The organism is Tessaracoccus sp. ZS01, from assembly GCF_022342445.1.
GTDB lineage: Bacteria > Actinomycetota > Actinomycetes > Propionibacteriales > Propionibacteriaceae > Arachnia.
This window is the reverse complement of record NZ_PQFE01000007.1, coordinates 55,682-113,352: the sequence shown is the minus strand read 5'-3', so window position 1 is coordinate 113,352 and position 57,671 is coordinate 55,682. Positions and strand designations below refer to the sequence as shown.

47 protein-coding genes and 4 pseudogenes (2 of these 51 running past the window's edge) are annotated in these 57,671 nt (G+C 66.9%); 27 read left to right on the top strand and 24 right to left on the bottom strand.

Translation table 11 applies throughout. The features are described 5' to 3' along the window. The 3 genes from trpB to C3E87_RS08910 form a co-directional block, all read right to left on the bottom strand. Positions 1-1,145 carry the 5' portion of a tryptophan synthase subunit beta gene (trpB, locus tag C3E87_RS08920; protein WP_198928262.1) on the bottom strand. Its footprint begins 76 nt before the window's first position, so only the first 1,145 of its 1,221 coding nucleotides appear in the window; the start codon lies at positions 1,143-1,145; the stop codon falls past the left edge of the window. 71 nt (positions 1,146-1,216) lie between these two features. Beyond that, positions 1,217-1,618, bottom strand: a complete 402-nt coding sequence (locus tag C3E87_RS08915; protein ID WP_076061795.1) for a serine hydrolase — start codon at positions 1,616-1,618, stop codon at positions 1,217-1,219. A 225-nt stretch (positions 1,619-1,843) separates the two neighbouring features. Next, positions 1,844-2,776, bottom strand: coding sequence for an AEC family transporter (locus tag C3E87_RS08910; RefSeq protein WP_076061793.1), 933 nt, complete (start codon positions 2,774-2,776; stop codon positions 1,844-1,846). A 102-nt stretch (positions 2,777-2,878) separates the two neighbouring features. On the opposite strand from C3E87_RS08910, the gene C3E87_RS08905 reads away from it, so the two are divergent. Continuing rightward, positions 2,879-3,691, top strand: a complete 813-nt coding sequence (locus C3E87_RS08905) for a sugar phosphate nucleotidyltransferase (protein ID WP_076061791.1) — start codon at positions 2,879-2,881, stop codon at positions 3,689-3,691. Positions 3,692-3,754: 63 nt separating this feature from the next. Here C3E87_RS08905 and C3E87_RS08900 read toward each other — a convergent pair whose 3' ends face one another. Beyond that, complete coding sequence (locus C3E87_RS08900) at positions 3,755-4,432, bottom strand: hemolysin III family protein (RefSeq protein WP_076061789.1); 678 nt, start codon at positions 4,430-4,432, stop codon at positions 3,755-3,757. A gap of 276 nt (positions 4,433-4,708) precedes the next feature. Here C3E87_RS08900 and C3E87_RS08895 point away from each other — a divergent pair, with 276 nt between their 5' ends. From C3E87_RS08895 to C3E87_RS08850, 10 genes and pseudogenes are all read left to right on the top strand, one after another. Next, positions 4,709-5,638 (top strand): ATP-binding cassette domain-containing protein, encoded by a 930-nt coding sequence (locus C3E87_RS08895; RefSeq protein ID WP_076061829.1) that lies wholly within the window; start codon positions 4,709-4,711, stop codon positions 5,636-5,638. Further along, the gene (locus C3E87_RS08890) at positions 5,635-6,477 is read left to right on the top strand and encodes an ABC transporter permease (protein ID WP_083665509.1); all 843 of its coding nucleotides are present in this window, start codon (positions 5,635-5,637) and stop codon (positions 6,475-6,477) included. The genes C3E87_RS08895 and C3E87_RS08890 overlap by 4 nt, the downstream gene beginning before the upstream one ends. Further along, positions 6,474-7,685, top strand: a complete 1,212-nt coding sequence (locus tag C3E87_RS08885) for a sensor histidine kinase (protein ID WP_076061787.1) — start codon at positions 6,474-6,476, stop codon at positions 7,683-7,685. The genes C3E87_RS08890 and C3E87_RS08885 overlap by 4 nt, the downstream gene beginning before the upstream one ends. Then, positions 7,682-8,371 carry a response regulator transcription factor gene (locus tag C3E87_RS08880; protein WP_076061785.1) on the top strand — a complete coding sequence of 230 codons (690 nt, stop codon included), beginning with the start codon at positions 7,682-7,684 and terminating at the stop codon, positions 8,369-8,371. Before C3E87_RS08885 ends, C3E87_RS08880 begins: the two co-directional genes overlap by 4 nt. Positions 8,372-8,482: 111 nt before the next feature. Further along, positions 8,483-9,559 carry an NADH:flavin oxidoreductase gene (locus C3E87_RS08875; protein WP_076061783.1) on the top strand — a complete coding sequence of 359 codons (1,077 nt, stop codon included), beginning with the start codon at positions 8,483-8,485 and terminating at the stop codon, positions 9,557-9,559. Positions 9,560-9,674: 115 nt separating this feature from the next. Continuing rightward, positions 9,675-18,119, top strand: coding sequence for a GH36-type glycosyl hydrolase domain-containing protein (locus tag C3E87_RS14905; protein ID WP_143570961.1), 8,445 nt, complete (start codon positions 9,675-9,677; stop codon positions 18,117-18,119). 81 nt (positions 18,120-18,200) lie between these two features. Further along, on the top strand, positions 18,201-19,199 hold the full coding sequence (locus tag C3E87_RS08865) for a universal stress protein (RefSeq protein WP_158069064.1): 999 nt from the start codon (positions 18,201-18,203) through the stop codon (positions 19,197-19,199). Positions 19,200-19,389: 190 nt separating this feature from the next. Then, entirely contained in the window at positions 19,390-20,019 is a 630-nt protein-coding gene (locus tag C3E87_RS08860) for a hypothetical protein (protein WP_143570960.1), read from the top strand. Further along, positions 20,009-20,707, top strand: coding sequence for a hypothetical protein (locus C3E87_RS08855; protein ID WP_076061775.1), 699 nt, complete (start codon positions 20,009-20,011; stop codon positions 20,705-20,707). Before C3E87_RS08860 ends, C3E87_RS08855 begins: the two co-directional genes overlap by 11 nt. Positions 20,708-20,838: 131 nt before the next feature. Beyond that, positions 20,839-21,066: pseudogene (locus C3E87_RS08850) on the top strand (integrase core domain-containing protein); the annotation flags it as partial. Between the two features lie 414 nt (positions 21,067-21,480). On the opposite strand, the gene C3E87_RS08845 reads toward C3E87_RS08850, so the two are convergent. Further along, on the bottom strand, positions 21,481-21,885 hold the full coding sequence (locus C3E87_RS08845; RefSeq protein ID WP_233120767.1) for a PIN domain nuclease: 405 nt from the start codon (positions 21,883-21,885) through the stop codon (positions 21,481-21,483). After that, entirely contained in the window at positions 21,882-22,103 is a 222-nt protein-coding gene (locus C3E87_RS08840; RefSeq protein WP_076061771.1) for a ribbon-helix-helix protein, CopG family, read from the bottom strand. Before C3E87_RS08840 ends, C3E87_RS08845 begins: the two co-directional genes overlap by 4 nt. Before the next feature lie 173 nt (positions 22,104-22,276). Here C3E87_RS08840 and C3E87_RS14630 point away from each other — a divergent pair, with 173 nt between their 5' ends. Both C3E87_RS14630 and C3E87_RS14900 read left to right on the top strand, forming a co-directional pair. Further along, positions 22,277-22,639, top strand: coding sequence for a DUF1990 family protein (locus C3E87_RS14630; protein ID WP_076061769.1), 363 nt, complete (start codon positions 22,277-22,279; stop codon positions 22,637-22,639). Next, a complete protein-coding gene (locus tag C3E87_RS14900) occupies positions 22,611-23,030 on the top strand; it encodes a DUF1990 family protein (protein WP_076061767.1) in 420 nt (139 codons plus the stop codon). Before C3E87_RS14630 ends, C3E87_RS14900 begins: the two co-directional genes overlap by 29 nt. On the opposite strand, the gene C3E87_RS08830 is transcribed toward C3E87_RS14900, so the two are convergent. The 8 genes from C3E87_RS08830 to merA all read right to left on the bottom strand — a co-directional run bounded on the left by C3E87_RS08830 (position 22,921) and on the right by merA (position 30,075). Next, on the bottom strand, positions 22,921-23,637 hold the full coding sequence (locus C3E87_RS08830) for an AAA family ATPase (protein WP_076061764.1): 717 nt from the start codon (positions 23,635-23,637) through the stop codon (positions 22,921-22,923). The two genes, C3E87_RS14900 and C3E87_RS08830, sit on opposite strands and share 110 nt — an antisense overlap. Beyond that, positions 23,634-23,954, bottom strand: a complete 321-nt coding sequence (locus C3E87_RS08825) for a hypothetical protein (RefSeq protein WP_198928261.1) — start codon at positions 23,952-23,954, stop codon at positions 23,634-23,636. The genes C3E87_RS08830 and C3E87_RS08825 overlap by 4 nt, the downstream gene beginning before the upstream one ends. After that, a complete protein-coding gene (locus tag C3E87_RS08820; RefSeq protein ID WP_369819263.1) occupies positions 23,951-24,199 on the bottom strand; it encodes a ribbon-helix-helix domain-containing protein in 249 nt (82 codons plus the stop codon). The genes C3E87_RS08825 and C3E87_RS08820 overlap by 4 nt, the downstream gene beginning before the upstream one ends. Positions 24,200-24,842: 643 nt before the next feature. After that, positions 24,843-25,142 (bottom strand): HigA family addiction module antitoxin, encoded by a 300-nt coding sequence (locus C3E87_RS08815; protein WP_076061763.1) that lies wholly within the window; start codon positions 25,140-25,142, stop codon positions 24,843-24,845. Further along, positions 25,139-25,321, bottom strand: a complete 183-nt coding sequence (locus C3E87_RS14895) for a type II toxin-antitoxin system RelE/ParE family toxin (protein WP_369819265.1) — start codon at positions 25,319-25,321, stop codon at positions 25,139-25,141. The genes C3E87_RS08815 and C3E87_RS14895 overlap by 4 nt, the downstream gene beginning before the upstream one ends. A 1,201-nt stretch (positions 25,322-26,522) precedes the next feature. Next, complete coding sequence (locus tag C3E87_RS08805; RefSeq protein WP_143570959.1) at positions 26,523-27,704, bottom strand: hypothetical protein; 1,182 nt, start codon at positions 27,702-27,704, stop codon at positions 26,523-26,525. Beyond that, positions 27,701-28,555 (bottom strand): ATP-dependent RecD-like DNA helicase, encoded by an 855-nt coding sequence (locus C3E87_RS08800; RefSeq protein ID WP_076061757.1) that lies wholly within the window; start codon positions 28,553-28,555, stop codon positions 27,701-27,703. The genes C3E87_RS08805 and C3E87_RS08800 overlap by 4 nt, the downstream gene beginning before the upstream one ends. Positions 28,556-28,644: 89 nt before the next feature. Further along, positions 28,645-30,075, bottom strand: coding sequence for a mercury(II) reductase (gene merA / locus C3E87_RS08795; RefSeq protein ID WP_076061755.1), 1,431 nt, complete (start codon positions 30,073-30,075; stop codon positions 28,645-28,647). A gap of 110 nt (positions 30,076-30,185) precedes the next feature. On the opposite strand from merA, the gene C3E87_RS08790 reads away from it, so the two are divergent. Next, entirely contained in the window at positions 30,186-30,575 is a 390-nt protein-coding gene (locus C3E87_RS08790) for a heavy metal-responsive transcriptional regulator (protein WP_076061753.1), read from the top strand. 120 nt (positions 30,576-30,695) lie between these two features. Here C3E87_RS08790 and C3E87_RS08785 read toward each other — a convergent pair whose 3' ends face one another. Together C3E87_RS08785 and C3E87_RS08780 are read right to left on the bottom strand one after the other, a co-directional pair. Continuing rightward, positions 30,696-30,947: a hypothetical protein gene (locus C3E87_RS08785; protein WP_143570958.1), complete on the bottom strand. Its 252-nt coding sequence runs from the start codon at positions 30,945-30,947 to the stop codon at positions 30,696-30,698. A 23-nt stretch (positions 30,948-30,970) separates the two neighbouring features. Continuing rightward, positions 30,971-31,270 (bottom strand): hypothetical protein, encoded by a 300-nt coding sequence (locus C3E87_RS08780; RefSeq protein ID WP_076061751.1) that lies wholly within the window; start codon positions 31,268-31,270, stop codon positions 30,971-30,973. A 343-nt stretch (positions 31,271-31,613) separates the two neighbouring features. Here C3E87_RS08780 and C3E87_RS08775 point away from each other — a divergent pair, with 343 nt between their 5' ends. From C3E87_RS08775 to C3E87_RS14880, 4 genes and pseudogenes are all read left to right on the top strand, one after another. After that, a complete protein-coding gene (locus C3E87_RS08775) occupies positions 31,614-32,861 on the top strand; it encodes an IS256 family transposase (protein WP_076061749.1) in 1,248 nt (415 codons plus the stop codon). Between the two features lie 112 nt (positions 32,862-32,973). Next, complete coding sequence (locus tag C3E87_RS14890; protein WP_369819262.1) at positions 32,974-33,438, top strand: transposase; 465 nt, start codon at positions 32,974-32,976, stop codon at positions 33,436-33,438. A gap of 94 nt (positions 33,439-33,532) precedes the next feature. Further along, positions 33,533-33,913: pseudogene (locus C3E87_RS14885) on the top strand (transposase); the annotation flags it as partial. A 34-nt stretch (positions 33,914-33,947) separates the two neighbouring features. Continuing rightward, positions 33,948-34,175 (top strand): transposase, encoded by a 228-nt coding sequence (locus C3E87_RS14880; RefSeq protein WP_369819264.1) that lies wholly within the window; start codon positions 33,948-33,950, stop codon positions 34,173-34,175. A gap of 263 nt (positions 34,176-34,438) precedes the next feature. Here the strand turns inward: C3E87_RS14880 and C3E87_RS08765 are convergent, their stop codons facing one another. The 3 genes from C3E87_RS08765 to C3E87_RS08755 are packed head-to-tail and all read right to left on the bottom strand — an operon-like array spanning position 34,439 to position 35,656. Then, positions 34,439-34,930 carry a hypothetical protein gene (locus C3E87_RS08765; RefSeq protein ID WP_143570957.1) on the bottom strand — a complete coding sequence of 164 codons (492 nt, stop codon included), beginning with the start codon at positions 34,928-34,930 and terminating at the stop codon, positions 34,439-34,441. Beyond that, positions 34,914-35,504, bottom strand: a complete 591-nt coding sequence (locus C3E87_RS08760) for an ArdC family protein (RefSeq protein WP_076061747.1) — start codon at positions 35,502-35,504, stop codon at positions 34,914-34,916. Before C3E87_RS08760 ends, C3E87_RS08765 begins: the two co-directional genes overlap by 17 nt. After that, complete coding sequence (locus C3E87_RS08755) at positions 35,501-35,656, bottom strand: hypothetical protein (protein WP_158069062.1); 156 nt, start codon at positions 35,654-35,656, stop codon at positions 35,501-35,503. The genes C3E87_RS08760 and C3E87_RS08755 overlap by 4 nt, the downstream gene beginning before the upstream one ends. A gap of 174 nt (positions 35,657-35,830) precedes the next feature. Between C3E87_RS08755 and mobF the strand changes: the two genes are divergently transcribed. Beyond that, positions 35,831-41,158, top strand: coding sequence for a MobF family relaxase (mobF, locus tag C3E87_RS08750; protein ID WP_076061745.1), 5,328 nt, complete (start codon positions 35,831-35,833; stop codon positions 41,156-41,158). Positions 41,159-41,281: 123 nt separating this feature from the next. Here the strand turns inward: mobF and C3E87_RS08745 are convergent, their stop codons facing one another. Next, a complete protein-coding gene (locus C3E87_RS08745; protein ID WP_143570956.1) occupies positions 41,282-41,887 on the bottom strand; it encodes a hypothetical protein in 606 nt (201 codons plus the stop codon). Positions 41,888-42,160: 273 nt separating this feature from the next. On the opposite strand from C3E87_RS08745, the pseudogene C3E87_RS08740 reads away from it, so the two are divergent. The 3 genes and pseudogenes from C3E87_RS08740 to C3E87_RS08730 all read left to right on the top strand — a co-directional run bounded on the left by C3E87_RS08740 (position 42,161) and on the right by C3E87_RS08730 (position 46,371). Beyond that, positions 42,161-43,319, top strand: a pseudogene (locus C3E87_RS08740) (IS3 family transposase). A 678-nt stretch (positions 43,320-43,997) separates the two neighbouring features. Beyond that, a complete protein-coding gene (locus C3E87_RS08735; RefSeq protein ID WP_143570955.1) occupies positions 43,998-45,161 on the top strand; it encodes a hypothetical protein in 1,164 nt (387 codons plus the stop codon). Positions 45,162-45,639: 478 nt separating this feature from the next. Then, positions 45,640-46,371: a DUF3800 domain-containing protein gene (locus tag C3E87_RS08730; RefSeq protein WP_198928260.1), complete on the top strand. Its 732-nt coding sequence runs from the start codon at positions 45,640-45,642 to the stop codon at positions 46,369-46,371. Between the two features lie 972 nt (positions 46,372-47,343). Here C3E87_RS08730 and C3E87_RS08725 read toward each other — a convergent pair. Beyond that, a complete protein-coding gene (locus tag C3E87_RS08725) occupies positions 47,344-48,588 on the bottom strand; it encodes a hypothetical protein (RefSeq protein ID WP_143570954.1) in 1,245 nt (414 codons plus the stop codon). A 448-nt stretch (positions 48,589-49,036) separates the two neighbouring features. Here C3E87_RS08725 and C3E87_RS08720 point away from each other — a divergent pair, with 448 nt between their 5' ends. Next, a complete protein-coding gene (locus tag C3E87_RS08720; RefSeq protein WP_076061731.1) occupies positions 49,037-50,338 on the top strand; it encodes an ISL3 family transposase in 1,302 nt (433 codons plus the stop codon). Here C3E87_RS08720 and C3E87_RS08715 read toward each other — a convergent pair. Then, entirely contained in the window at positions 50,310-50,726 is a 417-nt protein-coding gene (locus tag C3E87_RS08715) for a hypothetical protein (protein WP_238974198.1), read from the bottom strand. The genes C3E87_RS08720 and C3E87_RS08715 overlap by 29 nt on opposite strands. Before the next feature lie 52 nt (positions 50,727-50,778). Next, complete coding sequence (locus C3E87_RS08710; RefSeq protein WP_076061729.1) at positions 50,779-51,621, bottom strand: hypothetical protein; 843 nt, start codon at positions 51,619-51,621, stop codon at positions 50,779-50,781. Between the two features lie 533 nt (positions 51,622-52,154). Between C3E87_RS08710 and C3E87_RS08705 the strand changes: the two are divergent. Then, positions 52,155-53,349: pseudogene (locus C3E87_RS08705) on the top strand (IS3 family transposase); the annotation flags it as partial. Between the two features lie 607 nt (positions 53,350-53,956). Continuing rightward, positions 53,957-55,099: a tyrosine-type recombinase/integrase gene (locus C3E87_RS08700; RefSeq protein ID WP_076061727.1), complete on the top strand. Its 1,143-nt coding sequence runs from the start codon at positions 53,957-53,959 to the stop codon at positions 55,097-55,099. A 52-nt stretch (positions 55,100-55,151) separates the two neighbouring features. Here the strand turns inward: C3E87_RS08700 and C3E87_RS08695 are convergent, their stop codons facing one another. Further along, complete coding sequence (locus C3E87_RS08695; protein WP_158069061.1) at positions 55,152-55,337, bottom strand: relaxase domain-containing protein; 186 nt, start codon at positions 55,335-55,337, stop codon at positions 55,152-55,154. A 660-nt stretch (positions 55,338-55,997) separates the two neighbouring features. Between C3E87_RS08695 and C3E87_RS08690 the strand changes: the two genes are divergently transcribed. Together C3E87_RS08690 and C3E87_RS08685 are read left to right on the top strand one after the other, a co-directional pair. Next, a complete protein-coding gene (locus C3E87_RS08690; protein WP_076061723.1) occupies positions 55,998-56,414 on the top strand; it encodes a helix-turn-helix transcriptional regulator in 417 nt (138 codons plus the stop codon). Then, on the top strand, positions 56,411-57,671 hold the 5' portion of the coding sequence (locus C3E87_RS08685; protein WP_076061721.1) for a cation-translocating P-type ATPase. It continues 722 nt past the right edge of the window; only the first 1,261 of its 1,983 coding nucleotides appear in the window; it begins with the start codon at positions 56,411-56,413; its stop codon lies off the right edge, out of view. Before C3E87_RS08690 ends, C3E87_RS08685 begins: the two co-directional genes overlap by 4 nt.

Genomic DNA, 57,671 nt, shown 5'->3' with positions numbered 1-57,671 from the left:
TTGTCGCCACGCCCGGACAGGTTCACCAGGATGATCTGGTCGGCACCCATCGACGGGGCGATGCGGATGGCGTGCGCGAGCGCGTGGCTCGACTCCAGCGCGGGGATGATGCCCTCCGTGCGGCACAGGAGCTTGAAGGCCTCCAACGTCTCGTCGTCGGAGGCATGCACGTAGTCGACCCGGCCGGTCTGCCGGAGGTGGGCGTGCTCCGGTCCGACGCCCGGGTAGTCGAGGCCGGAGGCGATCGAGTGCACCGCCGTCGGTTCGCCGGCCTCATCCTGCAGGATCACGGTCTTCATGCCGTGCAGCATGCCGTCTGACCCCAGGGTCATGGTGGCGGCGTGCTCTCCCACAGTACCCAGATCGCGGCCCGCGGGCTCGACGCCGTAGATGCGCACGTCCGTGTCGTCGAGGAAGCCGCTGAAGATCCCGATGGCATTGGACCCGCCGCCCACGCACGCGATCACGGCGTCGGGCAGGCGGCCCTCCTTCGCCAGGATCTGCTCCCGGGCCTCGCGCCCGACGATCGACTGGAAGTCGCGCACCATGGTCGGGTACGGGTGGGGGCCCACGACGGATCCGATGGCGAAGAAGGTGTCGTGGTAGTCCGCGGCGAAGACTCCGAAGGCCGAGTCGACGGCGTCCTTCAGGCACGCCCCGCCGCTGGTGACAGGAACCACCTTGGCGCCGAGCAGCTCCATCCGCACGACGTTGGGGTGCTGCTTGGCGATGTCGATGGACCCCATGTGGATCTCGCACTCAAGCCCGACCAGCGCCGCGGCGGTCGCCAGGGCAACCCCATGCTGGCCTGCGCCCGTTTCGGCGAGGAGCTTCTTCTTGCCCATCCGCTTGGCGAGGAGCGCCTCGCCGAGGCAATGGTTGATCTTGTGGGCGCCGGTGTGGTTGAGGTCCTCGCGCTTGAGGTAGATGGCGGCCCCACCCAGTTCCTCGCTGAGGCGCTGCGCCTTGAACAACGGGGACGGCCGGCCGACGTAGTCCGTCAATAGGGCCTCGTACTCGGCGAGGAAGGCCGGGTCCTTGATGGCCTCCTGGTACGCCTCGGCCACCTCGGCGAGGGGGGTTTCGAGCTGGGGTGGCACGAACCGTCCACCGTACTGACCAAAGAATCCATCTGAGCTACTCACACGGTCGACCTTAGTGCCGTGCTCCCAACGAGAACCGCCCGGCACGCCAGCGAAGGGGCGTGCCGGGCGGCTCACGAGGTCAGGCCTGCTGCTTCGCCTTCGCGTTTGCTTCCGTCTCGGCGATCTTGTTCAGGAGCTCGTCGGTGCGGGACTCCTCTTCCAGCTACTGGGTGAGCAGGTCCCAGCCACCGTTGAGCCCGAGAATCTTCGCGCGCGCCAGAACCGATGCAGGTCGTCTGCCCCAGCTGCACGGCGCCGTCCTCGACGAGCCGCATCACCGCCAGAGCAGTGAAGCTCTTGCTCCCGCTGGCGATGGCGATCCGCGCTCGGGGTGTCATCGGCACGTCGAGAGCCCGGTTGAGGAAACCCTCGCAGCGCTCGAAGACCCGTTGGTCGCCGACGTCGACCGTCACGACGCCGGTGAACGACTGGCGGGTGACGGCGGCGTCGAATGCGGTGGGATCAATCACCATGCTTGATCCTTTCAGAGTCGGACCCTCGGTGGAAACCCTCGGACCCGCCTGCCATGACCGGGTGCGTCGTTACGAATGCCACCTGCCACGAGGTGGTCAAGCCGATGCCGGACGCACGGATCTCGAGGTACCGCGACCTCGACGTGTCGGGCCACTGGCGGGCCCGGCCGGCCTTCGGCGACTGGGATTCTTACGGCGAGACACCGGAGCCGGGGGTCTCCGGCTCTACACCACCAGGACGCTGAAGGCCGAGACGGTCACGAGCGCCAAGAGCGTCGAGACCGCCACGACGGCGGCGACCAGGTGCCCGTCGCCGTCGAACTCCTGCGACAGGGTGAACGTGGTCGCGCCGGTGGGCATGGCGGCGAGCAGCACCAAGACCGCGGTGAGCAGGCCCGTGGGGTCTGGAACGAACAGCTTGGCCGCCGCCCACGTCAGGAGCGGCAGGACCAGGAGCTTCGCCATGGCAACCGACACGATCGCCACCAGGGACGAACCACGGGTCCACACCTGCTTGACGGCCGGGCCGAGCGACAGGCCGATGGCGAAGAGTGCGACCGGGATCACGGCCTGCGCCAGCAGCGTGACCGGGACGGCCACCATCTCGGGCAGTTCCAGCCCGAGGCCGCGCACGATGAGCGCGGCCACCACGGAGATGACCGCGGGGTTGAGCGGGCCCGCCTTCAGCAGCGCCCGCCGCAGCCGCCCCGGCTGGGGTTTCCCCGCCGTCGCCAACGCCGGGTAACCCACCATGAAGATCAGGTTGTGCACCATGGACGTCAACGCCATCGGCAGCGCGGCCCGCGGCCCGAGGACGCTCAGGATGAGTGGGAATGCGAAGTAGCCCACGTTGCCGTAGCCCGCCGCCAGCGACAGCCTGCCCGCGATCGGCCGGAGCCCGGCCAAACGCGAGGCGAGGTAGACCAGGGCCGAGAAGCCGAGGGTGACGACGAACGCCACCAGGAACAGGGAAACGGGAAGCCCGGCGCCCGACGGGGCCTTCACGATCGCGTCGAACAGGAACGCCGGCAGCGCGAACCAGTACACGAAGGAGTTCAGGCCGACGTCGGCCTTCCCGAACGCCTCGGCCCTGCTGGCCAGCAGCCCCAGCAGGATCAGCACGTACAGCGGCATGACAACCGCCAGCACCTCCGCCATGCTCCTCCCTTCGCCCCCCGCAAACCGCGACTGCCCGGCTCGTGTGGACCTTACCCTTCCCCATCCTGGCGGCTCGTCTCGGCGGCGGGCAGAATGGCCGGCGTGACGAAGCGTGAACTGCTGGGTGTGGTGCTGGCCGCCGGCGAGGGGCGCCGGCTCCGACCGCTCACCGACCTGCGGCCCAAGCCGCTGTGCCCGGTGGGGAACCGGCCCCTGCTCGACTGGGCGCTCGACCGGGTGCGCCCCCATGTCTCCCGGACGGCCGTCAACGCCTACCACCTCGCCGGCCAGATCGACTCCTACCTGCAAGGCACGGGGGTCACCGTGTCGCACGAGGCGGAGTTGCTCGGCAGCGCCGGCGCGCTGGGCCACCTTGCCGGCTGGATCGGGGACGCCGACGTGCTGCTGCACAACTCCGACAGCTGGCTGACCGACGACCTGTCCGAGCTCGTTGCCGGCTGGTCGGGCGAGTACCCGAGGCTCCTGGTGGCGGAAGCCGGCGACGGCCCGGCGGACTTCGGGCCGTGGCGCTTCGTCGGAGTCAGCCTGCTGCCCCACCGTTACGTGGCGGCCCTGCCGGATCGCTTCGCGGCCCTGTACCCGCTGGTGTGGGGGCCAGCGTTCGAGCGCGGCGAACTCGAGTTCGTGCGCGTGCGCGGCGACGTCGTCGACTGCGGCACGCCGGCCGACTACCTCCGGGCGAACCTGCTGGCCAACGGCGGCCGCAGCGTGGTGGGCGACGGGGCCGTCGTTGAGGGCACGCTGATCGACAGCGTCGTCTGGCCGGCTTGCACGGTGGGGGCCGACGAGGTGCTGCGGCAGGCCGTCCGCGCCGACGGTGGGCTCACGGTGGACTGCCGGCCGGGGAGCCCAGCCGCGCAACCGCCGCGCGAGAGCCGCGGGAGCATCGGCTAGGGCTGAGCGCTTCTGCGCCCTTGGTCCGAGTGCGTGGCCGCTCGACGCCGTCACTCCTTCGAATCAGGCAGGGAGGACGAAGACGTACATCAAGAGGAAATGCAGGAGCGCCGCTAAGCCTACGAGCACGTGCCAGATCTCATGGAAGCCGAACCGGCCGGGCCACGGGTTGGGCCGTTCGATCACGTAGATCACGAAGCCCGCGCTGTACACAAGCCCGCCCGCCGCTAGGAGGAAGAGTGCCAGCGGCGGGAGCGAGACGTCAGCTCCCAGCAGCGCGACGGTCATCCAGCCCAGCGTGATGTAGAGGGTGTTGGTGATGTACTTCGGAAGCCGGCGCCAGACGGAGCGAAGGACGACGCCCATGATCGCGACGCCCCACACCGCGCCGAACACGGCCCACCCGAACGCGTTGCGCGCGAGCACCAGCACCAAGGGGGTGACCGTGCCAGCGATGAGGACGAAGACGGATGCGTAGTCGAGCGTCCGCAACGCCTCATTCATCCGGGGCCCACGATCAATCCCGTGGTGGAGTGTGCTCGCCGCGAAAAGCGTCATGAGGGACAGGCCGTAGATGCTGAAACCGACGATCTTCCAAGGTTCGGCCTGAGCGACGGCCTGGGAGACGAGCAGCACCGTTCCCATCACTGAGAAGCAGAAGGCCACGAGGTGCGAGAGGGTGTTGAACCGCTCGTCCGTCACATGGACGCTGCCGTCCCGGCTTCTGCTGATGCTTTCCACAAGCCGCCTTCCGACGCGCGGCCATGCCTGCGGCAGGTCCGTCTCGGATGGGAGTTTACCTTCGACCGTTAGCCTGAGCCGGACATTGGCTCACGCCACAGCGACGTGACACAGGGCGGGGTCGGGGTGCTGCTGTCGCGGCGGCTCTTGGGCGAGCGCCTGAAACGGATCCATGATGTGGACCTGGGTACTGCCCCTCTCAGGATGAGGGGACTGCAGGACAACGAGCCCGTCGGGGGTCGTCACGTAGCGTCGGAAATGAACGAAAGGCGCTACATGATTGAAGTGCACAACCTGACCAAACGGTACGGCCAGAAGGTGGCGGTCGACCGGATCGACTTCACCGTCCGGCCGGGCCGGGTGACCGGCTTCCTGGGCCCCAACGGTGCAGGGAAGTCGACGACGATGAGGATGATCGTGGGGCTCGACCGACCGTCCGGGGGAACGGCCACGATCAACGAAACTGCCTACCGGAACCTGCAGTCACCGCTCCACGAGGTGGGCGCGCTCCTGGACGCCCGGGCGGCGCACCCCAGCCGCACCGCCTACAAGCACCTGCTCGGTCTCGCCGCCACCCACCGCATCGGGAAACACCGGGTCCGGGAGGTCATCGAACTCGCCGGTCTGGAATCGGTGGCTGACAAGCGCGTGGGGAGTTTCTCGCTGGGCATGGGCCAGCGTCTGGGTATCGCTGCGGCGCTGCTTGGCGACCCTGGGACCGTCATCCTTGACGAGCCTGTCAACGGCCTCGACCCTGAGGGAATCCTCTGGATCCGGGCGCTCCTGCGTCGTTTGGCAGCCGAGGGCCGAACGGTGCTGCTCTCCTCGCATCTGATGGGAGAGATGACGCAGACCGCCGATCACCTCATTGTGATCGGCCGCGGCAAGATCTTGGCCGACGCCCCGATACGCGAGGTCATCTCCGGTGCGACCCGCACAGTCGTCAGGGCCCGCACACGCGACGTAGAGCGGTTGAGTGCCGCCGTCGCGGCCCAGGCCGTGACCGTCACGCCCACCCCAGACGGTGCGGTCGAGATCTCAGGGCTGACCGCCGAAGAGGTGGCCGAGGCCGCCTCGGCCGCGGGGGTGGTCCTTCACGAACTCACCTCCACCGAAGGCTCCCTCGAGGACGCATACTTGACCCTCACGGCGGAGGCCGCCGAGTACCGTGCGGTCTCCACCGCAGGAGAAGGAGCCCGATCATGACCACCGCGCTTACGACGCGACGCGCCGATCCCGCTGTCCGCCGCCCGGCCTTCCGCGACGCCCTGCGCTCGGAGTGGATCAAGTTGCTGAGCCTGCCGTCGACGTTCCTCGCCCTCGGCGGCATCCTGGCCGTGGGGCTGGGAGGCAGCCTCTTCCTCGGCCTCACCCTCGAGTCTTCCGGGGTGCCGTCGGTCGCGTCGGTCGAACGCACCATCGGTGACGTCACCCTCCCGATGGTCATTCTCGGCCAGATCATCGCAGGCATCGCCGGGGTCTCGTCCGTGGGCGCCGAATATTCATCCGGGTCGATCCAGACCACGCTCATGGCCGTGCCCACGAGGGTGCGGGTGTTGTGGGCCAAGGCGATAGTCGCGTTCCTCGCGGTGACCGGAGTCGCCCTGACGACCGTCTTCGGGGCCTGGCTGGCGACCTACCCCCTGTATGCGGAGCACGGACTCCATGCCCCTCTGACCGCGCCCGGCGTCCTCCTCGCGCTGCTGGGCTCCGCGGTGTACCTCGGGCTCTGCGCGGTGTTCGGTGTGGGCATCGGAATGCTCGTGCGGTCCACGACGATCGGTGCCGTAGTCGTGTTCACGGCCACCCTTCTGGGGCCGATCCTGGCCTCGGCGCTGCCGTTCAACTTGTTTTCCCGTGTTGCACGCGTGGCACTGCTCGGCAATGCCGGCGACGCGATGGCGCGGGTCGGCACCCCGGGAGGCCCCTTCCTCGACGTCTGGGGTGGCCACATCAGTACTGCAGCCGGCTGGCTATTGGTGGCAGCCTGGGCGGCTCTGGCCCTGGCCGGGGGGGCGGTTGCCCTGCAGAGGCGCGACGCATGAATGACCGCGCCGAGCGCTACCGGCCTGACTGCAGCGATCTGGCCATACTGACCGGTTACGCCGTGCTCGCCCTCTTCCTCGCGTACCTGTCTCTCGAGTCGCCGTTGAGGACGCCGCTCGCGCCGATCCTGCTCCTCGGCGCGGGTGGCATCGCGACCGTCCTGACCCGGCGTCGCCGCCCTGCGGTCGCCTTCGCGGCGACGCTGGCCGCCCTGCCACTGACGGCGGGCTGGGGCAGTGGCGCAGAGGCCGTGCTGGTCCTGCCCGCCCTGTACGAGGTCGGCGCCACGCGGACCACTCGACGGGCGTGGGGAGCATTCGGCCTCGCGGCGACGGCCGGCGCGCTGGGCGCGCTCATCCTGTCGTTCCGGGTGCGGTTCGGCCCCCCTCTGCTGGGCCTGGCCCCACGCGTCGACCCGCAGGATTGGCCCACGGACTGGCTCAGCGCAACTACCGTCTTCGTCGCAGCCGCCCTGATCACCGTCCTCATCGGCATCAACGTCGGCCATCGACGTCGCCACATCGCTGCCCTTGTGGAGCAAGCGGAGCAGATGAGGCGGGAACGCGACCAGCAGGCCAGCATTGCGCGTGCTCAGGAGCGCGAGCGCATCGCGCGCGAGATGCACGACGTCATCGCCCACAGTCTGTCCGTGATGATCGCGCTGGCCGACGGCGCCCACGCCGCGGCCTCGTCGCGGCCGGAGGAGTCGCTCCGCGCGATCGGGCGGGTCGCCGAGACCGGACGGCGCACCCTCGGGGAGGTCCGCCGCCTGCTGGGGGCGGTGCGTGATGACGACGGCTCACCCCAGGCGACGCTGCCGTCTTCGCTGAGCGTTGAGCACCTGCCCGCCCTGGTGGACGAGTTCAGGGCCGCCGGCCTTCCGGTCCGCCTGGAACTTCAGGGAGACCCTGACGCTGGGGCCGTCGTCGGCCTCACCGTTTACCGGGTCGCGCAGGAGTCGCTCACCAACGTGCTCCGACATGCACGCGAGGTACGCGACGTACTGGTGCGGGTGGTGCACGACGATGACGCGGTGACGGTCCTCATCGAGGACACATCGGCCCCCGTCCAGGCAGACACGGAACCAGGGCGCGGGCTATTGGGTATTCGGGAGCGGGCGGCCTTCTACGATGGTCGCGTGAACGCGGGTCCCCGCGCCGGTGGGGGCTGGCGGGTGGATGTCCGACTGCCGATGGAGGAACGATGACCGAGGGCTCCGCCACAGCGGCGACCATCCGTGTTCTGCTGGTCGACGATCAGGAACTGGTCCGGTACGGACTGAGGCTCGTGCTCGAGGCGCAACCCGACATCGAGGTCGTCGGCGAAGCCTCCGATGGCGAGGAGGCCCTGCGCACGGCCCGGCGGCTCTCCCCCGACGTGGTACTCATGGACGTCCGCATGCCCGGCATGGGCGGCATCGAGGCCACCACCTACCTGACCGCGACACTGCCAAGCACCCGTGTGCTGGTGCTGACAACCTATGATCGCGACGACTTCGCCTTCGGCGCGCTGCAGGCCGGTGCCGCCGGGTTCCTGCTGAAAAACACCCGGCCGGCCGAACTCGTAGCGGCGGTGCGCACGGTTATGGCCGGCGACGCGGTGGTCTCTCCGCGGATCACCGCGAAGCTGATCGAGGTCGCGGTGCCGCACCTGTCCGGCGCTGACCGAAGCGAGGCCGAGCAGGAACTCGCTGTGCTGACCGACCGCGAGCGCGAAGTGTTCGTCCTTGTGGGGCAGGGCCTCACCAACGCGGACATCGCGCACAGCCTGTATCTCAGTGAGTCCACCGTCAAGGCGCACTTCGGTCGCATCCTTGCCAAGTTGGAGCTGGCCACCCGCGTCCAAGCCGTCATCCGCGCCTACGAGTTGGGCGTCGTCAACGTCGGGGGCTGAGGCCGCTGCCCGCATCGCCCGAGGGTCGTGGACGGCACCCCGCTTCAGCAGGTGTCTCTCGCGTTTGCCCCTAGGGGAAAGCGCCAGCCGAGACGAAGTAACCTCGTGTGAGTGACACAGCTCTCCGATCCCCTCGTCTTTCCACACGGGCCTGCTTGGCGCAACCGACTGGCGCTGGCCCCCTTGACGAACAAGCAGTCCCATCCCGACGGCACCCTCTCGGACGACGAGATCCGGTGGCTGCTCGCGCGCGGGAGGCACGGCTTCGGCATGACGATGACCGCCGCGGCCTACGTCGCGCTCGCCGGGAAGGCGTGGCAGGGGCAGTTGGGGATCAGCGACGACGCGCACCTCCCCGGCCTCACCCGGCTGGCTGATGGCCTCCGCGATACGGGGACCGCCGCGATTGTCCAGCTCCATCACGGCGGTACACAGGCCACCCCCTCAGCCTCCGGTGAGGAGCGCGTCGGACCCTACGCAGACGCCGACCACGGCGCGCGTGCACTGACCACCGACGAGGTGCGACGAGCCGTCGACGACTTCGCCGCCGCCGCCGTCCGCGCCGAACGCGCCGGCTTCCACGGGGTGCAACTCCACGGCGCCCATGGCTACCTGCTCTGCGAGTTCCTGAGTTCACGCAACGTCCGCGACGACGGTTATGGCGGTGACCTGGAGGGAAAGGCGCGCATCATCCGCGAGGCCATCGCGGCGATCCGGGCGGCCACGTCGTCTGACTTCCACCTGGGGCTGCGGATCTCCACCGAACGACTAGGTCTCGACACCGCCGAGATGGCGGAGCTCAGCACCCAACTCATGTCCGAGGGCAACCTCGACCACTTGGAACTGTCCCTGTGGGACGTCACGAAGCTCCCCGAGGATGCCGAGCCAGGGGCGGCGCCCTTGCTCAGCCACTTCATCGATCTCCCCCGCGGCTCCACCCGCCTGGGGGTCGCCGGCAAAGTGGGCAGCGGACCGGCCGCCGTGGCGGCGCTGGCCACGGGCGCCGATTTCGTCACCATCGGCCGGGCGGCTGTGGCCGACCAGCGGATCGCGGAGCGGATCCTGGCGGACCCCGACTACCCTGGGCCCGCCTTCCCGGTGACGAAGGACGTCCTGCGCGACAACTGCGTGGGCGAGGCGTTCGTCGACTACTTCTCGACCGGGTGGCCGCACCTGGTCGCGGGCTGAATCAGGGCATAGCGAGGCCACCCCGGCCGAGCTGAGGCGCTGAACCTCACCCCGTCACCCCGGCCGACACGCCGCACGGGTTACCATCGGTGGAAGGCCTCCGAAGGGGGACGCGGTGATAACTGAACATGGCAGTGCGACGGTGCTTGGCCGCGCCCACGCGGAGGTCCTGACCACCACGCGCAGGGGCAGTCCTGTCAACCTGCCGGCCCGTTTCCCCGAACTCCTTCGGACGCTACGCGCGGCCCGATCGGCGCTCTCCAGCGATGGGGCGAAGACGCCCTCGTCGGGGTCGGAGTGGTTCCTCGACAACTATTACCTGATCGAACAGGCCCTCGGCCAGGTGCGGCAGGACCTGCCTGCGGTGTACTACCGGGAGCTGCCATGGCTGGCCTGGGAGGGTGGCGCAACCTGCCCCCCGAGGACCCTCGCTCTGGCCGAGGCCGTCCTCGGCGCCGACGAGCTCCAGCTCGATCCGGAGCAGCTGTTCGGCTTCGTGGATCTCTATCAGCAGCACAGCGTCCTGACCCAGGGGGACGTGTGGGCGCTGCCCACCATGCTGCGGGTGGTGCTGCTGCAGGCGATCATCGGGGCCGCATCGCGACTCGCAGGGCTCCCCGCGGCGAGGAACGCGCCACCCGTCGCAGATCCGCCCGCAGGCGAGGACGACGACGACATCATGGCCACCGCGGTGGTCAGCATGCGCAAGCTCGACAGGTGGGACTGGAAACCCGCCGCCGAACGGCTGAGCGTCGTGCACCGGATGCTCGTCGACGGCGACCCCACCGGCCATTACCCCGCCATGGACTACGACAGCCGGAACCGCTACCGGACCGTGATCGAGAAGGCGGCACGCACGGCCGGCCGCTCCGAGGTCGAGGTGGCCCAGGCTGCCCTTGCCCTGGCCGCCGATTCCACCACCCCCCGCGAGCGCCACGTGGGCTACTTCCTCATCGACGCCGGCCGGCGGCGGCTGGAGACGTCCGTCGGCGGCCGGCCCAGGCTCGGTGAGCGGATCCGCCGGGCGCTCCTCGGCAGGCCCACCGCCACCTACCTCGTCCCGATCCTGGTGATCACCACCGCCCTCGTGCTGGCCGCCGCCTTCTACTCGGGCACCCGGGCCGCGTGGGCCGCGGTCCCCGCCGCGATCCTGTCGCTCGTGCCCGCCTTGACGGTCGCGGTCCACCTCGTCAACTGGGCGCTCGGGCGCACCCTGCGTCCGCGGGTGCTGCCGAAGCTCGACTTCCGCGACGGCATCCCGACGGAACACAAAACCCTGGTGGTGGTGCCCGGCCTCGTATCCCGCCCGGCGGACGTCGACTCCCTCCTGGCCAACATCCGCGCCCACTACCTACGCAACCCGGATCCGGGTCTCGCCTTCGCCGCGGTCACCGATTTCCCGGACGCCAAGGGCCCCACCGCTCCAGGCGACGACGAGGTCCTCGCGCACGCTCAGCGCGCGCTCGCCGAACTGAACGCCGCAACCGCCGGCGCCCCCTTCCTCATCCTCCATCGGCGCCGGATGTGGAACGAGACCCAGAGGTCCTGGATGGGATGGGAACGCAAGCGCGGGAAGCTGCAGGAGCTGGACAGGCTGCTGCGCGGCGCCACCGACACGTCGTTCGAGCTGGTGGCCGGAGACCGCACCCTGCTGGACGGTGTGCGCTACGTCATCACGCTCGACGCCGACACCGTGCTCCCCCCTGACGCCGCCGGGCGGCTCGCGGGCACGCTGGCACATCCGCTGAACCAGGCCGCGTTCGACGACCGGGGACGGGTGGTGGCCGGCTACACCGTCCTGCAGCCGCGCGCCGAAACCGATCCCGTGAGCGCCAGCCGCTCCGCCTTCACCCGGGCGCTTGCCGGGGACTCCACCGTCGACCTCTACAACATGGCCGTCTCCGACGTCTACCAGGACCTCTTCGGCGAGGGCAACTACATGGGCAAGGGAATCTACGACGTGGATTCCTTCGAACGCAGCCTCGAGGACCTCGTTCCCGAGAACGCCCTGCTCAGCCACGACCTGTTCGAGGGTGCGCAGGGGCGGGCGGGGCTGGTCAGCGACGTCACCGTCTACGAGGACTACCCCCCCAACTATCTGGTGGCCGCGTTGCGACTCAGCCGCTGGGTCCGGGGCGACTGGCAGCTGCTGCCCTGGCTGGGTTCGCGGGTGCCGACGGAGCAGGGTCACGCTCCCAACACCCTGCCGGTGGTCGCGCGCTGGAAGATGGCGGACAATCTGCGCCGCAGCCTCGTCCCGGCGTCCATCGTCGCGCTGCTGGCCTCCGGATGGCTGTGGCTGCCCGGGTCACCCTGGGCATGGACGCTCCTGGCACTGCTCGGCCCGGTCGTGGGCCTCGCGGCCGGCGTGGTGGGTGCACTGGCGACTGCCGCGTCCGCCCTGGTCCGTGGGGATCGGACGAGGCTGTGGAGGACGAGCGTTGCCCCACTGAGGCGGCAGTTCAGCAGGGCAGGGCTGCAGCTGGCGGGGCTGGCAGGCGACGCGGTCATCAGCCTCGAGGCGATCGTGCGCACCCTGTGGCGGATGAAGGTCTCGCGGCGCAACCTCCTCGAGTGGACGACGGCGGCCGGGGCCGTCGGCCTCGTGGGCAAGGACGTCCGGCTCACCACGGCGGTCCGCGCCGCTCTCCCCGCCACCCTGCTGACCCTCGCTCTCGGCGTCGCCGTCGTGCTCCTGCGCCCATCGGCGCTACCGGCAGCGGCTCCATTCCTCGTTGTCTGGCTCGCGGCCCCGTTCATCCACTTCCTGGTGGGCCGCCCGGACCGCTGGGTCAAGCCCAGCCTGACCGCCGCCGACGACCGGAAGCTACGCACCCTGACGCGCAGGACCTGGCTCTTCTACGAGCAGTTCGTGGGGCCTGAAGACAACTGGCTCCCGCCGGACAACTACCAGGAGGTGCCCCTCGGGATCGTCGCCCACCGCACCTCCCCCACCAACGTCGGCCTGTACTTCATCGCCGCGCTGGCCGCGCACGACCGCGGCTACCTCGGCACACAGAGTTTCGTGTCGGGCCTCCAATCGGGCTTCGACTCCCTGGACCGCATCGAGCACTATCGAGGTCATCCGGTGAACTGGGTGGACACCCGGAGCCTGGGCTCACTGCCCCCCAGCTACGTCTCGACGGTGGACAGCGGCAACCTCGCGGCCTGCCTCATCGTCGTGGCCCAGGGGTGCGACGAACTGCCCGACGGCCCCGTCTGGCCCATCGCGGCCTGGGAGGGTCTGCGCGATGCCATCGCGCTGGTGAGCGACGGTGCCGCGGCCCTGGGCTCCGGCCAGCCGGCCCTCGTCGAGTACCTCGCGGGCCTGGACCGGCGGGTGGCCACGGTGGAGGCCGACCTGACGAGCTGGCTCGACGCCCTCCCTGCCCTCCTGGCCGATGTGCGGGCCAACGTCTCGCTGCTCCTGGCGGACCTGGTGGAGCATGGGCGCGGGTTGGATCCCGGAGCCGTCGCGGCCCTCCGCCTCCACGCCGGTCTCCTCCAGCGTCACCTCGAAGCCCTCGAGCGGGAGGCCGGTCTGGCGCTTCCGTGGCTGTCGTCGCGACCGGATCCGGCCTGGGAGGACGCGCTCGGCCGCGGCCAGGCGGCCGTGGCCTGGCGCCGTGTCCGCGAGGCTCTGCCTCTCGAGCTGACCTGGGCCGACCTGCCTCGGGCGAGCCGCGAGGCCGCCGCCGGGGCCCGCGACCTCGTCGCGGCGCTCGCCGACGCGCCTCCCCCGGCACGCGAGTGGGCGCTGGCGCTGACGGTGTCGCTCGATGAGGCGGCAGAGGCCGCCGACCGGACCCTGGACTCGCTGCAGGCCCTCGCCACCCGCGCCCGGGCGATGGTGGCCGACATGGACTTCGGCTTCCTCTACGACCGGGGACGCGGGGTGTTCCACATCGGCTTCAACATCAATTCCGGCCTCCTCGACGACAGCTACTACGATCTGCTGGCCTCCGAGTCGCGGATCGCCAGCCTGATCGCCATCGCCAAGCGCGACGTCCCACAGGACCACTGGCTCCACCTGGGCCGCCCGATGACTCGGACGCTGGCGGGCGACTACTCGATCACGTCCTGGAGCGGGACGATGTTCGAGTACCTCATGCCCACCCTCCTGGTGCCCACGCCGCGCGCGAGCCTGCTGGGCCACAGCTGCGCCGCGATCGTGGCCCACCACATCGCCTACGGCCGGAGGCGCGGTGTCCCGTGGGGCATCTCAGAGTCCGGCTTCTACGCCTTCGACGCGGCCTCCGGCTATCAGTACCGGGCATTCGGGGTGCCGGGTGCGGGGCTCGCCCGCGGGCTCGCCGATGACCTGGTGGTGGCCCCCTACGCCAGCGTCCTGGGCCTGCCCTACGACCCGTCGGCCGTCGTGGAGAACCTTGACCGGTTGGAGGCACTGGGTGCCCTCGGTCGCTACGGGATGTACGAGGCGGTGGACTTCACCCCGTCCAGGGTGCCGCTGGGCCACGACTTCGGCATCGTCCGATCCCACATGGCTCATCACCAGGGCATGATCATGCTCGCCCTGGCCGCCCACCTCGACGGCCCGCGGATGGTGAGGCGGTTCGCGCGCGAGCCGTTCACTGCGGCCATCAGCCTGCTCCTGGCCGAGCAGGTGCCGGAGGGCGGCAGCATCCGACTGCCCACGCCGGAGCCCGCGGACGACGGAGGCTCCGACGGTGGTGCCGGGAACGACGCGGCGGGAGGCGTGCCCACCGCGCCGTGGACCGTCGGCCCGCCGCAGGGGCAGACGGTGGCCGTCCACTGCCTCTCCAACGGCCGCTACACGGTGCTGCTGACCGACAGCGGCGCCGGTCACAGCACCCACGAGGGTGTCGCGCTGACCCGCTGGCGCGCCGACGAGGCGCTGGACGACAGCGGATCCTGGCTCTATCTGCAGGACCTGACCAGCGGGACGCTGTGGTCCGCGGCGGCCCGCCCCTGCGGGCCCATTCCGGCGGAGACCGTCTTCAGCGCCTCACGGGCGGAGTACCGGCAGGGACACGCCGGCATCCACAGCCACCTCGACATCACGGTCGCCGCCCGCGACGACGTCGAGATCCGGATGCTCGACGTGCGCAACGAGTCCGCCGAGTCCCGCCGGCTCGGGCTGACCAGCTTCGCGGAGGTCGCGCTGGCCCCGGCGGGCGACGACCAGCGACATCCCGCATTCAGCCGGCTCTTCGTCGAGGCGGAGGACCTGCCCGACCTGCCCGGGCTGCTGCTGCGGCGCAGGCCGCGCTCGGCCGAGGAGACGGAGCGGTTCGTCGTCCACTTCCTGGTCCGCGGGCCCGAGCCTGAGGGCGCCGAGTGGGGCCGGGTGCGCTCCACCAGCGACCGGGCCAGGTTCCTCGGCCGGCACCGGACCGCCACACGCCCCCGGGCCCTCGACCACCGCACTGGGTGGTGGCGGAGCGTGGAGGAGTTCCCCGAGGCGCCCCTGGACCCCGCGCTGGCGCTGGGGCAGGAGGTCTTTCTGGAAGCCCACGGACGCGTCCGATTGGCCATGGTGACCGCCTTCGCGGCGAGTCGCGAGGAGGCCCTCCAGCTTGCCGACCGTTACCGGGTGTGGGCGCACCTCGAGCACGCCGCCGGCGTCGCGGCGGCCCACGCCCAGCGCGAGCTGCGCGAACTCGGCTTCGCCGGCGGTGATCTGGCGCACACCCAGCGGCTGCTGGGCCTGCTCCTCTTCCCACCGTCGGGCCTGAGGGTCGCCGCCCCCGAGGCGGCCGGACCTGGTGAGGCCCTGGGCGCGCTGTGGGGGTTGGGTATCTCCGGTGATCTGCCCATCGTCTACCTCGGCATCGCGGACGACGGCGACCTGGCCCTCCTGGAACAGCTGCTGCGCGCCCAGTCCTACTGGCGACGCCGCGGCATCGAGGTGGATCTCGCTGTCGTCGACGAGGAACCCACCGGTTATGCGGCCGACGTGCGCGACTCGGCGCTCGCTCTGGTCGGCCGGCTGGGCGCCGACCGCTGGCTGGGCCGTCGCGGCGGCGTGTTCATGCTCAACCGCGACCACGCCGGCGGCCACGCGCTCGGGTGGCTTCGCCATGCAGCACGTGTGGTGTTCGACGCGGGCCAAGGCGACCTTCCCGCCCGGCTTGGACGCCTGATAGGCCCCGCGCCCGCCGCACTGCCACCGTTCGATCCTCGACCCGGCGACCAGACGAGCAGCATGTTGTCCGCCGCCGCCGGCCCATCGGTGGTCCGCCCCACCGGGCTCTCGTTCGACAACGGTCTGGGCGGCTTCGACGTCGACGCGCGGGAGTACCAGATCTTCCTCCCGCCTGGCGTGACCACACCCGCGCCCTGGTCCAACGTGATCGCCACGCCCGACGTCGGATGCCTGGCCACAGAGGCGGGCCTGGGTGCCGCCTGGTCGGTCAACAGCGGTGAGAACCGGCTGGTCGCCTGGCGCAACGACCCGCTGGCTGACCAGGCGTCCCACGCGGTGTACGTGCGCGACGAGGAGACGGGGGCCTTCTGGTCGACGACCCCGCAACCAGCGGGCGGCGAGCGACCCACCCTGGTGCGCCACGGCCTCGGGTACACCGCTTACGAGTACTCCAGCCATGCGCTGCGGCTGACCACCACAGTCTTCGCCAGCCCGGATCCGGCGGCCGTGGTGGTGCGGGTGCACGTGGCCAACGTGGCGGATCGCCCCCGCCGCATCACGCTCACCTACTTCGCCGACCTGGTGCTGGGTGGCACCCACGAAACGACGCGGCATCACGTGACGGCCCGCTACGACGAGGCCACCGGCGCCATCACGGCCCGGAACCCGTTCCACACCGACCTGGCGGACCGGGTGGCGTGGGTGGCCACCACGCACCCGCTGCACGGGTGGACGGCCGATCGTAGGGGGTTCATCGGCCGCATGGGCAGCCTGGCGAGTCCGGCCGGTCTGTCCCTGATCGGGCTGTCGCGGCGCGACGGACCCGGGGTGGACCCGTGCGCGGTGCTGCAGGTGCACCTCAGCCTCGCGCCCGGCGGATCGGACGAGGTGGCGTTCCTGCTCGGGCAGGCCGACTCGTCGGAGGCTGCGGCCGAGGCCATCGCACGGCTACGCGAGCCAGGGGCGATCGACGCGACGCACGCCGAGGTCGACCGGCTGTGGGCCGGGGCGCTCGGTGGCGTGAGGGTCGAGACGCCGGACCCGGCCATGGATCTGCTCCTCAACACCTGGCTGCCCTACCAGAGCCTGTCCGCACGGCTCTGGGGGCGCACCGGGTTCTACCAGTCCAGCGGCGCCTACGGCTTCCGCGACCAGCTGCAGGACGTCATGGCGGTGCTGTGGTCCAGGCCGGATCTCGCCCGGGAGCACCTGCTGCGGGCCGCTGCCCATCAGTTCGAGGACGGCGACGTCCTGCACTGGTGGCACCCTCCCACCGGCCGCGGTGTCCGCACACGCATCTCGGACGACCTGCTGTGGCTGCCGTACGTGACCGCGAACTACGTCCGCGCCACGGGCGACGTCGACGTCCTCCGGGAGAGCGTGCCCTTCCTCCTGGGCGACCCCCTCGCCGCCCACGAAGCCGAGCGGTACGACTCGTTCCGGGCGTCCCACCTCGAGGGCGACCTGCTCGAGCACTGCCGCAGGGCGGTGCGGCGCGGGATCACCTCCGGCGCCCACGGCCTGCCCCTCATGGGCACCGGGGACTGGAACGACGGCATGAACCGGGTGGGAGCCGAGGGTCGCGGCGAGAGCGTCTGGTTGGGTTGGTTCGGCGGCGCGGCCAGCCGCGAGTTCGCGTATCTCTGCGAGCGCGCGGGGCACGCGGACGAGGCCACCGCCCACCGGGCCCGGGCGGACGAGCTGTTCGCCGCCGTCGAGGCCCACGGGTGGGACGGCCGGTGGTACCTGCGAGCGTTCTACGACGACGGGCACCCGCTCGGCTCGGCAGGCGAGGCAGAAGCGCGGATCGACTCGATCGCGCAGAGCTGGGCGCTGCTCTCGGGCGCGCCCAGAAGCGACCGGACGACGACGGCCCTGGCGTCCGCCGTCGAGAACCTGGTCCGGTGGGAGGACCGGTTGGCATTATTGCTGACCCCTCCGTTCGAGCACACCCCCGACGACCCCGGCTACATCAAGGGCTACCTGCCTGGAATCAGGGAGAACGGCGGCCAGTACACGCACGCGGCCGCCTGGCTGGCGTGGGCTGCAGCCGAGGCGGGCGACGGCGACGCCGCGCACCGGTTGTTCGACCTCATCAGCCCCGTCCGCCGCACGGCCGACGCCGACGGGGTGGCCAGATACCTGGCCGAGCCCTACGTGCTGGCCGCCGACGTGTACAGCCGTGAGCCGCACGTGGGCAGGGCCGGCTGGACCTGGTACACGGGATCCAGCTCCTGGCTCTACCGGGTGGGGGTGGAGGCCATCCTGGGCCTCTCCTGGGACGGCAACACGCTCCGCGTCGCCCCGCAGTTGCCGCGCGACTGGGACGGGTACCGCGCCACGGTGCGTCGCAGTGGGCGGCGCATCGACGTGACGGTCCGACGCGACGGCGACGGGTGGAAGGTGGAGCAGGATGAGCAGACCGATGACTAACAGGGAACGGCCCCGGACCGACGACGGCGCCAGGCGTACGATGGCAAACACTCCACGACAGGGGGCACTATGTTCGAGCGCGTGCTAGCTCCGCTGGACGGTTCCGCCCTGGCCGCCAGCGTCCTTCCGCATGTGGCCAGGATCGCTCCCGCCGGTTCGCAGACGCTGCTGCTTCGAGTTCTCGAACAGAACGTCGAGGCCACCCTGAACGATCCCCTCGAGTGGCGCATGCGCCGCGACGTCGCAGAGGTCTACCTCGACGACGTCGCGCGGCGGATCAGCCTGGACACCGAGCTGCACCCCGTCTCCCGCGTGGAGGAGGGCTGCGCGGCGGACCGCATCCTGGCGGTGGCGCGCGAGTGGGACGCCCAGTTGATCGCCCTGTGCAGCCACGGGGCGGGGGGGCTGAACGCCTGGAACCTCAACTCTGTGGCGTTCAAGGTGGCGCAGCGGACCGGCACTTCCCTGCTGCTCGTGCGCGGCTACCAGTTCAGCCCAGACTCACCGGATGAGACGCTGGCCTCCGAGTCGTACCGACGCATCCTGGTGCCCATGGACGGGTCTCTGCGGGCGGAGCACGTGCTGGGCGCGGCAGATGCCATCGCCACCAGGACAGGCGCGACCATCGTGCTGGCCCATGTGGTGCAGCCGCCCAGGTACATCCATCGACGCAGCGAGAGCGAGATCGAGTCGATCGTCGACGGGGCCATCAACCAGTTCGTCTCCGAAGCGCAGGCCTATCTGGATGAGGTGGCCTCAGGGCTGCAGTCGCCCACCGAGGTGCGGGTGCTCCAGGACCGTGACCCCGCGGCCGCACTGCACGCGTTGACCGCCGACGAGGGAGTGGACCTGGTTCTGGTCAGCGCGCACGGACAGTCCGGGCAGCGCTACTGGCCCCACGGGGGACTCGCCACCAGCTTCATCCTCCACGGCACGACCACCCTGCTGGTGTTGCAGGACGTGCCATGGGACGCCCTCCTGCCCAGCCAGGCGGAGATGTCCGCCAGTCGGCCCCCGGCCCCGGGCCAGCGCGCCACGGGAACCCTCCCCGGCCAGACCGGACCCGTCCCGGTCGCCTGACATCGGGGCGGGATCAAGGAACCGTTGCCCGCCATCACGGGCTTATGGCGTTCCACCGCCGCCGTGCTACGAACGTGCTACCAACGTCGTCCTGAATCGGCATGCCCAGCCACACCCCGCAGCTTCGCTGCTGGATTCCCCTCCACTGCGGCACGTTGACACATATCATCCAGAATGGGACGATATGTGCATGCGAGTGACGGTCTCAGATGCTGCCGACGAGGCGGGGGTGACCACCCATCAGGTCCGCGTCGCGCTGCGCGACGGCACGCTCCAGGCCCAGCACACCTTTGGCCGCGAACCGGTCCTCGACGACATCGCCGTCATCGCCTGGAAACGCTCACGCTCCCGGGGCCGGCGCTGGAGTCCTCGCGCCACTCAGGCAGCCCTCGACCTGCTCAGCACCGGCACCACCACCAAGTTCACAGGTTCAGAACTGAGCCGACTTCGGCGCGTCTTGCGCACCGCCACACCCAACCACCTCGCGTACCTCGCCGCCGGTCTGGGCGGCACTTGGGCCAGATACCGCGCCCTCGAGACAGTGAAGGGACTCGACCCGATCGGCCCATCAGCAGCCAGCGACATCATCCGGTTCGACATCGCCGGTCGTAGGAAGATGTCCTTCGCAGAGGTCGAGGACCTCAACGAGTTCGAAACCCGCACCCTCGTCGCCACCGATGGGGACGGAGACCTCGGCGTCGTCGAGCGGCGACCCGACCGGCGAATCGCCCGCGTCCTGCTCGACACCTACCTGCTCGGCGACAGCCGCGAATCGTCCGCTGCCGCACAAGCACTCATCGAGCGCGCACGTGACCTCTGACCCGTTCGACCTGCTCGACGAGGTCGCCAGCGTCCTGCCGCCAGCTCACTGGATGCTGGTCGGCGGGCTGATGGTCCACGCCCACGCCACCCTGGCCGGCGTTGAGAACAACCGCCCCACCATCGACGCCGACATCGTCGTGGAGGTCATGACCTCCGGCAGCTACCAGGCAGCGGCACGAGCCATCCAACAACTGGGGTTCGAACCGCACGACCCCGTCAATCCCGACGCCCCGAGCTACCGTTTCGACCGCGAAGCCGACCGGATCGACCTGATGATCCAGGACAGGAGAAGGGCCGTGCGGTTCCAGAGGAGAACCGTGCTGCAGGTGCCTGCCTCGGACTCGGCGTTGAAGAACACCAATATCTTCGTCCTGCCTTCCGGTTCAGCCATCCGCATCCCCACCCTGGCCGGTGCGCTGGCGCTCAAGGGGGCGGCCTGCGCCACCGCTTCGCCCAATCCGATCCGCCACGCACAAGACGGGATTGTCCTGCTCGCCTGCGCCGACGCCCTCGGGGTGCCCACCTTCTCCAAGTCGCAGACCAAACACGTCAACCGGCTGCTCCAGGATCTCAACAAGATTGAGGCATGGAGCCTCGCTGGACCGGTCGAGGTCCGTCGGGCGATGCGGGCGGTGAGAGTGATCAAGTCCGACTGGGAGACTCCCGCATTCCTGGCGTCCGGCTAGACGTCCTGATGCACCGCTTGGGCTCCGGGAGTCCGTCACGGGCGCGCAAAGTCTCATGTGACGTGTCCTCGCGCTCCGCGGACTCGAACCCGCGAGCGAAGGCCTCCAGCTCGCCTGGAGATCGCTCTCGGGGTTGTGCTGGATCGATGGGCCAGGTCGCCTCCTGCCGGAGACAACGCCGCCATGGAATCGTTCTTCGCCCTCCTACAGAAGAACGTCCTGGACCGGCGACGCTGGGCCACCCGACAAGACCTCCGGCTAGCGATCCTCTGCTGGATCGAACGCACCTACACCGCCGACGACGACAGGCCCGACTCGGCCGCTTGACCCCCATCGAATACGAGACCATCATGACCACACCGGCCCCTCCAGGCCGCCTAACCCAACCTGAGGCGTGCAACGAACGTGCAACGAGAAAGCTCTCTGGTGTCCCTCTGAGGGCACTTGGGTCCAAGGTCAAACAAGTAAACTCCCTAGTCAAAGGCGTTTGACTAGGGAGTTCTGCTGTGGAGCATAGGGGACTCGAACCCTTATCCAAATGGTGTCTGGCAAGGCGGTTCGCGGTCGTCCAAGTGGTGCGGGGCCAATCTGGGGCCAATCGTGATTCGACCTGGATGTTGAACGCCAACTAGATTCCCTGTGCGCTCACCGACGACTAGGGCTGGCGTCTGCCGGTACCCGGGTTTGAAGCCATCAGGGCGTCTTGCTGATGAAGGCACGGCGGATTGCTCCTGAGCCCCCAGGCGGCTTCGCGCTCATGCCGAAGCGGGAGATCAGGTCTCGATCCGCTGCAGGGGTTGTGCTGTCACTTCAGCTATGAGGTCGAAGTCTTTGTCGAGGTGAAGAACGGTTCGTCCCGTGAGTTCGGCAGTCGCGGCGATCAACAGGTCGGGGATGGATGGCGCCCTGTGCTGGCCGCGGGCGGCGAGGATCGCTTGGACCTCCACGGCACGGTCCTCGATGGCGGGTGTGAGGTATTCCACTGGCATCGCGGCGACCGGAGGCAGCCGAAGCGCTCGGGCGTGGTCTTCGGCCGAGCGCGCCGAGAAGCCCAGTTCGAGGCGGGTGAGGGTCGAGATGGCGACCAAGCCGCGTTCGATGCGGGTGGCCCATTCCGCGGCGTTGGGGCTATGTCCCAGCCTGACCAGTGCTGACTTGTCGACCAACCAAGCGGTCACGACCACGCCTGGTCCATGACCGTCGGGTCCTCAAGGTCGCTCAGCAGATCCGACATGGCGTTCAGGTCGGAGACCGTGACGCTGTCGGCTGAGCGATGGGCTTGCTGGTGCAGTTGCCGTCGAAGGAAGTCCGCGCGAGAGAGTCCATAGCGCCGCGCCTGCTCGTCCAGTCGTTCCAAGTCTTCGGCGGGGATGTTGCGGATCAGTACATCGGGCATGTCAGCACTCCTTCAGGTCGATATCTAATGATATCAAGTTCAGCAAGAAGCCTGCCCAACGAGCAAGCAGCCCAGTCTCTTCAAGGCCGTGCGGAGTGCAGAAGAGCTTCCGATACCGGTCATGCCGCAGAGTGTGTTGACGCCTCCGGACCGGTGCTCGAAGGTGTGGAAGGATGCAGCTCGTGGACCCCCAACTGTTGTCTCCCAAAGCGGTGGCGGCTCTGCGCGACGCAGCCTTCACGTACGGCAACGTTGGCGGCACAGGCACGTTCGACTCCGGGCCTCCGAGCGGTTACGCGCATCTCCTACGGCAGACCGAATTGGGGAGCGGGGCCTCGCGATTCGATGAGGTCGTCCAGACTCTGCTGGGTTGGGACATGCATCGGCGCGCGGGCCTCAACGTGCAGGCATCTGACCCGACGGTGGTCGATGGGGCGGTCGCGATTTTGCGGCTCGGGATCGGAAGGCTGAGCGTCCCAGCTCCTGTCCGGGTCGTGGACGTCGTCGATGAGCCGCTTCGGAAGGGATTCGCCTAGGGCACCCTTCCCGGGCACCCTGAGAGCCAGCGAGGAGTCGTTCGTCCTGGAGCTCCACGACGGGGGTGAAGTCACCTTCACCATCAGCGCGTTCTCCCGCCCGAACTCCCTCCTCGCCCGCATCGGAGGCCCCCCTAACCCGCGCCGTTCAGTCGTCAATCACGAGCCGCTACTTGCGCTCGGTCCGACGGAGAGACGCACTGCAGAAAACACGGACTCGCCATCTCGAACATCCTGTCATGCCGCGTCTGGAGCGGATGGCTGTCCGCGGTGGCGCGTGCTCATTCCAGACCGAAGTAGCCGGGGTCGGCGAGGAACCGCCGGTACAGCGCCACGGTCATCAGGTCCTTCCAGGCACGGGTGCGGAGTCCGTCGTCGTCCAGTTCGATGATTCGGGCGCCTGGGGTGGCGGTGAGGATCGGGGAGTGGGTGGCCATCAGCACCTGGATGCCGTCGTCGCGTAGGTCCGCCAGGAGGTTGGCCAGTTTGATCTGGGTGATGAACGAGAGCCCGGCCTCGGGTTCGTCGAGTACCAGGAACCCGCCTCCGCGGGACAGGTGTACCAGCTTGGTGTCGAGGAGCTCGGTGAAGGCCTGGCCGTGCGAGCGTTCGTGGTAGGGACCGTCGGCTCCCGGGTTCTGCTCGAGGAAAGTGAGCAGTCCGTGCATGGTCTCGGCGCGCAGGAAGTATCCCCAGCGGGAACGGGACAGGCCGCGCACCAGCCGGATCCGTTCGTGCAGCGGCGACTCGGTGGGGCGCTCCGAGGGCCTTAGGTGTGTGCTGCCGCCCTCGGGGCTCAGGCCGTATGCCATGGCGATTGCTTCGATGATGGTTGATTTCCCGACTCCGTTCTCTCCGACCAGGATCGTCAGTTCGGAGAGCTCCAGTCCGTCGCGCAGCAGTTGCCTGACTGCGCCCATGGTGAATGGCCAGCCGTGATCATCCTTGCTGGGGTCACCGACCACCTCGCGGACGGGCAACGAACTGAAAGCGGTCACAGGCTCAGGCTAGAGCGCGGCGGTGACACCTCTGCGAAGTGGTGATACCGAACGCGCGGATCTGCCGCGCTCGGGATCATTCGAGCAGCTGGGCGAAGTGCGACCGAGCTTTCATCGCGTGGATGACAAGACGGTTGCCCGGAGTCGAAGGTCAGGATGGCGAGTTCGAGGAGCCGGCCGTGGGTGTCGAAGCCGAGGGCGAACTGTTTTGCCGGCATGTCATCGTCCGGCTCGCTGAGGTAGGAGGGGTGCCGGGCGGCATGCATGATGTCCTCTTCGCTGATGCCGTGCCTGAGGGCCGAAGGGTTGACCTTCACGCGACGTAAGCCCGGATCGCGGCACGGATCACGTCAGAGCGGGAGGTGTGCTCGCGCTCGGCCTGCGCATCAAGGGCTTCGAGAAGGCTGTCGTCGAGCCGGACGGGCACGACTCGCGCGGGGCCGTCGCCCTTGGGCTTGCGGCCTTTCTTGCGCAGGGCGTCCACGTCGTAGCCGCGCTCGGCCTCGTCGGCCAGCGCTTGAATCATCTCGTCCGTGACAGGGACTCCACCGATCGTCTCCACAAATGAAGTGTAATACGAATCAGTGGGGTGGCCATGAGGTCTTATCGGCTTATGCCGCGATGATTAGGGTCCGGGTGACGGAGTCGGCATACGTCAGTCGGCGCCTTTCAGGGTCTCGCGAACTTGGGTGGACTCTCTCGTGCATGAGACGGCGTGGGAGCTCTTCTGGGATGATGTCCACGTGTGGGAGGCCATCGTTGCTGGGGGGATTGTGCTGGCGCTCGCCGCAGGCTGGGTTTGGATCCTCCTGCCAGGGGTGGCGCGCCGACTGCGGCGCGATCCACGGCCGGTGATGCCTCCGGTGCCGCTGCGTGCCGCGCTCGGATTCGACCGCGCGGCCAACGTCTCCGCAGTTCGAGAGGCGATGGAAGCGGTATGCGGGAGACCCACCGTCGTGTCCGATGCGAAGCCGTACGAAGTGCTACTGCGCAGTCGAGAAGCGTTCTGGATTGCGGTCGGTCTCCTTCGAGGGCGGAATATCCCGCGTGGGCCTCGAGCATGGGTGTACGTGCAGGAAGCCGGCAACTGGAGAGCATTCCGCGAAGGATCGACAGGCTGGCTGGAACCGGACTGGGTTACGGAAGTCCCTGAACACCGATGACAAGTCTGGCCCGGAACGCGCGGTCATGCCGCGCCGAGGACGCTAGACGGCTTGGAGCGGCTGGATCCGGTCGAGTGCGTTGCCGAGGTTGTCCTTCTCGACCTCAAGGTCGAAGCGGGTCTGGAGGTTGAGCCAGAACCTGTCGGTGGTGCCGAAGTAGCGAGCCAGCCGGAGCGCGGTGTCGGCAGTGATCCGACGTTTGCCGTGCACGATCTCGTTGATCCGACGTGGGGGGACGCTGATCGCGACGGCGAGCCGGTTCTGGCTGATCTGCAGCGGCTCCAGGAATTCCTCCATGAGGATCTCGCCCGGGTGGATCGGTGGGATCGTTGTTGTTGTCATGGCTGGTACCTCCTCAGTGGTAGTCGACGATCTCGACGTCGGTGGGTCCGCCATTGCTGGTTGATCCGGATGCTGTGCTGTCCGGCCCTGTCTCCGCGGAGTGCCTCGAGGCGGTTCCCGGGAGGCACCCGGAGGTCGTCCAGGATCTCGGCGGCATCCAGCATCACCAGCTTCCGCAGGGCGGCCCGTTCGATGCGTGGGTCGATGCTCTTGACTCGTTGTCGCGACCAGAGCCGTTTCGGTTGCCGGGTCCCTGAAGGATCCGATCACTCACCCACTATAACGCGTCACGTCATAGCCGCACGCGCCAGCGATGGGTTGCGACATGAACGACTAACGCCAGGGATTCGCCACCACGCCGCTTCGAGCAAACCCGTAGCGGGAAGTGGTTGTCCGTTGCCGCGGTGGCATCCCGTGGCCCTGCTGCTGTCGGTGTGTAGTGAAGGTGCAGTCAAGGCTTTGCGGCCCTATACCCGTCTGGTGTGGTGGCTCCGCAGTAGGGCGTCGATTTCGTTGAGGTCGACGACTACTCGGAAGCCGTTCTTGTAGCGGGTCAGCTTCCCCTCGGCGATACGTCGTTCGAGGGATCGTCTGGAGCTACGGCAGTACTCGGCTGCTTCGAGGAGGGTGGCGTAACGAGGGTGCGATGTGGCGGAAGCCTGCGTGCGGTTCATGGTGGATGGCTCCTCCCGGGCTTGGGTCGTTCTACGTCTCAGCGTGCTCTGCGGACATCCGCGAACTCGTACCCCCTCGTTGCTCCAGGGCTACGTACCCCCACCGCCTAATGCGATCTGACAAGCGCTTACAAACGTACCCCTGGCAATGCCGGAGCCGTCTTCCTAGGCCACGTGCATGCGTCTCCGCGGGCTCGCCACGCTTGGCTCATCGGTGCGCGAAGACTTGTTTGGAGCTGACTGGCACCTCGCGTGGGTAATGCGGAACCGGATAGCCCACGGCTACCTCTTGGTCGACATCGTTCGTCGGACCGTGGAGCGCGACGTTCCTCTTGTCGTCGCGCGTATCCAGAACCGGACAGCTTGAGCCTTCCTCTCGACGGTGGGATCGGTCCATGCACTCTCCCGCGCCGACGGCCTCGGAAACGTACCCCTGGTCAAAGAATCCACAGGGGAACCTTTGCTGCAACGTGCTCTGGTTAGGCCATTCGAAGGTACCGCCAAAGAGTTAGTGCGGGCTTCGTGCGTACGTCCCAAGGCATGCACAACGCCTACGTGACGGCTGGTCCTGGTATCGGTTCAGATGGAAGGCCCGAGTCGATGGTGGCTGGGGCCAGTCGTGTGACGAATGCGGCTGGCCGAGAGGCCACCGATGACCCTAGGCCGGTTCTTGGTGGCGGAGAGCCGCATCAGTGCGGCCCGGATGTCACCTACAGATCTGTCCTGCAGGTGGGGGATCAGGTTGCCTGTGTCGGTTCCTTGTCGCTGAAGGCTTCGCAGGAGTCCGCGGATGGCGGGCCACTGCGGTGTGCCGGTCAACGTGGGATTGACTTGCTCGGCCCAGTGCCGCCAACGCCGCTCGTCGGCGGCGTCCCGGTCGCGATTGATGGCACTCTTGGCGAGCTCGGCGATACGCCAAGTGAGCGCGGCGGCGGGACGTTCGGAAGGCAGCGGGCCCTGACGGAGTGCTTCGGAGGTGAGTTCTGTCACGGGGAAGCCACGTGCTTCGAGGCGGGCCAGCAGGGGCGAGGTCGGCGGTGGTGGGATCGTCGGCGACGCCTTGTCCGAGCAGTCGCAGTTGCGCAACACCGAAAGTGGGGACGGATGGGACCAGTTGCTGGTCGAGCTGTATCTGGTGGCGTCGCGCGGCACCGGCCTGGAGGGGTTCCCCGGTGGGTCGGCGGTCGGTGTCGGGGATGGCCTCGGCGGCGCGCCAGACGTGGACATCGGCGATGGTCTTGGCGGGGATGTGGTCCTTGGCCGGCAGCCAAGGCGGTAGCGGGGCTTGCAGCGCGTCGGCGCGCACTTGGGCAGCAATCGTCGCGACGCGGTCGGCACGCGCTTGGAGGTACGGACCCCAGCACTCGTCGTCGCGAAGTATCTGGGGAATGGGTGGAAGCCAGGGCAGCGGCCCTCCGGAGTGTTCTGGTAACAACGAGGCAAGCAGCGCAGCCGGGTCGCGGATGCCGTCGTTCCAGCGGTAGCCGGTGGCGATGCGGTGGAGCGTACCGATAGGCGTGTCGCCGGTATCGGTGCTGGTGAGGAGCCGTTGGCGCAGGGTGGGCCAGGCGTCGCAGTCGGTCAGGCCCGGGAGGAGGGTGTTGGCGTCGCGGTCGAGGCTGTCGAGGGCTGCGGCGTGGTGGTGTTCGAGGGCGACGGTGATGGCGTCGCGGTAGCGGTTGACGGCGTCGGGCAGCAGCACGGCGGGGGCGGTGGCGTCCCGGAGCTGCGTGGTGACGGAGCGGGCGGTGCCGTCGCGGGCGAGGATGGCGTCGAGCATGTCGATCGCCGTCGGCGGGCGGAGGGTCTCTGGCCGGAAGGCGGTGTGTTCGTCGCCGGTGCCGACGACGGGGACGTAGACGTGGTTGTGGGAGCGGCCGCGGGTCATGGCGACGTAGAGCTGCTGGCGGGACTCGGTGCCGGTGAGGAGGTGTGGGTGGCGTCGACGGTGATGCCCTGCGCGGAATGGACGGTGCTGGCGTAGCCGAGCTCGACATGCGCCGCGACATACCAAGCGGGCAGCAGGGCACGGCCCCCGGTGCGGCGGTGCCGGACCTCGAGGCTTCCGTCGACGTGCACGCGTTCGACACTCCAGCGGTCACCGTTCTTGACCCAGCCAGCGTGGGAGGTGCCGAGGCGGCGGTCGTTGCGGCGGGCGAGGATGACATCATCGACGGTGGCGACGTTGCCGTCCGAAAGCTCCACTGTCGGTCCCAGAAGGATGCCGACCCTGCGTGTTTGGGCGCGCCGGTTGAGTTCGGCCACCTCCTGGCGGGTGGTGGCCAGCATGATCGTCTCCAACGCTCGCCTGCTGTCCTCGTGCCAACTCCGGACCGTGGCCTCCAGCGCCGTCTCCGGGCTTCCGGCATGGATCCGATCGTGATCGAGGTACCAGCCCAGCGCAGCCGGGTCACCATCGCGCAGCGCGAGCGAGGCGGCCTTCTCGCCGTCGTCGGTGAAGCGCAGCACCGCGTCGAGTTCGATCGCGCCGTAGGAGCGTTGGAGGTCCCGCAGGACGCCGCCGGCGCCGATCGCAGCCAGCTGCTGGTCGTCCCCAATCAGGCGGATGGAGGCGCCGCGTGAGAGGGCACAGCTGATGAACTCCGCGAGGGTGAGCGTGTCGGTCATGCCGGCCTCGTCCACGATCACCAACGTCGACGGACCAATGGCGGCGTCGGTGTTGGCGGGTTGGGCGCGCTGGTCGTGGAGCAGCTTCGCGATGGTCGTCGTCTTGCGCATCGGAGCGTCAGCGGTCCCGATTCTGGCATCCCCGTAGCGGTCGCCCTAGCCCGTGTTGCTTCAGGCTGTTGCGCCTATTCGGGGCCGGATCAGGCGCAGCAGGACAGTTTGGTGGGGTCGGTGGTGAAGGACTGGCAGGCGAGCTTGATGCCTTCGGCCATGGTGAGATAGGGCGCCCACATGGTTGCGACGTCGTGGTAGGTCCGCTGCCCGTCGAGGAGGAATACGCTGGCGGCGGCGAGTTCGCCGGCGTCCTTGGTGACGGCGGTGATGCCGAGGATGCGGCCGGTGTCGTCGTCGATGACGACCTTGATGAATCCGCGGGTGTCCCGGTTGACCATGGCGCGGGGCACGTGGTCCAGCTGTAGCACGCGGCAGTTGCACCGGTAACCGGCCGCCATGGCTTGCTTCTCGGTCATCCCGACGGCGCCGATGGCGGGGCTGGTGAACGTCACCCGGGGCAGGTGGCTGTAGTCGACCGTGCGTGCCGCGCCGGTGAAGGCGTTGTCGACGACCATTGCGCCGTGGTGGGCGGCGACGTAGACGAACTCCGGGTGCCCGGTGACGTCTCCGGCTGCCCAAATGCGCGGGTTGGTGGTAGCGAGTGAGTCGTCGACGACGATCTCGCCGCCGCTACCGGTCTGGACCTGGACGGTCTCGACGTTGAGCGCGTCGGTGACCGGGCGGCGGCCCAGTGCCACCAGTACACGTTGGGCGCGGAACTGGTTGGCGCGGCCTTCGACGGACGCGGTGGCGGTCACCTCGCCGGTCGCCTGGTCCTGCGTGATCGTGGCCAGCTGGGCGCGGCGAACGACAGTGATGCTCTCGTCGGCGAAGACCGACTCCAGCACCTGGTTGACCTCGGGCTCCTCGGCGGAGGCCAGCCGGGAGCGGACCAGCATGGTCACCGTCGAACCGAGCCGGGCGAAGAGCTGGGCCAGTTCCAGGGCCACGTACCCACCCCCCAGGATCAGCAGGGACTCGGGAACCTCGGTGAGCTCCATCGCGGTGGTCGAGGTCAGGAAATCAACCTGGTCCAGCCCTGGAACGGAGGGAATCCTGGGCTCGGCGCCGGTGGCGACCAGATAGTGAGCGGCCTCGAGCACCTCCGATGTCCCGTCCGGGCCGATGATCCGCAGCGCCGGGGCGTCGGGGGTGCCGACAAAGGAGGCCACGCCGTGTCGGATCGGCCAGTCGTAGGATTCGGCGAGTTCGACGTACTTCGCTGACCGCAGGCCCTCCACCAGGGACTGCTTGCCGCGGATCAAGCCCGGCATGTCCACCGGGCCGGCAGCGGTGGCGATGCCGGGGAAGCGAGCCGGGGCGTCGGCGGCGACGTGCCGGGACTCGGCGGCCGCGATCAGCGCCTTCGACGGCACGCAGCCGATGTTCACGCAGGTCCCGCCGACCGTGCTCCGCTCGATCATCACCACCGACTTGCCCAGGTTCCGGGCCCGGATCGCGGCGGAGAACGCCGCACCGCCGGAGCCGATCACCGCGAGGTCTACCCTCTGGCCCATTTGGGTACCTCCATCACTTGGCGAAATGCTCGGATAAGGCCAGACTGGACCTTCCAGTGCAGGGGAAGGTCAAATCCGGCCTGTCAGGGAATTAGGGAAGGCGGGTGGCCATGAGGATCGGTGAACTCGCCTCCGTAGCGGGCACCAGCACCAAGACACTGCGGTTCTACGAAGAGCGGGGCCTGCTGCCAGCACCGGGCCGGACTCCGGCCGGTTACCGGGACTACGACCCGACCGTGCTCGACCGGCTGAACTTCATTAGCCGCGGTCAGGCCGCCGGACTCACGCTGGCCCAGATCCAGCAGGTGCTCGAGATCCGCGACGACGGAGAGGCGCCCTGCGAACACGTCCGCGCCCTGCTTCGCCAACGCCTGGTCGACATCGAGCATCAGTTGAGTAGGCTGACTGCTCTCCGCGATGCCCTCACTGCACTCAGCGAGGAGGCCAGCGCCATCCACCCCGATACCTGCGGACCCGACCAGGTCTGCCGCTACGTCTGAACCGTGCTGCGATGCCCTGTAGGGCCGGTCACTTCGGCCACAGCGAGCAGGCAGCCCAGCTGCGTTCTCGACACGGTCGGGTTTCCGGCGACGGCGCTTCGCCGTCATGCAACTCGCAGGTCAGTGGCGGTGACCGGCGCCGGCCATGCGGTGCATGAACAGCATCATGCCCATGCAGAGGAGGCCCACCATCAGTGTGCCCGCACCCGCACCGCGAGTCAGCGACCACAGACCCAGCGCCACCAAGGGAACGCACATCAGGAGCATGTGCCAGTGGCGTCCCCGGTGCCGCGACGGCGGTCGACCCGCCTCGTCGCTGCCGCTCGGATGAGAGTGGTGGGGTGTGGTGTCGGTGTGCGGGTGGTGCGTCATGGGGACGGTCCTTTCATCGGCGGTCAGGGGTGGGAGGGCCGAGGCGCTTGTTGCTCGCTCGGGGGCTTGATCAGGTCGGAGGGCAGCTGTTCGTGGCGCCGGAGCGTGAGTTCGAAGCCCACGCTCCCGAGAAGCGCGCGAAGCTCGGAACCGGTCGCCACGTCCGACGGGGTGACGGTGAGAAGTGACTCGCCGGATGGAACGAGACTCATCGCGACCCGGCGGAGGCCGGGCAGCGCCCGGACGGCCTCGAGCGCGCTCACGAGGCAACGGTTGCAGGTGAGTCCCCGCACGCCGTACCTGGTCTGGCTGAGCTTCGTCATGGTCTGATCTCCTCTTCGATCGCAAGCCCATCATCTCCGGGCCGTGTGGGGCGCGGGTATGGTCGCGGTCAAGTTTCCGACAAGCTTTGACAAGCCCCCTAGCACCTAGACGACGGGACGCTCTCCGAGAGCTACGACGTTTGCGACAAGGGGCATGCATTCGGAGTGCCGCGCCACGGCTTCGTCCTGATCCGACGCCGACGGCATCCAGCGCTGCACTGAGTAGAGCCCCCTAGAGTGGTGTAGCCCCCACAGTGGCCGTGGCCGTCGATGACGGCAGGGCGGTCACCGTGGGATCCTTCGAGTTCACCTACCAAAGCTCTCTCAAAGGAAATCAACCACGATGACCGCTCCTCATATTGTCGACCCCGCCCGCGTGCTGGGCAACCTGCTGACCGAAGCACCCCCGGACATGATGCGCAGCCTGCTGCAGAACATGATCAACGCCCTCCTCTCGGCTGACGCCGATCTGGTGTGCGGCGCCGAATGGGGACAGCCTTCCGCGGGGCGGGTTGCGCAGCGCAACGGCTACCGCCACCGCCCTCTTGATACCCGTGTCGGCACCATCGATGTCGCCGTCCCCAAACTGCGCTCCGGAACCTACTTCCCCGAGTGGCTCTTGGAGCGCCGCAAACGTGCCGAAGCGGCGCTGATCACCGTGATCGCCGACTGCTACCTCGCCGGAGTGTCGACCCGCCGGATGGACAAACTCGTCAAGACCCTCGGGATCGACGGCCTGTCGAAATCACAGGTCTCCCGCATGGCCACCGACCTCGACGAACACGTTGCGCAGTTCCGACACCGCCCCTTGGGCGATGCCGGCCCGTTCACCTTCGTCGCCGCCGACGCGTTGACGATGAAGGTCCGAGAAGGCGGCAGGGTGATCAACGCCATGGTCCTCGTCGCGACCGATGTCAACGGCGACGGCCACCGCGAAGTCCTCGGTCTGCAGGTCGCCACCTCCGAAACCCGCAGCGCGTGGAACACGTTCTTCGCCGACCTCGTCGCCCGCGGCCTGGCCGGAGTACGGCTAGTCACCTCCGACGCCCACGCCGGGCTGGTCGAAGCCATCGCAGCGAACCTACCCGGCGCGTCCTGGCAGCGCTGCCGAACCCACTACGCCGCCAACCTCATGGCCGTCACCCCGAAGAGCATGTGGCCAGCGGTCAAAGCGATGCTCCACTCCGTCTACGACCAGCCCAACGCGGCCTCCGTCGAGGCGCAGTTCGACCGGCTGCTGGACTACACCGCAGAGAAGCTCCCCGAAGTCGCGGAGCACCTCGAGCAGGCCAGAGCCGACGTGCTCGCCTTCACCACATTTCCCAAGGACGTGTGGACCCAGATCTGGTCGAACAACCCCGCCGAACGCCTCAACCGGGAAATCCGGCGCCGCACCGACGCGGTCGGGATCTTCCCGAACAGGGAAGCCATCATCCGCCTCGTCGGCGCAGTCCTAGCCGAACAAACCGACGAATGGGCAGAAGGCCGCCGCTACCTCGGCCTCGACATCCTCGCACGCTGCCGACTCACCACCATCCCCAACACCACCGAAAAGGAGCTCCCCGACCACCCGCTGACGCTCAGCGCCTGACCCCAACGACCTACGAAGGAAAAACCGCTACACCACTCCACGGGGCTTGACGGGTCTGTCAGGCAAACGGTGTAAGTGGCTCCAGTGCCCGTGAGGGCAGGAGGAAGTCATCATGACCGAGAACCACGTCATTTCCCTCGAGGAGATCGAGGCGTCAGCCAGACTGGACGACGTGACCGAACCACATCCATCGATGCCGGAGGAGCCGGCTGATCTGGGTCCAGATCAGCGGGAAGCGATCGCGCACATGGTGCGCCAGGCCAAGGACGCCGGGATCGCGTTGACCGGCCCCGATGGTCTGCTCAAAGCGTTGACCGCGCAGATCGTCGAGGCAGCCCTTGACGAAGAGCTCAACGAGCACCTGGGCTACGACAAGCACAACCCGATCGGCCGCGGCAGCGGGAACTCCCGCAACGGGACCCGGACCAAGACCGTGCTCACCGACAACGTGGGTGCCATTGACATCCAAGTCCCGCGGGATCGCAACGGCACCTTCGAACCCCAGCTGGTCAAGAAACGTCAACGGCGCTGGTCGGACATGGACGCGATGGTCCTGAGCCTGTTCGCAAGGGATTGACCACCGGGGAGATCGCCGCCCACTTAGCCGAGGTCTTGGCACCAGCGTGAGCAAGGACACCATCAGTCGCATCACCGACCGGGTCGTCGACGAGATGACCACCTGGATGGCGCGGCCGCTGGACCGCATCTATGCGGCGATCTTCATCGACGCGATCGTGGTCCGTGACGGGCAGGTCCGCAACCAGCCCTACTACGCCGCGATCGGGGTCGACCTGGACGGGCACAAGGACATCCTGGGCATCTGGCCCGGCAACGGCGACGGGGAGTCGGCGAAGTTCTGGTTCGCGTGCCTGACCGAGCAGAAGTACTGCGGCGTCCGGGATGTTCTTCATCGTGCGTGACGGGACAGGAGCCTGCCCGACAGCATCGGCAACGTGTTCCTTCAGGCGAAGGTTCAGACCTGTCTGATCCATCTGCTGCGCAACAGCTTCTCGTATGCGTCGAAGCAGCACTGGCCCGAAATCGCAGTCAACCTGAAACCCATCTACCAAGCCCCCACCGAAGTCGATGCGCAGCGGGGCGTTCGAGGATTTCGCCGAGAAGTGGGGCAAGGCCTACCCGGCCATGATCCGGCTCTGGCGAAGCGCCTGGGCCGAGTTCGTACCGTTCCTGGACTACGACCTCGAGATCCGCAAGGTCCTCTGCTCCACCAACGCGATCAAGAGCCTCAGCGCCCGCTTCCGCAGGGCGGTCGGGGGACACGAGGACACTTCCCCAACGAGCAAGCCGCCCTGAAGACCCTGTACCTGACCGTGAGATCCTTGGACCCCAAAGGCACCGGCCAGACCCGCTGGGGCATGCGCTGGAAGCCCGCCCTCAACGCCTTCGCCATCACCTTCGCAGACCGCATGCCCACAACCCAGAACCAATAAAATGAAAACCGCCACTTACACCGAAAACCGGACAGTCGAGAGTTGTGCAGCGTTTCTGCTTTCGGCGCTGGAGGCCTCGTGCGGGCTGCGGTCGGCACGTTCTCGGCAGGCCTTATCGGGGAAGATTCATGGCGAGATCCGCTGACGCATTGCCGTCAAGGATGGCCGCTTGGTGAGGTTCTGGACGGAGTGCTGCACGGGAGCCCGCACCGGGGGTGGGGGGTGGGCCGGGCTGATCAAACCTTCAACGCTGCGGTGCAGACGTGCATACGCGACCACAGCCGCCGAGGTTGTTCCTTCGGGGTTTCGGTGGGTGAGGTAGTCGACGATGGCGCGGCGGACTCGTTCAGCTGTTTCGAGGACTACATCCTCGGGTGTGCACTGGCGCTGCTGTGCCGCGGATGCCGCCCACCCGGCGAGGTAGCCAAACGATGCGCTGGAGGCGTCGAGGCCGTAGTCGGCGGCCACCACATGGGCAAAACTCTCTGCTTCTACCTCGACCACCCCGCGGCACTGTTGGCCGTTGCCGGCGGCAGGCTGATGCATCACGACATGGCCTGCCTCGTGCGCAAGGACGGCTGCGGCGTGCGCGGGCGGGAAACTATCCAAGACCAGCACTTGAAGCGTGTCGAACCGGGTGAGGTCCGCCAAGGTCTGGCGTGCTTGCCACGGTGAAACCGTGGGATTCGATGTAGCGGGCGAGGTCGTGCCACATACCCTCCGGCGCCGCGCCCTGCAGCACGGTCGATTCCTGGTGTGGGGATTGCGGGACGTCGGGGCCGTCGGTCTGCGTGACGTCGAAGACCGGCATCGGTCTGAAGCCGTAGATCCCGAGGCGGGGGTTGCCCGCGTCGTCGAGGACAGGGTTACCAGCATCGTCGAGGAGTTTCCGGGTCAAGGGCCCGAGGACGGAGATCGCTTTCTCGCCGCGGCGGACCTGACGGCCTGCCGCTTGCCACGCACGGTAGCCGGCGACCTGGGTCGCGTCGGGCTTCTGCGCCATGATTAGGATCTGGTTGCGTACCGAGTACTGGCGAAACCTCGAGATGAATGACAGCCACGTCTGCCACCCGTCACTGGTCATCAACGCCGCAACACCGTGCTGGAGTTGCTCCTGGAGTTCCTTGACCCGCTCCTCCCGCTGCTGGGCCAGGCGGGTCTGCTGCGCCGCGGTGAGCTTCCGGCCATTCATCGGTCATCCCCGGCGAAGAGTTCGGCGTGGCTGAGCAGCTCGTCGGCCTCTGCCAGCTCGCCGGCTGCCAGGTGCTCTTCGGCCTGCAGCAGAAGCTGTCCGACGATCAGCGGCAGATCAGTGTTGAAGTCTTCGCCCGATGAGTTGTCCATGCCTCTATGAACCCCGCCTCGGTGACCTCACCGCGTTGACCCGAGCATCACCGGCCACAGCCTCGCTGATAGACACTCAACTGGCCGTACCCCCCACTAGTGGAGTGGCACACACCTCTTGCATTCCCGGACCGTTGATCGCGCTGCCTGGTTCGGGATCGGGTTCTTGTAGGTGTGACGGCGTCTCTGCACAAGCTGACCGCGGGGTCGGGGTATGACTACCTGACCCGGCAGGTTGCTGCGCAGGATTCCACCGAGAAGGGGCACGCGTCGCTGACGAGTTACTACACGGAGAAGGGCGAGATCCCCGGCCGCTGGGTGGGCTCGGGTCTGGCCGGGTTGGGCGACGTAGCAACGGGGAGTTTCGTTGACGAGACGCAGATGAGGGCACTCTTCGGCGCTGGCTATCACCCGAACATGGCCGCTCGGCTGGCGGCTCTCCCGGTGGGTGCCTCTCGCGAACAGATCCGCGACGCGGCCAGGTTGGGGACACCGTTCAAGGTCTACGAGGCGGCCTCCACCTTCCAGAAGGATGTGGCGGTCCGCTGCAGCCAATGGTCCAGTGCCAATGGGTTGCCGCATGATGCGGTGGTGCCGGTGGACGTGCGGGCGACGATCCGCAACGAGCTCGCCACCACGATCTTTACGGAGCGCGCCGGTCGCGCACCCACACCCTTGGAGTTGTCGACGGAGGTCGCGCGCCTGTCGCGGAACCCTACGACGGCGTGTGCGGGGTATGACGTGACGTTCACCCCGGTGAAGTCGGTCTCGGCGCTGTGGGCCGTGGCCCCGCAGTCGATGGCGGCCGCGATCGAGGCCGCCCACAATGCCGCCGTCACCGACGCCCTGACCTATTTGGAGCAGCGCGTTCTGTACTCCCGACGGGGCGCCGGCGGGGTCCGGCAGGTCGACGTCCGAGGGCTGATTGCGGCGTCGTTTACGCACCGGGACTCGCGGGCCGGGGACCCGAATCTACACACACATGTGGCGATCGCGAACAAGGTTCAAGCCTTGGATGGGACGTGGTTGGCGATCGACGGAAGGCCGCTGTTCGCCGGGTTGGTCAGCGTCAGCGAGGTGTACAACACCCACCTCGAAGCCCACCTGACCCACACCCTCGGCCTCCAGTTCACCGCGGGCGGTGAAGCAGCCGAGGGGAAGCGTTCGGTTAGGGAGATCATCGGCGTACCGAGCGGGTTGTGTGAGGCGTGGTCAAGTCGGCGGGCAGCGATCGAAGCCCGCCAGGCCGAACTCGCCGTCGAGTTCCAACACCGCCATCTGCGCCCCCCGACCCCGGCTGAGGCCATCGCGCTGGCGCAACAGGCGACCCTGGAGACCCGGCAGGCCAAGCACGAACCCCGGACCCTGACAGAACAACGCGACACCTGGATGCGGGAAGCCACTGCGGTCCTCGGCACCGGCGGAGTCGAACGGATGCTCACGAACGTGCAGCAGGCAACCAGTCCTGAAATCCCCCTAGATCCTCGGTGGATTGCTCAGGCTGCGGCGGGGATTGTGGAGACGATGGGGCGCTCTCGTGCGTCGTGGAACGTGTGGCACCTCCACGCGGAAGCATCGCGTCAGGCACGCCGCCAAGCCAGCACTCCGCAGCAGGCCGCAGCCCTCACCGACCAGCTGTTGGCCGCCGCCGCCAGTCGGTGTGTGTTGCTCGACGGATGGGCCGATCCGATCAGTGATCCCGCCGTGTTGCGACGTTCCGATGGTGAGTCGATGTACGCCCACGTGGGCACCAGACGCTTCACCTCCCAGGCCGTCATCGACGCCGAACAACGCATCACCGACACCGCCTCCCGCACCGACGGCCGCGCCGCTACAGAGGCCGACGTGGCCCTTGCGCTGCTCCTTTCCACCGCCGAGGGTGTCGCTCTCAACGCCGGCCAGACCGCGCTCGTTCGAGAGATGACCACCAGCAAGCGTCGGGTCCAGGTCGCCCTGGCCGCTGCCGGGTCGGGGAAGACCACCGCCATGGCAGCACTCGCGCGGGCGTGGCGCGAGAGTGGCGGCAACGTCGTGGGACTGGCTCCCTCCGCGGTCGCCGCCAGCGTCCTGAAGGATCAGCTCGGTGACGCCACCACACTGGCCAAACTCGCCTTCGACCTCCACCACAACAGCCTTGGGGCCACCGGTCCTGTCGGGCCGGACACGCTGGTGATCATCGACGAAGCGGGCATGGCCGACACCCCCACCCTCGCCACGATCATCGACCACGCCATCGAACGAGGCGCCTCCGTCCGGCTGATCGGTGACGATCAACAGCTGGCTGCGGTGGGTGCCGGTGGGGTGCTCCGAGACCTCGTCACCACGCACGGGGCCGTGCCCTTGACCACCATCATGCGGTTCACCGACCCAGCCGAAGCCGCAGCCTCCCTCGCGCTGCGCGAGGGCCGGCCCGAAGCCGTGGGCTACTACCTCGACCACGACCGCATCCACGCCGGCACCGACGAGACCGTCCTCCGCGACACCCTCAACAACTGGCTGACCGACCGCGCCAACGGTTTCGACTCCCTCATGCTCGCCGGCACCCGCCACACCGTGGCCACCCTCAACCAATGGGCCCGCGCCCACCGCCTCACCAGCACCGGCCAGAACACCGCCGAGCAGCCAAGCGTCCTCCTCTCGGACGACAACCAGGCATCGATCGGCGACCTCATCGTCACCCGCCTCAACGACCGACGCCTCACCACCAGCAGCACCGACTGGGTCAAGAACGGTGACCGCTGGACCATCACCGCCATCACCCCCGCCGGCGCCATCCACGCCAAGCACCGCGACAACGGACTCACCGTCGAACTGCCCCCAGCCTACGTCGCCAACCATGTCGAACTCGGCTACGCCGTGACCATCCACGGCGCCCAAGGCATCACCGTCGACACCACCCACACCGTCATCACCGGAACAGAGACCAGGCAGCAACTCTACGTCGCGATGAGCCGTGGCCGCCACACCAACCACACCTACATCCAGATCGTCGACGGCACCGACGAGAACGCACCCATCCATCCCAGCACGCTGCGCCCCACAACCGCCACCGACATCATGGAGGCCGTGCTGGCCCGCGACGGATCCGCCCGTTCCGCAGCCACCGAACAACGTCAGGCAACCGACCCCACCGCCCGCCTCCGACATGCCGTCGCCCGCTACACCGACGCCCTTCACCTCGCTGCAGAACTCCACCACCCCACCGCCGCAGCCGAGCTGGACCGAGACGCCGACCACATCGTCGACGGGCTCACCGCAAGCCCGGCCTGGCCCACGCTGCGCGCACACCTGCTGCTGGCCGCCGACGACACCACCACGCCCGTGCAACTCCTTCGCAACGCGGTCGATCTCCGCGAAGTCGCCAGTGCCACAGACGCGGCAGCCGTCCTCACCTGGCGTCTCCCCACACAACCACCAGGACCACTCCCCTGGCTCCCGGCCATCCCAGACGCCCTGGTGAATCAGGACCGCTGGGGTGCCTACCTGACGGCGCGCGCGGACCAGGTCGCCAGCTTCACCGACGAGGTCCGAACCGCGTCCGCGGCGATGTCGCAGCCAGCATGGGCGTTGCCAGGACAACCTCTCAACCCTCAGATCATCGCCGATATCGAAGTGTGGCGCGCCGCCGCCGGGGTCGAACCCGACGACCGCCGACCCACCGGCCCACCCCAACTCGGAACCGCCGCCCGACGCCACCAACTCGCCCTCCAGGAACGCCTCGCCACACCGACGGCGGTGTGGACCGACCTGCTGCGCGACATCCGCGACGACATCCCAGCCGACCCCTACGCCACCGCCTTGGCACACCGCCTCTCAGCCCTCCACACCGCAGGCGTTCCCATCACCGCCCTCCTCGCCGAAGCCGTCGCCGAAGCGCCCCTCCCAGGCGAACACCCCGCCGCCGCCCTATGGTGGCGACTCACCCGACACCTCACCAGCTCGCCAGCTGCAGCCGGCGTACCCGCTTGGGAAGCAGAACTCCCCGGACTCATCGGAATCGAGGCAACAATCGACCTCGAAGCCAGCCCCTGGTGGCCACAGCTCGCCACCGAGGTCACCGGCGTTCTCACCCACGGCATTCCCCTCAACCAGATCATCACCCCCATCACCGATCTGTCCGGGTTCGACGACGCCTGCCAAGCCCTCCTCTGGCGGACCCACCAACTCACCGCAACACCGCCCAGCGAGGACGAGGAGCCGCCGCACCCTGACCAGATCCCGCCTGAGGGAATCGAACTGATCGACTGGTCCACCCGCAACCAGGAACTCGCCAAAGCCGCCCGCCGCCGACTCGCCACCGAACCAGACTTCACCGCCCTCGAACTATCCATCGGCTTCGCCGAAATGGACCGCTGGACCGACGAACCACACACCCAGCAACGCCTCGAAGAACTCCTCGAAGCAGCCACCACCTACTACCAACAGCAGCTGTCTGGCAGCTGGAGCGCCGACTACCTCACCGAACGGTTCGGCACCGACATTTCCGACGACCACCGTTTCCGGATCGGACACGCACCAGCCGGCTGGACGAACCTGGTCAGCGCACTGCGCAAACAGGGCTTCACAACGGGCGAGATGCTCGCCGCCGGCGTCGCCACCACCACCCGCACCGGCAACACCATCGACCGCTTCCGCAACCGCGCCATCATCCCCATCCACAACCAACACGGCATCGTCACCGGCTTCATCGGCCGACGCCACCCAGACGCCGCGGATCAACAGGGACCCAAATACCTCAACAGCCCCACGACAGCGGTGTTTCAGAAGCGACATCTTCTCTACGGCGCCGAACTCCTCACCCCCACTGCCATACCTGTGCTCGTTGAAGGTCCCATGGACGCCATCGCCGTCACCCTCGCCGGCGAAGGCACCTACATCGGCGTCGCACCCCTCGGCACCGCCCTCACCCCAGAACAAACACTCCTACTCCGCAACCATCCGGCAACCCTCCTCGCCACCGACGCGGACCCTGCAGGCGACCACGCCGCTGAGAACGCGTTCTGGCTCCTGGCCCGACACCGCTTCGACCCCGACCGCGTCAACCTCCCCAACGGCACCGACCCGGCCCAACTCCTCCACGACCACGGACCTCAACACCTGCGCCGGGTGCTTGCGAACACCGTGCCGCAGGCACACGCCATGATTCAGCACCGCATCGCGCTGCGGGCCGAGACTCGCGACCAGCAGCTCACTGAGATCACCGCGGCCCGAAACCCAAATCACTGGTCAGAGACTCTGCACCTAGTCGGCTCAGAGAGCCGGGAGCGACTCCTCAGCCGAATCAACACCTGGACCGCCGACCCAACCGGTGCCAGTCAGACAGGGCGGGAACTGACACGCACCTGGCGACGACATCACACGGAACACCCAACGGACAAGGGACCCATCTACACCGCCGCCGGCGAACCGGCATCTCAAGCCGCCCAGGGCGAGCGACGACTCGACCAACATAGAATGCTGAGCTCCACAAGACCTCCTCAGACGCACCGGGCTATGGAGTGATGCCCCACACGCATGCGCTCCGCGGCGCCGAACAAGTCAATCGATGGCCCCTCTCGCATGGTCACCCCGCAGTGCCTCGCGCATGCGTACTAACCGGCGCTGACTGTCTGCTGAGCGCCTAGATCAATCGAAGCTGAGGGGCTGGAAGCTGTCGGTACCCGGGATTTCGTACTTGAGGGTGGCCCATTGGCGCTCATTGCTGCCGACAGTCCATCGGACGGTGGAACCGGGAACGCCGCCACTGTAGGTCGCCGTCATCACGACATTCTTGGCACCAGGAACACCGCTGGTAGTCGTCCACAGCTCGATCTGGCGCCCCTCGGGCGTCAGGAGTGGCCCCGGTGAGAGGGCCGCGTCGTCTGCCGCATAATCAGCAGGTACGTCGAATGACCACTGAACGAACATGCAATGCGTGTCATCCGGTTCTCCGTCCCACTCGATCTGATCCGAGCAGTCACCCGCCAACCGGCCACTTGCTGACGCGTCGACGTACAGCAGGCTCTCGAGTCGAACCACGATCCCGTCTCCACCGTCGAAGGTCGGTTGCGAGTCGACCGGCTGGTTGATGCGACCAGAATCGACCTGGGAAGCCCAAACCATCCCCGTGTGGGATCCGAGCGGCGCCGTTCCCGCCGCAGGGGCGTCTGACGCCTCAACGACCGCGGCTGGACTTTCGGGAACGGTGGCTGTTTGAGTCACCGTCGCAGTGGCCGTAACAGTCTCGGTCACCGTTACGGTCGCAGACGGTGCGGAACTGACCTGACCGCCGCACGCCCCCAGGCCGAAACACGCTACCGCCGCAAGGGCAACCCGATACCTTCTGACCGACATGAAGCTCCTCAACACTCGATTCTCAAGTGCCCCGCTCGTGAAACCCGGGGCAACGACTTCACACTCCCACGCACCGCTGACAAAACCACTTAGAGACGGGACGGGACTGCTGCATGAATAGGTGACATCCAACGTGTGGGGTCGGGAGGTCCTGCTGGAAGGATGTCTGTCATGCCCAAAGCCCATCCCCGAGAGTTCCGAGACGACGTGGTCGCTGTCGCCCGCCGCGGTGATGCTCCTGTCGCGCAGATCGCCAAGGACTTCGGAATCAGCGAGTCGTGTCTGCGCAACTGGCTAGCGAAAGCTGATGTCGATGACGGCCTGCGACCCGGGACAACAACCACGGAGTCGCTCGAGCTGCGTCAACTGAAGCGCCGCAACCGCCTCCTGGAGCAGGAGAACGAGGTCCTGCGCCGCGCGGCGGCGTACCTGTCGCAGGCGAACCTGCCGGGAAAATGATGTACCCGCTCGTGCGTGAGCTGGCCGCCGATGGGATTCCCGTGGCGGTCACGTGCCGAGTCTTGCAGCTCGCCCGCCAGCCCTACTACCGCTGGCTCAGCGCACCAGTCAGCGACCGGGACCTCGCCGAGGCCCACCTGGCCAACGCGCTGTTCGACGCTCATGCCGACGATCCGGAGTTCGGGTATCGGCTGCTGGCCGACGAGATCAGAGGTCTGGGTCACCAGCGTTGTGACCGGACGGTGTGGCGGATCTGCGCGGCGAACCGGTGGTGGTCGACCTTCGGGAAGAAACGCGGCGGGAACGGGAAGAAGCCCGGCCCTCCCGCCCATGACGACCTGGTGGAACGCAAGTTCACCGCTGCCAAACCGAACCAGCTGTGGCTCACCGACATCACCGAGCACTGGACCGCAGAGGGGAAGCTGTACCTGTGTGCGATCAAGGACGTGTTCTCCAACCGGATCGTCGGCTACTCGATCAGTGACCGGATGCAGGCCCGGCTCGCGGAGGACGCGTTGAACATGGCAGTGGCCCGCCGCGGTGACGTGGCCGGCTGCATCGTCCATTCGGACAGGGGGCGCAGTTTCGGTCCAGGAAGTTCCTCGCTGCGATCCGGCACCACCAGCTGGCCGGATCGATGGGTCAAGTCGGGTCTGCCGGTGACAACGCCGCCATGGAATCATTCTTCGCCCTGCTGCAGAACAACGTCCTGAACCGGCGGCGGTGGGCCAGCAGACAGGACCTCCGGCTGGCGATCATCACCTGGATCGAACGCACCTATCACCGCCGACGACGACAGGCCCGACTCGCCCGGTTGACCCCCGTCGAACACGTGACCATCATGACCACAACGGCCCTCCAAGCCGCCTAACCCAACCTGTCACCAGAACGTGCAGCAGTCCCAGCAATACACAAACGATAACCGAGGCGGCGCCACCTGAAACGCGACGCCCGCCCGGACCAACTGACCCGAGAAACTCGGGCCACCTGAACGACCGGCGGCATGACAGTATGATCGGCGACGGGAGAACTGCGTGGGAACGTTGCCTCGTGGACCTGCTTGACGCAGCAGCGGAGGTCACGCAACCCACGTACGAGTCGACCGTTCATCCGCTTCCGATATCGAGTCCTGCTCAGCTCATAGAACAGTGTTGCCCTTGCAGCGCGAGCCGTTGCAGCGTGGCCTGGGCCAATCTTGTCGGCCGCAGTTCATGGACTCACCACGAAGACCAGTAGCGGCGCGAGTGCCCGCGCCGGAGAGAGGTGTCCGTTCCGTGTCACGGCTCAGCCATCCGATCGCGCCAGTGAAGTTGAGTAGCGCACAGTTCTGCGCCTACTTCGAATCCGAGTTCCGAGGCCTATCAGCGCGGGTGCCCTTTGATTTCAGCCCCGTCGTGCTCGCAGCAGAGAGCGCGAAAGCGGTGGATGGGCCCACCGTTCCAGGAAACCACTAGCCATGTCACGTCGCGGTGGAGACGGGCTGTCACGTCGGCAGCGCGCAAGGCAGGCCAAAGCCAAGCTCGTAGCTGGCCCCGGCGGCGACGTGCGAGTGAGCATCATCACGGGCGCGACGAACTCAACTGGAGGCTTGGACCTCAGCCATGAGGTCCGCCTGGTCCGCTCCGCCCTTCTGTACGCCGACAGAGTGGACCTCTTGTCGCCCCCCGCGGCGATGCTCGCCAACATCATCGCTGGGACCGCGCAGGGAGGAGGCTTCGTCTTGGACGTTGTGAACAGTCTCGACGACGCCACGCTCCAGCACCTGTCCGACGGCAAGGATCCGACTAGGTTGCGCGGCGAACTCCAACTCATGAGCTCCCTCGCATCACTCCCCCGCGCTGAGCGACGCAGACGGCTCGGCGCCGAAGGCTCGCGCCAACTCTCTGCCCTTTCGCGGCAGTTCCGCCAGGTGATGGACAAGAGCGCCGCCGATATGGGGACCGCTATGCAAAGCGTGTGGGAGCGCGCAGGCGCCCCCGATCTGGAACGGGCCGCCGCAGCAGGACTGCTTACTATCCGAGGCGACTTACTCGACTTCAACCTGCCAGCCGATCAAGCTGTCGAAAATTTCGCCGCGGGCCTCGAGAAGCTCATGGAGGACCCGACTAACCACCTAATGTTCGATGAGCAGATGGGTGGACTCACGCGGCGTCTATTGGAAGAACGCCCGGAGCTACAGAGCAGCCTTACCCCACACGCTAAGAGGGCGACACTCGGTTCAGGACTTGCCGCGAGGCTCCCGGCTTTTCCCGACGCTCCCATGTCGGCCATCCTCGAAGCGCGCAACGAACTCGAGGCGCCCCTGGGCCGCTATCGCCGCGCCGTGGGTCAAATGTCGGAACGTCTGGCCGCCGGACCCGTAGACAATCCCGAGCTCGCGACCGAGATCGAGGACCTCTGGCAGGACGACGTGCAGCCCACGCTGCGCCAACTCTCCGCCGACCTGTCCGCAAGCGCGTTTGTCCCCCACCTGTTGGGACAACTTCCTGCAGACGGAAAAGCGTGGGGCGGGCTCGCCTCATTCGGCGTTTCGTTCCTCCAAGTGGGAGTTGGTGCGCTGGCCGAATTGACGCAGCCCGCCGCGCTAGCTGCGGGGGCAGGTCTTGTGGCCACTTCGATCGGCAAGGCAGCGAAAGCGACGATCGATAACCGCCAAGACGCACGCAGCCACGGGCTCTACTACCTACTGGCCCTGAACGAACGCCTCGCCTAAGTTGAGTCCGGCAGAGTGGTGTATCGACCGGTGGCCGCGTTGCTGTCAGGAAGGGTGCGTCAGGGGTGATCCTTTGAGAGTCTCTCGCAACTGCCTCGAGAGAAGAACGCCAGTGACCGCCAATTCGAATATCGAGAACGCGCCTGTGTTACTTCACGATCCTGGTGCGATCGTCGCGCAAATTGTTGCTTGAGCTGGCGGAGGGTTCGTCAAAGCGATCCTGACCGCGCAGGTTGACGGGTCTGAGGCGCCGGGCACGCGACCGTTCCGGGGAGCGGGTCACGTGCATGATGGCTACTGATGGAAACAACACGGGATCGGCAGGATCGAGCGCCAAGCGGCAGAAGCGGACGTGTGCCGTCGGCCTCCAGTTGTCCACCGGGCGCGGGCCAGCCAACCTCGGACACTTGGTGCTCCCGGTTCGCGCCGGACTGGAACGCATCGCCTTGCGTGAGCTGGACGTGGCCGGGTTCTGTGCTTGGATCTGCGTGTGGTGTCGCTTGTATATATCGATGAGACCGGTTCGGTCGGCCGGGGTGCGAGAAGCCAGCCGCTGCTGACGGTCGCCGCTGCGATCGTAAAGGAGGAGCACGTCCAGCCGCTCAGGAAAAGCCTGCAAAACATCGCCATGCAGCATCTGGGTTGGGTTCCGGCCGATCTGGAGTTCCACGGCAGTGTGCTCTGGAATGGGGGCGACCACTGGTCGGAGATGGAGCCTCCTCAACTCATCTCGATCTACAAGGAGGTGATCGATCTTCTGGAGGTGCATGATGTCGACATCTCCTACGCGAGCATTGACAAGGCGCGCCTGCGCGCCAAGTACAACGGGGGCGCCGACAACAACGCCTACCTGTTGGCCCTTCAGTTCATGCTCGAGAAGATCGACCGCTGCTACCCCGGCACACTCAAGATCCTGATCGCAGACGAGCAGAAGGAGCACCAACTCCGCGCCATGAAGATGGTGAAGGACATGCAGATCCACGGCCTTGGTGAGGTGCCCAGCTTCCCGATCAAGACGATCATCGACTCGATCCACTTCGTCAACTCGGCGCAGAGCCCCGGTATCCAAATGGCCGACATGGTCGCGTACCTGCTCCAGAGGAGTTGGAACCAGCGGGACAAGCATCCTGACGCGGTCGCAGCCGTTGCAGAGATGCACCAGGCCATCGGCAACCGCACACACACGTACCGACAGCCTTGGCCCACCTAGCGAGACGACGGCCACTGTAGGTGGCAGAGGGCGAGTTAGTGCGCGTGCGTGAATCCAGACGCGCTGGGACACGAGCACACGACGGCACGCGCTCGAGACCAGGATCCCTCACAGCGGCAACGGGCGGTGGCACGGCTGGCGGCATGAGAGTACGACTGGATGATCCTGCACACGGACCGACCGGTGGCCAGTTCGTCCTCTCCCGACGCTAGTCCGGGGAGTCGCCCCTTCAGTTCACCGCGCCATCGGGGCGAGCGCGTTGGCGCCGCCCAGTGGAGGCGGTCCGCTTCTGGCATCGGTCTATTACTACTAGGAGCGATACTGTCTTCATGAAGTTGGACCCGGACGCCCTTCTGAAGGGGATGAGGGACGCGGCGGAGACTGCATGGGCTCAGGTTTGCCTCTGGGGTCCGCGTCTCATGTTGGTGCTGGTCCCGCTGTACGTCCTATGGTTCGGTCGACGCTGGCCTAACCCTGAGGTCTGGGATCTTGAATCCGTCGGGGTGGCCTGTGTGTATGTGGGTGGAGTGCTGCGGGGCGTCAGTTTGGTAGTCCTGGCTCTGCCGATAGCCGTTCGTCGAACGGCCCAGATCCACGGCGGCCGACTCCACGCTCGGACGGTTGCCGGGCGACGGTAGCTAGATCTTCAGGGTGCTGTGGTGCGGAGATTGCTGGTCCCAAACCTACGTGGACCGAGCGAAGAGTGGCTCTCCGTCCGCAAGGGCCGTCACTGGCTTCTCATGAACGCAGAGGACGCGCCCTGCGCTGAGCATTTTTCCGGATACGGAGCCGAGGTCCACCAGGGCTCGTGGATGGTCGACCATGCCAGAGGCTTTCCGCTCCTGGCGGCGTGGTGCATTAGCGCTCTCGTTGGTCTCCTGGGGGCCATGGCCTTGGCTGTTCTCTAGGTGAGTTGCGCACCTGACGGTAGACGCGTCGCGGCAGATCCGGACGTCTGCCTGGTTTCGCTCTTCAACGGAAATCTGGCGAGGACGCCACACGCTGGGCCCGGAGAGTCTGTGCGACGAGAGCCAGCGCCTCAAATATGTCGCTGACTTTTGCGACGAAGTCAAGATAGGTGAGCACCTGAGGAAGCTTGTCAGCCATGATTCGTCCCGACGTCAAGTCGTGACGAGCGGACGAATGCCCGATTGCGTTGCGCAAGCTACCGTCCAACAAGTGTGCAACATGCTCAATGCCAGGGATCACTCGGACAAAACACAGCTTGTCAGCGTTGACCAAACCCTCGAAACGTTTCATGCTTGCCGGCGGTGAAAGTCTAGCATTCGGTCGATTGGGAGGCTGTTGCGATCCGAAAATGTTGGGGTCGCCATACTTAATTGTGTTCTGAGCCGCGACCATATGGCCCAGATTCTTGCACACCGTCTCAAATCCATGAATATACAGATCTCTCAAGATCGCGAACTCGTTCCGCATGACTCGCCACCCGAGCACCTCAAGATCGACATCCTCTCGCATGTACCTCGCCAGCATCCCGATCCGCCACGTCTCTGCCTGCTCCACAAAGAGCATAATCTCCTCTAAGATCCGCTCCTCCAGTCCCAGGAGATCGCCAGAGTCCAGCCGGCCGTTCATATAGAGACGGTAGCCCTCCACACGCAGCGCAGCGTTGTGTTTGAGGCCCACGCGTCGGATGAATCGCACACCACTCGCAGTGGGGCTCAAGAGGACGTTCGATGTGATGCCTACCAGATTGTAGAGATGGCTTGCTCTCTCGTGTGTCGTATCGAAGCCAATTCCAGGCGAGGAAAATCCTGTCTCCTTGACCGCTGCGGAGAATCTCTCGTGGTTATCACTCAAGTAGTAGCGGATCGCGCGCTGGACTGAAGGCCAGCGATCTTCAAGAAACTCGATACCTTGATTGCAGACGGAAATATATCTTACCGCTGCGTCATCGCCGCAGACGTGAAACAGAGTTGCATTGGTCATGCCGCCGAAGATGTCACCCTTCAGCGAGTCGGCAGCCGGGGATGCGGGTGCATTTGGGTCGACCGTTGCGATGAGTTTTCCAGGAACCCGATCAACGATTTCCCCACCGAGTTCAAGCCGAACGTTCTCGAGGGAGTTGCCGGCCAGTTCACCCTGAATAGGCAACGCGCATGCAGGACAGAGGAAGTAGAACGCCGCTCGCCGTGAAACGTTCAGCCCGAGCCGCAGGGTGAAAACTTCAAGGCATCCGCGGCACTCGACGGTCATTCGGTGGATCATGACTCCCCAATCGCAGATCGCACACCCCAACGGAGCGACACCGGTCCAAGGCTAGCGCGAATGGCACTGGGCGCCGGCAGTTGTCGAACTGCTGGTCTGTCCTCGATTCTGATCTATAGAATCCTGGAAGCAGCCGACCCTGAAGGCGCCCCTCTCGGCTGGGGCGTCCGCCGACCGCAGAGTGGGTGCGCGTCTTGTGAGGGCGGCTCCTCGTTCACTGTCCAGGGCTGGGGGAGAGTGAGGAAGCCACCGCAGCAGGAAGACCCCCTCCCTACTATTGACGAGCCTCCCCCGGGCGTCCCGATCTACAAACTGGCTCTTCACAGATGGCGGTGGGTGATGGGGCTGGAGTTCGGACGGCCCTGGTGAGGTGAGGGGGCCCTCGGGTTGGCAGGATGAAGGTGTCTACGCCTCATCTGAAAACCCAAGGGCCCTTGTGCAAAACGCTACCCCACCCTGCCTTGATACGTTCTGCCGTCTGGACCCTCTCGGGCTGTCCGTGACCGCCCAGCGCGTCGAACCCGACCACACCGTGCTGCGCTGCCGCCCCACCACACCGCCGTCGCCGTGTCCGGGGTGCGCCGGTCCCGGGGTCCGGCATGATGCGGTGCTGCGGCGGTTGGCGCATGTGCCGTTCGGGTGGAAGCCGACGATCCTGGAGGTGGTGGTCCCGCGCTACCGGTGTTGGCCGTGTCGACGGATCTGGCGTCACAGCATCACGGCTGCGGCGCCGTCAAAGGGGAAGCTGTCGCGCGACGCGGTGATGTTGGCGGTCAAGTCGATCGTGGTCGACCGAATGTCGATCGCCCGGGTCGCGGCCAACCTCGGAGTCGCGTGGAACACCGCATCGGATGCGATCCTGGCCGCCGGCACCGAGCTGCTGATCGACAACGCTGACCGGCTGGAGGGTGTCACCACGGTCGGGGTCGATGAGCACGTCTGGCGGCACACCCGACACGGCGACAAGTACGTCACCGTGATCATCGACCTGACCCCGACAAGGACCAGGACCGGCCCGTCGAGGTTGATGGCGGTGGTCGAGGGCAGATCGAAGCAGGCGTTCAAGTCCTGGCTCGAGGCTCAGACGGAGGCGTTCAGGGACCGGGTGGAGATCGTCGCGATGGACGGGTTCACCGGCTACAAGACCGCCGCAGTCGAAGCGATCGACACCGTGGTCACGGTGATGGATCCCTTTCATGTGGTGGCTCTGGTCGGGGACAAGCTCGACCGCTGCAGGCAACGCGTCCAGCAGGAGACGCTGGGGCATCGAGGCCGCTCCGGTGACCCGCTCTACGGCATCCGACGTGTCGCCCGGACCCGGGCTGGGCTGCTGACCGAGAACCAGCAGCACCGGCTCGCGAAGGTGTTCGCCGACCAGCGGCATGTCGCGTTCGAGGTCACCTGGAGCATCTACCACGACGTGATCGACGCCTACCAAGCCGACCAGCCAGCCGAGGGGAAGAAGATCATGACCCGGCTGATCACCAGGCTCCAGAGCGGCGTCCCGGCCGGCCTCGACGAGCTGCGGTCGCTGGGGCAGACGATAAAACGGCGCCGCGATGACATCCTCGCGTTCTTCGACCACCCCGGCACATCAAACGGTCCAACCGAGGCCGTCAATGGCCTCCTGGAGCACCTCCGCGGGACAGCGCGCGGGTTCCGCAGCATCGTCAACTACGTCGCCCAATGCCTACTCGACGCGGGCGGGTTCAGACCCCTGATCCACTCACTTCTGTGAAGAGCCGCCTTGAACCCTCCCGCACGCGCGGTTGGCCGATGATCTCCCATTCGACCGTGTCGAGGATCTGCGCTGAGATCGACCAGCCTGCCTCGGTGTTCCTCGAGCTTCGGCTCAAACGAGGCCGACCTGATACCCCTACCTGCGGCTCGACGCGGCCTCCCTCGACATCCGTATCGGCGGCCGGGGCGTGTCTCAAGCCGTGATCGTCGCGACCGACTGCTTCGTTAATATGCGCCGCTGCCAAGCGGTTCCGGGCAGGATCGCCGTGATCGCGTGCTTGAGGCCTTCGTGGGCGCCGAAGACCCACGATCGCGACCCCGAGCGAATCGTCGGCGCTGGCGACCTTCAAACCGCGATTACTCAGCGAGCGCAGGAAATCGGTCATGAGGAACCGGGTCAGGCACTACGAGAACCGCGTTCCCTCACAACACAGACCCCTAGTGTTTGTTCCGGTGCTGCGGGTCTCCCTCGGCCCGTCGAAATCGGCGCAGGCGCTCTGCCTCATAGCGCAGCTGATCATCATCCGTTCGCCCGAGTTCAAGTGGCCGCAACTTCGGTACGTCAGAACCAAGAAACAGGATGTCGGTATAGTAGCGCACGTAATCGTGAAGACGCTCCCTCTTCGCGATCTGATTGACTGCCCACAGTAGCCCCAAGACCAAAGCAGTCAAAATGAGAATTCCGATCCAAATTGGCCAGCCGTGAACCTCAAAGATAACCTGCATATTTACGAGCGCCAGTGCCATGAATACAAGGACGAACACGATCGCGCCGATATATGCCGGGAACGCGAGCAGGCGCACGAGATCTCGCGCGGCGTCGTCGCCGAGCCTTTCGTAGACATATACAACTCTCTCCGCTGCTCTACTCCCCCAAGAACGGACGATTTCCGAATAGATCGCCAATGCAATGAGCAGGGCGACTATCTGTCCGGGCCCGGATATTTCAATGGGCTTCACCCTGAGCGCCCAGAGTTCCTGCGGTGTTATCCATAGCCACCAGAAGACCGGAATGAAAAGCAATGTCATGGCCACCTCGTACCAAGTCACGCTCGGGTTATTAGTTGCAGCAACCAGCAAATGGGCGCGCTTCCCGATAGAGGCATTGAGGTCCGCTCTCGGCCTGCCTTTCAACTGCGCAGACAGTTGGACATCACTGATCAGATCGTTCCGCAAACGTCTGGCGGTAGTGCCGAACGCCGAGTACATCCCTGCGATGGCGCCCAGTGCTCCGACGAAAAGCCCTACGAGCGCCTGCCAATCCTGCAATCTGAGCTCCATCCGTCCTTGCCTCCTGTGGATTGACGCTTGTGGCGCCGTTCGGTGACCATATGACACCCATGGTGCCCCGTTCTAAGAGCCAGGGGAACCGGTCAAGTTCTGCTTCGGCGCTTTGCCGTCGATGTGCATCCCGCCGCTTCCAAAGCGGCTCTTCACAGATGGCGGTGGGTGATGGGGCTGGAGTTCGGACGGCCCTGGTGAGGTGAGGGGGCCCTCGGGTTGGCAGGATGAAGGTGTCTACGCCTCATCTGAAACCCAAGGGCCCTTGTGCAAAACGCTACCCCACCCTGCCTTGATACGTTCTGCCGTCTGGACCGTCTTGGGCTGTCCGTGACCGCCCAGCGCGTCGAACCCGACCACACCGTGCTGCGCTGCCGCCCCACCACACCGCCGTCGCCGTGTCCGGGGTGCGCCGGTCCCGGGGTCCGGCATGATGCGGTGCTGCGGCGGTTGGCGCATGTGCCGTTCGTGAATCGCACTGAATCGCACTGAGTTTGTTGGAGACTCCTGGTCTTGGAAACGAGGATGGAGTCATGCCGAAGGAACAGGTGCCGGGGAAGCCGACGACGCGTCGGTACTCGGAGGAGGAGAAGGCCGCCGCGGTGCGGATGGTTCGGACCCTGCGGTCGGAGTTGGGAACGGCCCAGGGGCCGATGTCGATGACGGCGTCTCCCCAGGGGTGAGAACCGCTGAGGCGGCGCGAGTGAGGGAGTTGGAGCAGGAGGTCCGTGAGCTTCGCCGGGCCAATGAGATCTTGAAGCGGGCCGCGTCTTTCTTCGGGGCGGAGCTCGACCGCCAACACCGGAGATAGTCGCGTTCGTCGACCGGAACAAAGACGACGTCGTGGAGGGTCGAAGGCTCGGGGTCGAGCTCATCTGCACTGTGTTGCAGGTGGCTCCGAGCACCTACTACGCCGCCAAGTCCCGCGCCCCCTCGGCTCGGGCTGTCCGCGATGACGAGCTGATCCCCAGGCTGGTGGAGCTCTGGGAGGTGAACTACCGCGTCTACGGGGTCCGGAAGCTGTGGAAGACCGCGGTGCGGGCAGGCATCGGGATCGGGCGGGATCAGACCGCGCGGCTGATGCGGGCTGCGGGGATCGAGGGTGCCCGACGCTCGAAGCGGGTGACCACGACTCGGCGGGATCCCGTGGCCTCACGTCACCCGGACCTGGTGAAGCGGGAGTTCACCGCCACCGCCCCGAACCGGTTGTGGGTCACCGACCTGACGTTCGTGCCGACCTGGGCCGGTGTCGCTTACGTGTGTTTCATCATCGACGCGTTCTCGAGGATGATCGTCGGCTGGCGGGTCGCTCCACACATGCGAACCGAGATGGTCCTCGACGCGATCGAGATGGCCCGCTGGTCCCGCGGCCATCACCACGGCGATCTGCGTTGTCACAGCGACGCGGGCAGCCAATTCACCTCCATCCGCTACGGCGAGCGACTCGCCGAGATCGGCGCGACCCCGTCGATCGGGACCGTCGGCGACTCGTTCGACAACGCTCTGGCCGAGACAGTCAACGGCTACTACAAGACCGAACTGGTCCGCGGTCCCGCCCGGCCCGGTCCATGGAAGAGCGTCGAGGACCTCGAGCTCGCGACCCTCGGGTGGGTGCACTGGCACAACACCACACGCCTTCACGGATACCTCGGCGACCTCCCACCCGCCGAGTTCGAGAACGCGTTCTATGCTGAACAAACCGACCATCAACAGCTGGTAGGAATCAAATGGGGCGAGTCTCCATCAAACCCAGTGCGATTCAAAACCCCTAGTCGCCTAGGGGTTCATTGGTGGGCCTAGCTGGACTTGAACTTTCGGCGAACCGCACGGCTGGGCCCGGGCGCCTATCGGTCGGAAACAGGCTCCCAGCCGCCCTCTTTCGAAGTCTACTAGGCCATTTAGGCGCGACACCGCCTTGCGTTAACGTGGGGACACAGCAGGCATAACGGGCTCGACCGGACAACAATCCGGTACAAATCCGGTACACAGATTGGACATGCCATGGCGCGTCGAGGGGCTTCATTGGGCACCGTGCGGCAGCGTGGTCAACGATTTTACCCGCGCTACGAACGCCACGGTCAGGAACACCATGCGGGTCATGGTTTCTTCACTGAGGATCTAGCCTGGGACTGGTTGCGCCGAGAGGAAGCTCTCATCACCGAGGACCGCCTCACCGGCAAGTCGATCTGGACCCCACCGGCAACGAGACGACAAGAGGACGAAGCGGTTGAGAGCAACGCCACGATCACTCTGGACGAGCACGCTCGCTACTGGATCGAGCACCGAACGACACCCAAAGGCACCCCTCTCGCCCCCCCGCACTCGCGCGGAGTACTTGAAGTACCTCGACGGGCGCCTGGCACCGTTGGCGGCCAAGCCGTTGGCTGAAGTCACCCGGGAGGACATCGACGAGTGGTGGAAGGCCAACGAGGACGGCCACGTCATCCGGGCGCTGGCCTACGCCTTCATGAAATCCGTCTTCAAGGACGCCGTCAATCGGGGAATCGTCCCAGCCAACCCCTGCCGGGTGGAGAACGCCACGCGACGCGTTGCGCAACGACCGAAAGCAGTCCAGACAGAGCTCCTCACCTCCATCACTCACGCGCACATAGCCGCCCTGGCGGAAGCCATGGATGAGGAGCGGTGGCGAGCTTTCGTCATGTTGCTCGCGTACTCGGGTCTACGCCCAGGCGAGGCATTGGCCTTGGAGCGCGGAGATCTCCGCCAGGACTCAATCGATGGCCGACCACGGTGGGTAGTCAGCGTGACGAAGTCCGTGACGTCTGCCCGCGACAAGGGCCAGCACCTCAAGGGGCCAAAGACCACCGGGTCCATTCGCTATGTCCCGCTACCCCCGCACCTGGCTGAGACCCTGACCGAGCACCTCGAACGATTCTCAGAGCCAGACACGGGCAAGGACGGCCTCGTCTTCCCAGGCACCTACTGGCGCAACCGCTACGGCACCACAACACAAGTTCTAGGCACCTCCCCCAAGGTGAGACGTGGCCCGGGGCGCCAACCCACGCCCCGTACACCCACAGGTTTCTACGAGGCACGCATCGCGATCGGAAAACCCGCCCTGAAGCTGTACGACCTGCGCGCGTGGGCCCGCTCCGCATGGAAGAAGGCCGGGATCAGCGACTTCGACTGCGAACTGATGATGGGCCACACACTGCCGAAGGTGGCCGGCGCCTACACCGTCCTTGACCGTGAGAATCTCTGGCCACAACTCGACCGGCTATCCGAACAGACGGGATGGACCGCGCCTGCGACGCCGAGGGCGGCCCAGGCACAGAACTCCGGGGCTGGGCCAGGGCTTCTGGCCTCCATCGTGGAGCATATGGATCCCGCTTCCCTGGCGCGCACTCTGGCAGCATTATCTGAGGCTCAGCGGGCTGAGGTTCTGGCATCGATCCCTGTTGCCCAAGTCGCCACGGTGATCTCGCATCTGGCTGCCAAGTATCCGTCTGCGGAGTGATCCCGCCTCTTCTAGCGCTGCGGCTGCTAAGCCACCCGTTGGATAAGTGCAGCTACACGGCGAGATCGCCGAGCCCGGCCACGCCACGGCCGCGCCAAGCTCCCGGCACCTCGCCGCGTTCCGAGTAGTAAGAGTCGAGTGTCGCATGACCCTTCTCCGTCGAGTCATGCGCGGCCACCTGCCGGGTCAGGTAGTCGTACCCCGTCCCGGCCGTGAGCTTGTGCAGCGAAGCTGTCATACCCATAACAACCCAGCCGGCACCGCCCTAGCGAACAATCAAGTCCGGGGTGGAAGCGCTAATGCAGTGGGTGTGTGATCTTCATTGCTCGTGCGCGAGTCGGAGCCGGCGCTTCATCCGCTTAGTCCCTGCGCGCGAGTTGCCAGTGGACACTCCTTCGGGGCCAAGGGTCCCCATCGTTCGGAGAGGGTGGTCAGCGAGTTGGTCGGGACCAGCGGTGAAAGCGTCGTTGGAGTGGGGTGAATCCATGCTGTTCAGGGGCGCATGGTCAGCGCCTATACTTCAGGTTTGCACGCACGTCAGCCTGAGCTGAGCGGCCACGACGCCGACGAAGCCGACGGTGGCGACGCCAGGTCGATCCACCGAATGCCGGTGGGCAGAGCCATTGCGGCAGTGGTGCCGGTCAGAGCAAGCGTGGGAGCTGCGGCGCGGAGCACAAGGCCCGCGGCAAGGAGAATTGCACCCCGCCGCTCAGCCGATCCTGCCGCGCCGGCCGGGCCCTGGAAGCGTAGTTTCAGTGCGACGATGGTGGAGCCAGGAGCGCACTCCCAGTCACCAGTCGGGTTAGGTGAAGGGACCGTGCCAAGACGGGCGCGGCCGTATCGACGGTCATCGGGGTCCCTCCTCTTGATCGATCGCTCCCGATGCTATTATCGGTATATGACGATGTTAACGGGATTTGCGGGTGAGGCTTTGGCCGAAGGGCTGCCGGTTGCGGCGGCGTTGTTCCATGGTTTGTCTGATCCTTCCAGGTTGGCGATTTTGCAGCATCTGACGCTGGGGGAGCATCGGGTGCGTGACTTGACTGAGCATCTGGGGTTGGCGCAGTCGACTGTCAGTGGGCATTTGGCGTGTTTGCGGGAGTGCGGTTTGGTGGAGTCGAGGCCGGAAGGGAGAGCTTCGGTGTTCTCGTTGACGAACGCGCCGGAGGTCTTGGGTGTGCTGGCGGCGGCGGAGCGTCTGCTGGAGGCCACGGGTCAAGGGGTGGCGTTGTGCCCGAACTACGGCGTCGACACTGTGACCAATCCGAGTGTCGGGCAGTTGAAGAGCCATGACGCTCAGGGGGTCGCGCGATGACCGACCGTGAGGATGTGCTCGAGAGCGCCTGCGGTTGTGAGTCGCCGGCGCCTGCCAATCCCGGCAGTGGTGGTACCGGCGAGAGTGTGGAGCGGTGGTGGCAGATCCGGGATATCCAGTTCGGGCTGGTCTCTGGTGCTTTCCTGTTGGCCGGGTTCGTGTGCAGCCAGCTCGGCTGGGAAACCGCTGCGCTGATCCTTAGTGCTATCGCGCTGCTCGTGGGGGCGTCCACGTTCGTCCCCGGTGCTCTGAAGAAGCTTGTTCGGGGCAAGGTCGGGGTCGGTCTCCTGATGACGATCGGTGCGGTCGGCGCGACGCTGCTCGGTCAGGTCGAGGAGGCGGCCATGCTGGCCTTCCTGTTCTCGCTGGCCGAGGGCCTGGAGGACTACTCGATCGCCAAGACCCGTCATGGGCTACGGGCCCTGCTCGACCTCGTCCCGCGCGAAGCTACGATCCGCCGCGAGGGGCGCGATGTCCTGGTCGGTGTCGACGACCTGGTGGTCGGTGACCTCCTGATCGTGAAACCGGGCGAGCGGCTCGCCACAGACGGGACAGTCCGCGCGGGCCGCACCGCGTTGGACACGTCGGCCATCACCGGCGAGTCGATGCCGGTCGAGGTGGGGCCCGGCCGGGAAGTGTTTGCCGGTTCGATCAACGGCTCGGGTGCGCTGGAGGTGGAAGTCACCGCCGACGCGCAGGACAACTCGCTGGCACGGATCGTGCACATCGTCGAGGCGGAACAGTCCCGCAAGGGCGACACCCAACGCCTGGCTGACCGGATCGCCAAGCCCCTGGTGCCCGGCATCCTGATCGCTGCGACACTCACCGCCGTGATCGGTTCCTTGCTGGGGGATCCTTCCGTGTGGCTCGCGCGGGCGTTGGTGATGGTGGTGGCCGCCTCGCCCTGTGCGTTGGCGATCTCCGTTCCTGTAACGGTGGTGGCCTCCATCGGCGCCGCGAGCCGGCGCGGCATCCTGGTCAAGGGCGGAGCGGCCATGGAGACCCTCGGCCGGGTGCGGACCGTCGCCCTGGACAAAACCGGCACCCTCACCCGCAACCAGCCGGCCGTGATCGCCGTCGTCGCCGTCCCCGGCTACTCCCGCGGCGATGTCCTAAAGCTCGCGGCAGCGCTCGAAATTCGGAGCGAGCATCCGCTGGCTCGAGCAATCCTGGCCGAGGTCGACGACGTGGGAGTTGCGGAGGAGGTCTCAGCCGAGGTTGGGGCAGGGCTGACCGGCAGGGTCGATGGCCGTCGGG

Coding starts and splice junctions, on each gene's coding strand:
- C3E87_RS14890 (WP_369819262.1), top strand. CDS start 32,974: ATGACCGAGAACCACGTCATTTCCCTCGAGGAGATCGAGGCGTCAGCC.
- C3E87_RS08840 (WP_076061771.1), bottom strand. CDS start 22,103: ATGCCCGATGTACTGATCCGCAACATCCCCGCCGAAGACTTGGAACGA.
- C3E87_RS08780 (WP_076061751.1), bottom strand. CDS start 31,270: ATGACGAAGCTCAGCCAGACCAGGTACGGCGTGCGGGGACTCACCTGC.
- C3E87_RS08915 (WP_076061795.1), bottom strand. CDS start 1,618: ATGGTGATTGATCCCACCGCATTCGACGCCGCCGTCACCCGCCAGTCG.
- C3E87_RS08805 (WP_143570959.1), bottom strand. CDS start 27,704: ATGACCCGCGGCCGCTCCCACAACCACGTCTACGTCCCCGTCGTCGGC.
- C3E87_RS08885 (WP_076061787.1), top strand. CDS start 6,474: ATGAATGACCGCGCCGAGCGCTACCGGCCTGACTGCAGCGATCTGGCC.
- C3E87_RS08860 (WP_143570960.1), top strand. CDS start 19,390: ATGCGAGTGACGGTCTCAGATGCTGCCGACGAGGCGGGGGTGACCACC.
- C3E87_RS08815 (WP_076061763.1), bottom strand. CDS start 25,142: ATGACAACAACAACGATCCCACCGATCCACCCGGGCGAGATCCTCATG.
- C3E87_RS08695 (WP_158069061.1), bottom strand. CDS start 55,337: ATGACAGCTTCGCTGCACAAGCTCACGGCCGGGACGGGGTACGACTAC.
- C3E87_RS08775 (WP_076061749.1), top strand. CDS start 31,614: ATGACCGCTCCTCATATTGTCGACCCCGCCCGCGTGCTGGGCAACCTG.
- C3E87_RS08910 (WP_076061793.1), bottom strand. CDS start 2,776: ATGGCGGAGGTGCTGGCGGTTGTCATGCCGCTGTACGTGCTGATCCTG.
- C3E87_RS08725 (WP_143570954.1), bottom strand. CDS start 48,588: ATGACCGTCGAGTGCCGCGGATGCCTTGAAGTTTTCACCCTGCGGCTC.
- C3E87_RS14630 (WP_076061769.1), top strand. CDS start 22,277: ATGCAGCTCGTGGACCCCCAACTGTTGTCTCCCAAAGCGGTGGCGGCT.
- C3E87_RS08880 (WP_076061785.1), top strand. CDS start 7,682: ATGACCGAGGGCTCCGCCACAGCGGCGACCATCCGTGTTCTGCTGGTC.
- C3E87_RS08715 (WP_238974198.1), bottom strand. CDS start 50,726: ATGACCGATTTCCTGCGCTCGCTGAGTAATCGCGGTTTGAAGGTCGCC.
- C3E87_RS08790 (WP_076061753.1), top strand. CDS start 30,186: ATGAGGATCGGTGAACTCGCCTCCGTAGCGGGCACCAGCACCAAGACA.
- C3E87_RS08785 (WP_143570958.1), bottom strand. CDS start 30,947: ATGACGCACCACCCGCACACCGACACCACACCCCACCACTCTCATCCG.
- C3E87_RS08895 (WP_076061829.1), top strand. CDS start 4,709: ATGATTGAAGTGCACAACCTGACCAAACGGTACGGCCAGAAGGTGGCG.
- C3E87_RS14880 (WP_369819264.1), top strand. CDS start 33,948: ATGCGCAGCGGGGCGTTCGAGGATTTCGCCGAGAAGTGGGGCAAGGCC.
- C3E87_RS14900 (WP_076061767.1), top strand. CDS start 22,611: ATGAGCCGCTTCGGAAGGGATTCGCCTAGGGCACCCTTCCCGGGCACC.
- merA (WP_076061755.1), bottom strand. CDS start 30,075: ATGGGCCAGAGGGTAGACCTCGCGGTGATCGGCTCCGGCGGTGCGGCG.
- C3E87_RS08710 (WP_076061729.1), bottom strand. CDS start 51,621: ATGGAGCTCAGATTGCAGGATTGGCAGGCGCTCGTAGGGCTTTTCGTC.
- C3E87_RS08755 (WP_158069062.1), bottom strand. CDS start 35,656: ATGGACAACTCATCGGGCGAAGACTTCAACACTGATCTGCCGCTGATC.
- C3E87_RS08890 (WP_083665509.1), top strand. CDS start 5,635: ATGACCACCGCGCTTACGACGCGACGCGCCGATCCCGCTGTCCGCCGC.
- C3E87_RS08760 (WP_076061747.1), bottom strand. CDS start 35,504: ATGAATGGCCGGAAGCTCACCGCGGCGCAGCAGACCCGCCTGGCCCAG.
- C3E87_RS08800 (WP_076061757.1), bottom strand. CDS start 28,555: ATGCGCAAGACGACGACCATCGCGAAGCTGCTCCACGACCAGCGCGCC.
- C3E87_RS08690 (WP_076061723.1), top strand. CDS start 55,998: ATGACGATGTTAACGGGATTTGCGGGTGAGGCTTTGGCCGAAGGGCTG.